This is a genomic window from Tistrella mobilis KA081020-065 (assembly GCF_000264455.2).
Taxonomy (GTDB): Bacteria; Pseudomonadota; Alphaproteobacteria; order Tistrellales; family Tistrellaceae; genus Tistrella; species Tistrella mobilis.
This window is the reverse complement of sequence record NC_017958.1, coordinates 969062-1025588: the sequence shown is the minus strand read 5'-3', so window position 1 is coordinate 1025588 and position 56527 is coordinate 969062. Positions and strand designations below refer to the sequence as shown.

Annotated in this window: 50 protein-coding genes (2 of these 50 cut by a window edge); 29 read left to right on the top strand and 21 right to left on the bottom strand. The window is 68.7% G+C overall.

All coding sequences use genetic code 11. The features are described from left to right. From TMO_RS28125 to TMO_RS28105, 5 genes are all read left to right on the top strand, one after another. On the top strand, positions 1–2053 hold the 3' portion of the coding sequence (locus tag TMO_RS28125) for a TonB-dependent siderophore receptor (protein ID WP_041607680.1). 104 nt of this gene lie to the left of the window's left edge; only the last 2053 of its 2157 coding nucleotides appear in the window; its start codon lies off the left edge, out of view; it ends in the stop codon at positions 2051–2053. A gap of 14 nt (positions 2054–2067) precedes the next feature. Next, positions 2068–3204, top strand: coding sequence for an ABC transporter substrate-binding protein (locus TMO_RS28120; protein WP_014748464.1), 1137 nt, complete (start codon positions 2068–2070; stop codon positions 3202–3204). A 41-nt stretch (positions 3205–3245) separates the two neighbouring features. Then, complete coding sequence (locus tag TMO_RS28115; RefSeq protein ID WP_014748463.1) at positions 3246–4349, top strand: siderophore-interacting protein; 1104 nt, start codon at positions 3246–3248, stop codon at positions 4347–4349. 168 nt (positions 4350–4517) lie between these two features. Then, on the top strand, positions 4518–5351 hold the full coding sequence (locus TMO_RS28110) for an HPr kinase (RefSeq protein WP_014748462.1): 834 nt from the start codon (positions 4518–4520) through the stop codon (positions 5349–5351). 65 nt (positions 5352–5416) lie between these two features. Further along, positions 5417–6205, top strand: a complete 789-nt coding sequence (locus TMO_RS28105; protein WP_187297885.1) for a sulfotransferase domain-containing protein — start codon at positions 5417–5419, stop codon at positions 6203–6205. Between the two features lie 22 nt (positions 6206–6227). On the opposite strand, the gene TMO_RS28100 is transcribed toward TMO_RS28105, so the two are convergent. Then, positions 6228–8159, bottom strand: a complete 1932-nt coding sequence (locus TMO_RS28100; RefSeq protein ID WP_014748460.1) for an asparagine synthetase B family protein — start codon at positions 8157–8159, stop codon at positions 6228–6230. 499 nt (positions 8160–8658) lie between these two features. Here TMO_RS28100 and TMO_RS28095 point away from each other — a divergent pair, with 499 nt between their 5' ends. Next, a complete protein-coding gene (locus tag TMO_RS28095) occupies positions 8659–8973 on the top strand; it encodes a PqqD family protein (RefSeq protein ID WP_014748459.1) in 315 nt (104 codons plus the stop codon). Between the two features lie 15 nt (positions 8974–8988). On the opposite strand, the gene TMO_RS30105 is transcribed toward TMO_RS28095, so the two are convergent. After that, positions 8989–9618: a 2OG-Fe(II) oxygenase gene (locus TMO_RS30105; protein ID WP_014748458.1), complete on the bottom strand. Its 630-nt coding sequence runs from the start codon at positions 9616–9618 to the stop codon at positions 8989–8991. A gap of 161 nt (positions 9619–9779) precedes the next feature. On the opposite strand from TMO_RS30105, the gene TMO_RS28085 reads away from it, so the two are divergent. Beyond that, positions 9780–10058, top strand: a complete 279-nt coding sequence (locus TMO_RS28085) for a PqqD family protein (protein WP_014748457.1) — start codon at positions 9780–9782, stop codon at positions 10056–10058. 3 nt (positions 10059–10061) lie between these two features. Then, positions 10062–11036, top strand: a complete 975-nt coding sequence (locus tag TMO_RS28080; protein WP_014748456.1) for an aspartyl/asparaginyl beta-hydroxylase — start codon at positions 10062–10064, stop codon at positions 11034–11036. Between the two features lie 2 nt (positions 11037–11038). Here the strand turns inward: TMO_RS28080 and TMO_RS30100 are convergent, their stop codons facing one another. The 10 genes from TMO_RS30100 to TMO_RS28035 form a co-directional block, all read right to left on the bottom strand. Beyond that, a complete protein-coding gene (locus TMO_RS30100; RefSeq protein WP_014748455.1) occupies positions 11039–12208 on the bottom strand; it encodes a JmjC domain-containing protein in 1170 nt (389 codons plus the stop codon). Positions 12209–12343: 135 nt separating this feature from the next. Further along, entirely contained in the window at positions 12344–12499 is a 156-nt protein-coding gene (locus TMO_RS31930) for a hypothetical protein (RefSeq protein WP_187297883.1), read from the bottom strand. 373 nt (positions 12500–12872) lie between these two features. Then, entirely contained in the window at positions 12873–13667 is a 795-nt protein-coding gene (locus TMO_RS28070; protein WP_014748453.1) for an SDR family NAD(P)-dependent oxidoreductase, read from the bottom strand. Between the two features lie 4 nt (positions 13668–13671). Next, positions 13672–14784: an acetoin dehydrogenase dihydrolipoyllysine-residue acetyltransferase subunit gene (locus TMO_RS28065; RefSeq protein WP_014748452.1), complete on the bottom strand. Its 1113-nt coding sequence runs from the start codon at positions 14782–14784 to the stop codon at positions 13672–13674. Positions 14785–14802: 18 nt separating this feature from the next. Beyond that, entirely contained in the window at positions 14803–15810 is a 1008-nt protein-coding gene (locus tag TMO_RS28060; protein WP_014748451.1) for an alpha-ketoacid dehydrogenase subunit beta, read from the bottom strand. 34 nt (positions 15811–15844) lie between these two features. Further along, the gene (locus tag TMO_RS28055) at positions 15845–16849 is read right to left on the bottom strand and encodes a thiamine pyrophosphate-dependent dehydrogenase E1 component subunit alpha (protein WP_014748450.1); all 1005 of its coding nucleotides are present in this window, start codon (positions 16847–16849) and stop codon (positions 15845–15847) included. 78 nt (positions 16850–16927) lie between these two features. Then, entirely contained in the window at positions 16928–18010 is a 1083-nt protein-coding gene (locus TMO_RS28050; RefSeq protein ID WP_014748449.1) for an ATP-NAD kinase family protein, read from the bottom strand. A 363-nt stretch (positions 18011–18373) separates the two neighbouring features. Beyond that, positions 18374–20461: a sigma-54-dependent Fis family transcriptional regulator gene (locus tag TMO_RS28045; RefSeq protein WP_228382374.1), complete on the bottom strand. Its 2088-nt coding sequence runs from the start codon at positions 20459–20461 to the stop codon at positions 18374–18376. Between the two features lie 172 nt (positions 20462–20633). Next, entirely contained in the window at positions 20634–21332 is a 699-nt protein-coding gene (locus TMO_RS28040; RefSeq protein WP_014748447.1) for a uracil-DNA glycosylase family protein, read from the bottom strand. A 40-nt stretch (positions 21333–21372) separates the two neighbouring features. Further along, positions 21373–21774 carry a c-type cytochrome gene (locus tag TMO_RS28035; RefSeq protein ID WP_014748446.1) on the bottom strand — a complete coding sequence of 134 codons (402 nt, stop codon included), beginning with the start codon at positions 21772–21774 and terminating at the stop codon, positions 21373–21375. 346 nt (positions 21775–22120) lie between these two features. Between TMO_RS28035 and TMO_RS28030 the strand changes: the two genes are divergently transcribed. From TMO_RS28030 to TMO_RS28010, 5 genes are all read left to right on the top strand, one after another. Continuing rightward, the gene (locus tag TMO_RS28030) at positions 22121–23224 is read left to right on the top strand and encodes a DUF2336 domain-containing protein (protein ID WP_041608103.1); all 1104 of its coding nucleotides are present in this window, start codon (positions 22121–22123) and stop codon (positions 23222–23224) included. 197 nt (positions 23225–23421) lie between these two features. Further along, entirely contained in the window at positions 23422–25515 is a 2094-nt protein-coding gene (locus TMO_RS30095; protein WP_187297882.1) for a PAS domain-containing sensor histidine kinase, read from the top strand. A gap of 159 nt (positions 25516–25674) precedes the next feature. After that, complete coding sequence (locus tag TMO_RS28020; RefSeq protein ID WP_014748443.1) at positions 25675–25992, top strand: hypothetical protein; 318 nt, start codon at positions 25675–25677, stop codon at positions 25990–25992. An 18-nt stretch (positions 25993–26010) separates the two neighbouring features. Further along, the gene (bluB, locus tag TMO_RS28015) at positions 26011–26655 is read left to right on the top strand and encodes a 5,6-dimethylbenzimidazole synthase (protein ID WP_014748442.1); all 645 of its coding nucleotides are present in this window, start codon (positions 26011–26013) and stop codon (positions 26653–26655) included. 51 nt (positions 26656–26706) lie between these two features. Continuing rightward, the gene (locus tag TMO_RS28010; RefSeq protein ID WP_014748441.1) at positions 26707–27462 is read left to right on the top strand and encodes an NAD-dependent deacylase; all 756 of its coding nucleotides are present in this window, start codon (positions 26707–26709) and stop codon (positions 27460–27462) included. Positions 27463–27468: 6 nt separating this feature from the next. Here the strand turns inward: TMO_RS28010 and TMO_RS28005 are convergent, their stop codons facing one another. Further along, on the bottom strand, positions 27469–27996 hold the full coding sequence (locus TMO_RS28005) for a GNAT family N-acetyltransferase (RefSeq protein WP_014748440.1): 528 nt from the start codon (positions 27994–27996) through the stop codon (positions 27469–27471). Between the two features lie 16 nt (positions 27997–28012). Then, positions 28013–29476, bottom strand: a complete 1464-nt coding sequence (locus TMO_RS28000; protein WP_014748439.1) for a thioredoxin-like domain-containing protein — start codon at positions 29474–29476, stop codon at positions 28013–28015. 388 nt (positions 29477–29864) lie between these two features. Here TMO_RS28000 and TMO_RS27995 point away from each other — a divergent pair, with 388 nt between their 5' ends. Next, complete coding sequence (locus TMO_RS27995; protein WP_014748438.1) at positions 29865–30623, top strand: glucose 1-dehydrogenase; 759 nt, start codon at positions 29865–29867, stop codon at positions 30621–30623. Positions 30624–30898: 275 nt separating this feature from the next. Beyond that, the gene (locus TMO_RS27990) at positions 30899–31849 is read left to right on the top strand and encodes an aldo/keto reductase (protein WP_014748437.1); all 951 of its coding nucleotides are present in this window, start codon (positions 30899–30901) and stop codon (positions 31847–31849) included. On the opposite strand, the gene TMO_RS27985 is transcribed toward TMO_RS27990, so the two are convergent. Both TMO_RS27985 and TMO_RS27980 read right to left on the bottom strand, forming a co-directional pair. Continuing rightward, on the bottom strand, positions 31834–33618 hold the full coding sequence (locus TMO_RS27985; protein ID WP_014748436.1) for an ABC transporter ATP-binding protein/permease: 1785 nt from the start codon (positions 33616–33618) through the stop codon (positions 31834–31836). The two genes, TMO_RS27990 and TMO_RS27985, sit on opposite strands and share 16 nt — an antisense overlap. 4 nt (positions 33619–33622) lie before the next feature. Next, complete coding sequence (locus TMO_RS27980) at positions 33623–35929, bottom strand: TonB-dependent hemoglobin/transferrin/lactoferrin family receptor (RefSeq protein ID WP_014748435.1); 2307 nt, start codon at positions 35927–35929, stop codon at positions 33623–33625. A gap of 286 nt (positions 35930–36215) precedes the next feature. On the opposite strand from TMO_RS27980, the gene TMO_RS30090 reads away from it, so the two are divergent. The 6 genes from TMO_RS30090 (at position 36216) to TMO_RS27950 (ending at position 43317) form a co-directional block, all read left to right on the top strand. After that, positions 36216–36710: a DUF1344 domain-containing protein gene (locus TMO_RS30090; protein ID WP_014748434.1), complete on the top strand. Its 495-nt coding sequence runs from the start codon at positions 36216–36218 to the stop codon at positions 36708–36710. Between the two features lie 240 nt (positions 36711–36950). Next, on the top strand, positions 36951–37382 hold the full coding sequence (locus tag TMO_RS27970) for a hypothetical protein (RefSeq protein WP_014748433.1): 432 nt from the start codon (positions 36951–36953) through the stop codon (positions 37380–37382). Positions 37383–37530: 148 nt separating this feature from the next. Continuing rightward, positions 37531–38220, top strand: a complete 690-nt coding sequence (locus TMO_RS27965; RefSeq protein ID WP_014748432.1) for an enoyl-CoA hydratase-related protein — start codon at positions 37531–37533, stop codon at positions 38218–38220. A 255-nt stretch (positions 38221–38475) separates the two neighbouring features. After that, the gene (locus tag TMO_RS27960; RefSeq protein ID WP_014748431.1) at positions 38476–40380 is read left to right on the top strand and encodes a methylmalonyl-CoA mutase family protein; all 1905 of its coding nucleotides are present in this window, start codon (positions 38476–38478) and stop codon (positions 40378–40380) included. A 4-nt stretch (positions 40381–40384) separates the two neighbouring features. Continuing rightward, a complete protein-coding gene (scpA, locus tag TMO_RS27955) occupies positions 40385–42574 on the top strand; it encodes a methylmalonyl-CoA mutase (RefSeq protein WP_014748430.1) in 2190 nt (729 codons plus the stop codon). A gap of 101 nt (positions 42575–42675) precedes the next feature. Beyond that, entirely contained in the window at positions 42676–43317 is a 642-nt protein-coding gene (locus TMO_RS27950) for a LysE family translocator (RefSeq protein WP_014748429.1), read from the top strand. A 3-nt stretch (positions 43318–43320) separates the two neighbouring features. On the opposite strand, the gene TMO_RS27945 is transcribed toward TMO_RS27950, so the two are convergent. Continuing rightward, positions 43321–44238, bottom strand: a complete 918-nt coding sequence (locus TMO_RS27945; protein ID WP_187297881.1) for a DMT family transporter — start codon at positions 44236–44238, stop codon at positions 43321–43323. Positions 44239–44404: 166 nt separating this feature from the next. Here TMO_RS27945 and TMO_RS27940 point away from each other — a divergent pair, with 166 nt between their 5' ends. After that, positions 44405–45283 (top strand): helix-turn-helix transcriptional regulator, encoded by an 879-nt coding sequence (locus TMO_RS27940; RefSeq protein ID WP_014748427.1) that lies wholly within the window; start codon positions 44405–44407, stop codon positions 45281–45283. A 96-nt stretch (positions 45284–45379) separates the two neighbouring features. Beyond that, entirely contained in the window at positions 45380–45946 is a 567-nt protein-coding gene (locus TMO_RS27935) for a YbhB/YbcL family Raf kinase inhibitor-like protein (RefSeq protein ID WP_014748426.1), read from the top strand. Here TMO_RS27935 and TMO_RS27930 read toward each other — a convergent pair. Together TMO_RS27930 and TMO_RS30085 are read right to left on the bottom strand one after the other, a co-directional pair. Beyond that, positions 45934–46755: a helix-turn-helix domain-containing protein gene (locus tag TMO_RS27930; RefSeq protein WP_014748425.1), complete on the bottom strand. Its 822-nt coding sequence runs from the start codon at positions 46753–46755 to the stop codon at positions 45934–45936. The two genes, TMO_RS27935 and TMO_RS27930, sit on opposite strands and share 13 nt — an antisense overlap. Before the next feature lie 86 nt (positions 46756–46841). Next, the gene (locus TMO_RS30085; RefSeq protein WP_051045639.1) at positions 46842–47516 is read right to left on the bottom strand and encodes a DUF1826 domain-containing protein; all 675 of its coding nucleotides are present in this window, start codon (positions 47514–47516) and stop codon (positions 46842–46844) included. A 139-nt stretch (positions 47517–47655) separates the two neighbouring features. Between TMO_RS30085 and TMO_RS27920 the strand changes: the two genes are divergently transcribed. From TMO_RS27920 to TMO_RS27905, 4 genes are all read left to right on the top strand, one after another. Continuing rightward, a complete protein-coding gene (locus TMO_RS27920; protein ID WP_014748423.1) occupies positions 47656–48999 on the top strand; it encodes an acetyl/propionyl/methylcrotonyl-CoA carboxylase subunit alpha in 1344 nt (447 codons plus the stop codon). Positions 49000–49051: 52 nt separating this feature from the next. Next, a complete protein-coding gene (locus tag TMO_RS27915; protein ID WP_014748422.1) occupies positions 49052–49270 on the top strand; it encodes an acetyl-CoA carboxylase biotin carboxyl carrier protein subunit in 219 nt (72 codons plus the stop codon). Positions 49271–49413: 143 nt separating this feature from the next. Beyond that, positions 49414–50967, top strand: a complete 1554-nt coding sequence (locus tag TMO_RS27910) for a flavin-containing monooxygenase (RefSeq protein ID WP_041607677.1) — start codon at positions 49414–49416, stop codon at positions 50965–50967. A gap of 5 nt (positions 50968–50972) precedes the next feature. Further along, the gene (locus TMO_RS27905) at positions 50973–51416 is read left to right on the top strand and encodes a DUF6314 family protein (protein WP_014748420.1); all 444 of its coding nucleotides are present in this window, start codon (positions 50973–50975) and stop codon (positions 51414–51416) included. Positions 51417–51425: 9 nt separating this feature from the next. Here TMO_RS27905 and TMO_RS27900 read toward each other — a convergent pair whose 3' ends face one another. Together TMO_RS27900 and TMO_RS27895 are read right to left on the bottom strand one after the other, a co-directional pair. Next, entirely contained in the window at positions 51426–52976 is a 1551-nt protein-coding gene (locus tag TMO_RS27900; RefSeq protein ID WP_145978484.1) for a flagellin, read from the bottom strand. Between the two features lie 100 nt (positions 52977–53076). After that, a complete protein-coding gene (locus TMO_RS27895) occupies positions 53077–54468 on the bottom strand; it encodes a PLP-dependent aminotransferase family protein (RefSeq protein WP_014748418.1) in 1392 nt (463 codons plus the stop codon). Positions 54469–54577: 109 nt separating this feature from the next. Here TMO_RS27895 and TMO_RS27890 point away from each other — a divergent pair, with 109 nt between their 5' ends. After that, complete coding sequence (locus tag TMO_RS27890; RefSeq protein ID WP_041607675.1) at positions 54578–55438, top strand: PhzF family phenazine biosynthesis protein; 861 nt, start codon at positions 54578–54580, stop codon at positions 55436–55438. A gap of 562 nt (positions 55439–56000) precedes the next feature. Beyond that, positions 56001–56527 carry the 5' portion of a DUF4394 domain-containing protein gene (locus TMO_RS27885; RefSeq protein ID WP_014748416.1) on the top strand. Its footprint extends 292 nt past the window's final position, so the window shows 527 of its 819 coding nt (coding positions 1–527); the start codon lies at positions 56001–56003; its stop codon lies beyond the right edge, outside the window.

Genomic DNA, 56527 nt, shown 5'->3' with positions numbered 1-56527 from the left:
CTCGCTTCAGGTCGAGGGCGAGGCATCGGCGGTGACCACGGGCGATACTTATCTGGCGCCGGTCGCAACCAGTGCGACCAAGACCGGGACGCCGGTGCTGGAGACCCCGCAATCGGTCAGCACCGTCACCCGTGGTCAGCTGGACGATCAGAATGCGCGCACGGTCAAGGATGCGCTGACCTATACCGCCGGCGTGCTCTCCACACCCGATGCCACCGGCCGTTACGACAGCCTGTTCCTGCGCGGCTTCGGCGGCTTCGGCACCTCGACGCGGATCGTCGACTTCCTCGACGGGTTGCGCCTGCCCCGCGGTCAGGCCTTCGCGCTGCCCTCGGTCGATCCTTTCCTGCTTGACCGGATCGATGTGCTCAAAGGGCCGTCGGCGGTGCTCTATGGCCAGACCAGCCCGGGCGGGCTGGTCAATCAGCTGAGCCGCAGCCCCTCTGCCACGGCATCGGGCGAGGCCCGGATCGAGGGCGGCAGCCATGGCCGGTTGCAGGGCGGCATCGCCAGCCAGGGCCGGATCGATGCCGAGGGGCAGTGGCAATACGGCATCGCCGCCATGGGCCGGCGGGCCGACACCCGCTATGACGATGTCGAGGAGGAACGGCTGTCGATCGCGCCCCAGCTGCGCTGGCAGCCGGATGCGGACACGCAGCTTACCCTTCAGGGCTTTTATCAGGCCGATCCGAAGGGCGGCTATTTCAACTCCACCTATCCGCAGGAGCTGGCGCCGGATGCCTGGAAGGGGGGGCTCGGCCGCGAGGACAATGTCGGCGATCCGGCTTTCGACAGCTATGACCGCACCCAGCGCGCCATCGGCTACAGCTTCGACCACCGGATCAATGACATGGTGAGCGTCAGCTCGAAGACCCGCTATTCCGAAATCGACCTGGATTTCCAGAGCCTGCAGATGGCGGGCGGGATCACGGCAGACGGGTTTTTGCCGCGCATGGCTCTGCGCTCGACAGAAACGGTTGAAGGTGTCGCCACCGACAACCGGGCGCAGGTCGATTTCGCCACGGGTGCCGTGGGGCATCAGGCGATCATCGGCGTCGACTATCAGCATGCGGCGAGCGACTGGACCTATGAGATGGGGGCGGCCGAGCCGCTGGATCTGGGCAATCCGCGCTATGGCCTGCCGGTGGGGGCACTCGCGGCGGTGATCGATACCCGCCAGACCCTGGAGCAGACGGGCGTTTATCTGCAGGACCAGATGAGCCTGGGCGGTTGGCGGCTGCTGCTGGGCGCGCGTTACGACTGGACGGAGCAGGAGAGCCGGAACCGCCTGGCCGGCACCACCAGCGACCAGTCGAGCCGGTCGCCCAGCTATCGTGCCGGTCTGCTCTATCGTTTCGACAACGGCATCGCGCCCTATGTCAGCTATTCGACCTCGTTCGAGCCGGTGATCGGCGTCGGCGCGTCGGGGCGGCCCTTCGATCCGACCGAGGCCGAGCAGTGGGAGCTGGGCGTCAAATACGAACCGGATTTCATGACGGCGCTGTTCACCGTCTCCGCCTTCCAGATCCGGCAGGAGAACGTTCTCACCCCCGGCAGCACGCCCGGTTTCAATGTCCAGCAGGGTGAAGTCCGCTCGCGGGGTGTCGAGTTCGAGGCCCGCGGCAATGTCACCACCAATCTGGAGGTGATTGCGGCCCTCACCCTGCTCGACACCGAGGTCACGAAATCGACGGTCGCGGCCAATATCGGCAAGCGTCCGCAGGCGGTGCCGGCCTATCACGGGTCGGTCTGGGCCAATTACGCCGTCGATGCCGGCGCGCTCGACGGTCTGACCCTGGGGGCGGGCGTGCGTGTGGTCGGCAGCAGCTATGCCGACGACACCAACAGCTTCAAGGCCGACGGCTTCGCCCTGGTCGATGTGGCGCTGCGCTATGATCTGGCCCGGCTGTCGCCGTCGCTGCAGGGCACCCAGGTGACGCTGAATGCCACCAACCTGTTCGACAAGACCTATTACACGAGCTGCACCAGCGGCTTTTACTGCCAGTACGGCAACGGCACCGAGGTGCTGGCCGGGCTGCGCTACAGCTGGTGAGGAGCCAGTCTCTGATGGATCTCGATCGCCGCAGTTTTCTGACCCTGCTGGGGGCGGCTGCCGCAGCCCCGACGCTCGCCCGTGCCGCCGGCGGCGGGATGGTCGTCACCGACGTGATCGGCCGGACGGTCGAACTGGCGGGGCCGGTGGCGCGCATCGTGCTGCTGGATGCGCGCGACGTGATCAGCATGGCCCTGCTGCATCCCGATCCGTCGCGGCTGGTGGTCGGCTGGGCGGATGTGGCCAGGCTCGACAGCGACCTTCTGCGCCGGCGTTATGAAACGCGGCCCGATGGCAGCCTGATCGCCGAGGTCGGCGGCCAGACCCCCGACACATTATCGGTTGAGCATATCCTGTCGCTCACCCCCGATCTGGTGGTCGCCAGCGCCTATATGGAACCGGAACTGGGGGAGGGACGTCTGGTCCGGCAGCTGGCCGCCGCCGGCATTCCGGTGGTGTTCAGCAATGCCGCCAGCAATGCGGCACCGCCGGCAGGTGCGGCCGGCGACCCGATCGGCGACATGGGCCGGGCGATGCGGATGTGGGGCGAGGTGCTGGGTGTGCCCGCCCGCGCCCGCACCTTCACGGATTTCGTCGCCGACCGCCTGGCGCGGGTGACCGGGCGGCTCGCCGGCGTGGCGCCGACCCGCGCCTATCTGGAGGTTCAGTCGACCTATGACGATTGCTGCTGGGCGGCGGGGCAGCGGATCTGGGGCGATCTCCTCAGGCTTGCCGGTGGCAGCACGCTCTCGGCGATCGAGGCGTCCTGGTACGTCAAACTGCCGATCGAACAGCTGATGACCGAGGCGCCGGCGGTCTATATCGCCTCGGGGGGTTCCTATGGCGCCGGCATCCGGCCGGGCATCGCCCCGGGGCTCGACCCTGCGGCCGCACGCGCCGGCCTTGCCCGGCTGGTCGCGCGCACCGGCTTCGAGACGCTGCCGGCCGTCCGTGACGGGCGGGTGCACGGGGTGTGGACGGGGCTGCTGAGCGTGACCCCGCTCAACATTCTGTTCGTCGAGATTGCCGCCACCTGGCTGCATCCGGCGCTGTTCGCCGATCTCGACCCTGCGGCGACGCTCGACGAGATCGGCCGCCGCTTCCTTGCCGAACCGCTGCCCGGCCCCTGCTGGGTGAGCCTTGCGGGCTGAGACCCGCTCGAAAAAACAAGACAGTCTGAAGGACGAGCCCCATGCCACGCTTCAAGGCCGAGGCCGAGATCGCCTTTGCCAATCTCGACCGCTATCTCGACACCATCATCGCCTCGCTCTCGGCCCATAATATGACGCTCCGTGCCGAGGGGGACGGTCATCTGGTCGAGACCGATTTCGGCCGGGCCCGGCTGATGCCGGGGCAGGGTGTGCTCCGGCTGGCGGTCGAGGCATCCGACCCGGCGGCCTTCAACCGCCTCAAGCACGACCTGACCGGGCTGATCGATTTCGTCGCCCGGCCCGAGCATCTTCAGATCGGCTGGACCGGCGATGCCGTCGGCTCGGCCCTGCCACAGGATCTGCGCGTGCTCACCGTCCACAGCGTTACGCAGCTGACGCCGCGCATGCGCCGGATCACCTTTGCGGGCCAGGATCTGGGCCGCTATGCGGTGCCCGACCAGATCCATTGCCGGCTGCTGTTCCAGGCGAAGGGCGTCACCACCCCGCGCTGGCCCGAACTCGATGATCACGGCCGCATCCTCTGGCCGGGGAACGACGTGCTGCCCTCGCGCATCTTCACCATCCGCCGGATCGATGCCGCGGCCGGCCGGCTCGACATTGATTTCGTGCTCCATGACGGTGCCGGCCCCGGGGCCGCCTGGGCACGGGATGCGGCGCCGGGCGATGTCGTCGGCATTCTGGGGCCGGCCGCCAACGGGCCGAAGCCGGCGGGTTGGTATCTGCTCGCCGGTGACGAGACCGGCCTGCCCGGCATCGCCCGTATCCTGGAAGATCTGCCGGCGGAAGCGGGGGGCGTGGCGCTGATCGAGGTTGCCGACGCTGCCGAGGAACAGGTGATCGCCGCCCCGCCGGGGGTGCAGATCCGCTGGCTGCGTCGCGGTGCCGCGGCGCCGGGGACAACAAGCCTGCTGATCGATGCCCTGCGGCAGGTGGCGGTGCCGGCCGATCACGGCGACATCTTCGCCTGGATCGGTGCCGAATACAGTGCGTTCCGCGCGATGCGCGGCTTCCTGAAGACGGAGGTCGGTATCTCCGCCGACCGCATGATCGCCTTCTCCCACTGGCGGCGGGGCATGAGCGAGGCGGATATCGTCGCGGCGGGCATTGCGTCGGTTTCTGCCTGACCCGGATTTGCTATTGTGGCGGCACATGGGGGATTGCCCCGTCAGTCCTACTCCTGCGGGTGCCGATTCTTGACAGCCGATTGTGATGATCTCTCTCTGTGCGGCTGGCGGGTCCGGACGGACTGGCCCTTGCCCGAACTTCTGCCATGGACGGGAGACGACAGGCCGGTGGATGTCCATATCCGGCGGGGCGAGGTGCCGCAAGAGCTTTCCGGACGGGTACGGCAGACCCCTCTGGTGCAGGTGAATGAACGCGGACAGCTGCGCTATACGGTCAGGAACGTGGCGGATTTCCTGGTGAGTGGCGGCGGCGAGGTGATCATCGACAGCCCCCATGCCGACGACACGCCCGATATTGCCGTCTTTCTGCTGGGCCCGGTGCTGGGGTTCCTGGGGCTTCAACGGGGTCTGTTTCCGCTGCAGGCGAGCACGGTGGTGATCGGCGGTCGAACCGTCGCGCTCATGGGGCCGTCGGCTACGGGAAAGTCGACCGTAGCGGCCCTGCTTCTGGCCGAGGGGGCTGAGCTTCTGTCCGACGACGTCACCATGATCGATATGTGTGCCCCGGGTGGGCCGGCGGTTCTGCCCGGTGTCCCGCGTCAGAAGCTCTGGCGCGACACGCTCGACGCCCTCGGCATCGCTCCCGGAAGACGGTTGCGTCGCCTTGTGGTTCTGGAGAAGTTCGACCGCCCGGTCTTTCGGAGTTTCGATGGGGTGCCGAGACGTCTCGACGCCATCTGCCGCTTGCATCCGCGGATCCGGCAATTGCCGGATGGGCCCAGGCTGGTTCCGCAGAGCGGGCTGCCGGCGGTTCGGGTGCTGCATGACTGTATCTACCGGCGCACGGCCGCCGATCTTCTGGGCCTCTCCGACCGGGTGTTTCAGGCCTGTGCGACCCTTGCCACGACCCTGCCGAACCACGCGCTGACCCTGCCCGACGGGCTCGGCACCATAGCCCGGGTCGGACCGCAGATCGGCCGGCTGCTGACGGAGGCTGCGTGATGATACCGAACCGGGTCCGGGACAATGTGTGGCTGGCCTCCTATCCCAAATCGGGCAATACCTGGATGCGGATCGCCCTGATTACGCTGCAGAATGGCGGCAAGCCCATCGATCTCGGCAGCATGGTCAATAATATCGGCATCCTGCTCGCCGCACGCCATCGCTTCGACATGGCGCTCGATATCGACTCCTCTGATCTGTCGGCAGAAGAAGTGCTGCTGCTGCGGCCCAAGGTCTACGGCTTCATGGACACCCAGGCCCGGGAGACGACGATCTGGAAGATCCATGACTGTTGGCAGCGCACGTCGGATGGCGAGGCGCTGTTTCCGGAAGAGGTGACGGCTGCATCCATCTATCTGGTGCGGGATCCGCGCGATGTGGCGGTCTCGTTCGCCCATCATTTCGGCATGGAGGTTGATGAGGCCATCGCTCTGATGGCAGATCCGGACTACGCCGTGGCGGCTGGCATCCGCTCGGGGCATCATCACCTGCCGCAGACGTATTCGGACTGGAGCGGACATGTCACGAGCTGGATCGATCGCTCGGGGCTCGCCCCTCTGGTGATCCGCTATGAGGACATGCTTGCGGATTTCGCCGCGGTTCTGCGGCAGACGAGCGCCACCCTTGGCTGGACCAGCAGCGAAGCCGCGATCGCGGGGACCGTGGCGGCGACGCGTTTCGACCGCCTGCGGGACGAGGAGAAGGCCGGCAACTTCCCGGAAACGCCCGGTGGCGGCCGGCGTTTCTTCCGCCGGGGAATGGCGGGCGGCTGGCGTGACACACTGAACCCGGCGCAGGTCGAGCAGATCGAGCGCGATCACGGCGAGGTGATGTACCGGCTGGGCTATCTGTAAGCCGGGCGGCCCGCCATGTCGCTCACGCGTTGGATCCCTCGACCCAGCGGATGAAGCGGCTGTAATGGATGCCACGGGCAAAAAGGTCGAGCATCTCGGCGTCGCGGGCCATGGCGGCATCGGCATCTGCCGGCCAGTTTTCGGCCACGGCGCGGATGCGCTGCAGGTTCACCATCCTCCGGACGCTGGCCGATGCCTCCAGCCGGTCGAGTTCGGCCATGAAAGCAGGGCGGAGCTGTGTCAGCCGGTGGAACCAGTCGCCGTTCTGATAGCCGCGCTTCTGATTGTCCACCACCCGGGGCGGCAGACGATCCTTCAGGACCTCGCGGGCGAAGGAACGAGGTTTACCATTCGTCTGCCAGATCGTCACCGGAAGAGCCAGACAGAACTCGACCAGCCGCCGATCGCCCAGGGGGTCGCGCGGATCGCAACCGGTGACGTAGGGATGCCCCGCCAGCCACTGGCAGTTCGCGAAGTATCTGTCGAGATAGGCGATGCGGGACCGGCGATCATAGTCGGCGCGGTCGGTACTGATGAGCACTGAGTCGGTGACCGCGACCGGCTCGACCAGCGCCTCCAGATCGGCGGTCAGCAGTGCACGCTTGCGCCAGGCTTCCCCGGTGCCGCGCAGCCGCTGCATCTGCCTCCGAGCGCGGGCGGGAACCACATATCGCAACAGATTCTGCCGGATCTGAGGCCAGGGACGATGGCCATGGCGGCGCAGACCGTGAAGCTGTCGCGCCAGTTCCACGAACCGTCCCGCGGCGGCGAGATCGGCGAGCAGGGCCTCGCTCTTCCACGACAGGGTGCAATTGCCCGCCGTCCCGGTCAGGATCACCGATGCGCCGAGCGCTTTCGCCCGGGCATAGAGGGGCTGCCAGGCGCCAAAATTGGTGAAGTTCCGCATCGGCACGCCGAACTGCCGGAACAGGGCCGTCGCATCCTCTTCCCCCGGCGTGATTGCCCCGGCGGGAAGATAATGTGGGGTGATGTTCGGATAGAGCGCCGCGGTAGCCGCGGCAAAGGGCCCCTCGTCGTAGAAGCCGCGGGGGCGTTCGGCCGGCATCGGGGCGCTGGGATCCGGCTGCGCGGTGAGCGTGTGCAGCACCCGCGGGCTGCTCAACCGGGCGGCCGTCGCAGCCACCGCGCTGGAATCCAGCCCCCCCGACAGCTGGCAGGCGACGGGGTCGATCGCCCTCAGATTGGCCGCGACGACCTGGTCGAGCAGTTCGCGCGCTGCCTCGACATAGTCGCGTGGATCCCGATATACGATCCTGCGGCCGGGATCGGGGCGCCAGTAGCGGCTGATGCTGTGGTGGCCGTCCTTCCAGACCAGCAGCCCGGCCGGCGGCAGGCGGAACACGCCGCGAAAGGGGGTCGCCCCTGCCGGAATGGGACGTGCGAGCAGGAGATGCGCCATCGCGGTTTCGTCGACCTGGCGGGCCATGCCTGGAAAGGCCAGAACCGCCAGGGGCCGGCTGGCGAAGCGGAGCCGCCGGCCGTCACTGTGTGCAAAGATCGTCCGGCCGCCGCTGGCATCTGCCGCCATCACCAGGCGGCGCAGGCTCTCGTTCCACCAGGCGAAGGCGAAGGCACCGATCAGTCGGGGGCAGGCGTCGATCCCCCAGCGCTCCAGCGCCGCCATCACCAACGCACCATCGCCAAGGCGAACGGCACGGGCCGGATCCAGCGCCAGCGCCCGGATCACGTCCTCACGATTGTCCAGCCGGCCGTCGAAGACCAGCCTGGAGGTGCCCCCGGCAAACGCGGCGGGAAAGCGGTCCAGACGATCCTCGGGCGTGACGGGGCGCGGCACATGCACCATCGCCGCCGAATCGCCACGCCAGACCGATGCCCTGCCGCCCCCGCCATAGGTTGCGGCAATGCCGTCAAGCCCGTCGCTGCCCTCGGCCGGGACGGGTTCCGTGCCGACGAGCCCTGCAAAAAACGACATCGACGGCCGGATCAGCTTCCGGTCGGAGACGGCGAAAAGATGTCATCGCCGGGGGCGACGAGGCCGTTGTTGCTGGTCTGGGCGGTCTGCAGCACCTCAAAATCGGGTGTCTGCCATTTCAGGCGGGGCGCTGTCGGTGCCACGTCCGGGGTAAGATCATGCCTGGTATCAGTCATGTCATCGTCCTGCTTGAAAAGATCGAGATCTGCGAGCAGTGCAGCTTTGCGAGTCTATGTCGTTACATTATCTCGAAATCTGACATTTTCAGTGTAGCAGATGTCATAGATCGTCAGAACAGGAATCCGGCCGTATGCCGGGAGATGCTTGAAAGTGTGTATAAACAAGCCAGGCAATTCAATGATATGGCGTGCATACGTTTCACATTGCAGCGCTTTCAGATGCCTGGCCTTTTGAATATCAGGCTTCGAGCCAGACCCGTCCGGCGCTACACTGAAACCGTGGTGATCAACGAGGTGCGGGCTCCGGGAGCGTGACGACCATGCAGGACGATGTGACTATCGCCGCCGTGACGACGGATCGGCTCTATCGGCAGAAGACCCGCCTGTTGAGCGCATCGGTCGGCGATCAGGTCATCATGATGAGCGTTGAACTCGGCCGGTACTTCAATCTCAATCCGGTGGCCGGCCGCATCTGGCAGCTTCTGGCGACACCCTGCAGCCTCGATCGGATCGTGGCCGAACTCGCGCCGATCTACGATGCACCGGAAGAGACCATCCGGGCCGAGGCGGCGCATTTCCTGACACGGCTGGAGGGGGAAGGCCTGCTGATCGTAACGGCTGCGGGCGAGGGCTGACGGTCGCAACCCGTATCAGTGCGCCCGGCTGTTGTACCAGCAATTGATGGCAAAGCGTGACTGAGCGAAGCTGCCCCCCGGGCAGGAGACCGGGCGCACTTCGTGTGGTGCCCAGGCCGGAAACAGCAGCAGGCTGTCATGCACCGGTTCGATGTCGATGTAACTGCCGCCCTGGTCGAGCGGGCGAAGGGAATGCAGCCGCAATTCTCCCCCCGTAAAAGGTTTGGGCGTGGCATGAAAATAGTAGACGGCGGTCAGCACCCGGTCGGTGCCGGTCATCTCCCCCCGCACGAAAGTGTCGATGTGCCGCCGGTAGAAGTCGCCATCGCCATGGGCGGCAAGCTCCATCGACAGACTGTCGAGAGTGAAGGGCGCCAGATGCAAGGCGGCTGTCGCCCGGGGCAGCAGGGCGCGGAACTTCGTCTCCAGATCGCCTTCGAGCGCACCGAGGGTTCCGATGACCCGTGAACTGCGGATCTGCTTCGCAACCCGGCCCTTCTGATTGCCCACCTGGGTTTCGGAGAACAGCTCCGCCTGCGCCAGGGCAAAGGCGAGCAGGCGGGCGGCCATGTCTGCCCCGAACGCATCGCGGATGACGAGATGTGGCGGGACGGCCGAGAATGCGTCGATGGCGGCGGGTGTCATGAGGCGTCCGTCGGCGTGGGAAGGGCGATGACATGGGAAGGATGGTGAACGGGTCTTTGCACATCGCGCCCCTGCCGACGATCTGCCGAAAACCCGCCGACGAATCCGCCGGATGCTGATACCATCCCTCTCCCCCGGATGTCGAACAGGGTAACCGGATCATGATCGAGCTTTCCAGCGTCGTTTCGGCCAACCCCGATCTGCTTGCCACCGAAACCGATGGCGAACTGATCATGATGGATATGGAACAGGGGCGGTATTTCAGCCTGAACCGCATCAGCGCCGAGATCTGGCGGGAGCTGGAGCGGCCGCGGAAGGTGACCGATCTCTGCCGGTCGCTGGGGGAGCGGTATGACGCATCCGCTGCCGAGATCGAGCGCGACGTTCTGGATCTGCTGGGGCAGATGGAAGATCAGAAGCTGATCCGCATCCACGGCTGACCGATGGAGCCGGTCCTCTCAGCCGTGCCGCAACCCGTGCCGGCCAGGCTTCATCACGAGGCCGGCCGGATCACGGCCGACTGGGCCGATATCGCCGGCACGGACCCGGGCTTGCCCTTCTTCGATGACAGGATTGCAGGGGCAGGGCCGGGCTGGCGGGCTGAACTGCCGTTGACGGGTGATGCGCCGGCCCCCGCGGCGCTGATCCTGCATACCGGCCGCTGCGGCTCCACCCTGGTTTCGCGCAGCCTGTCGCTGCTCACCCGCTGCCATGTGGTCTCGGAGCCCCAGGCGCTCAACGACGTGTTGAGCGTCGATGGCGTCTGGCCGTTCCTGCCGGCTGCGACAAAGGTGGAGGCCCTGCGGCGGGTGGCTGCCGCCCTGGCCCGGATCGCCCGGCCGGATCAGGACCGGTTCATCCTGAAACTGTCCAGCTGGAACGCCCTGCACCTGCCTTTGCTGGATCAGGCCTTTCCCGGCGTGCCGAAGCTGTTCGTCTACCGCCGGCCCGACGAGATCCTGGTCTCTCTGCGGGACCGCCCGGCCGGATGGATGCGGCGGGCCGCGCATCGGATGCAGGCCGGGCTCTTTCTGGGGGGCACGCCGTCGCAGGTTGCAGACACGCCCCTGGCCTTCGCCGCCCAGGTGCTGGGGCGGATCCTGGCGGGGGTGGTGCGCGATGTGGAGCGGCAGGGGGCAGGGGACTGGCTGCTGGTGCCCTATGAAGCGCTGCCCCAGGCCCTGACGACGCAGATCCTGCCCTGGCTGGGGCTGATACCGACCGCGGAGGAAGCCGATCGTCTGGCCCATGCGGCCGGCCGCCATGCCAAGGATCCGACGGGCCGGCAGAGGTTCGAGCCCGACGGCACCCGTAAACGCGCGGCGGTGACCGCGGATCTGGCAGCGCTTGCCCGTGATCTGGCGGACGCGCATCATGACCGCCTGGAGCATCTGCGTCTGCAGGCCGGCCAGGCGTGAGATCAGCCTTCCGTCAGCAGGACGAGAGACCGTCGGGCAAGGCGGGCGACGGTGTCACGCACCGTCTCCATGTCCAGCCCGGCCGGACCGGGCAGGCTGGCGATCTGCCGTGCGCCGCCGGCCAGCAATGCCGCCAGCACGGCACGCTCATCCGGATCCAGCGTCACCTCTTCGCCGTTGAACGGGATGGTGGCACCGCCCTCCGCCGGCAGGCGCAGATCCGGTGCCGGCAGGGGCTGAACCCAGCAGGTCGGCGCGCAATCTGACGACAGGCCCAGATTGAAGGGCGGCCGGGTCTGTCGCTTCTGTATGTGGGCGGCCAGGAAGGCGGTGAGATCGATGCTATCGGCCAGGCGGTGCAGCGTGGCGCGCAGCTCTTCTGCGCAGCGTTCCAGATCGGTGGCCGTCCCGTAGACCGGGATGTCCCGGTCGAGATCGTCGGCCGCCAACCCATTCCCGGCCAACCCGGTCCCGGCCAGCCAGTGCAGCAGGTCCGATCCCCGGGGCCAGAGCAGCGCGTTGGTCAGATGGAGGGATGCCTCCCCCTCGACCGACGCCCGGTGGATCTCGCCGCGCGGGAGATACAGAATGTCGCCAGGCTCCAGCACCTGTTCCCAATGCACGGGGCCGAGGCGGTCGTTGGTGAGCGGCATGCCGGGCGGGTGTGCGCTTTGATGCCCGAACCCGAACCACCGCTTGCGGCCGTGCAGATGCAGGACCAGCACGTCATGGGGGTCGTGATGGGCGCGGAACGCGCTTTCCCTGCCGAAGCTGGCATAGACATTGGTCCCGATGCGGGCCGGCAGCGCCTGTTCCAGCATCTTGACCAGGGCGGCGATGCCGGGAACCGCATGCTGGATCTGGTTGAGGGCGATGCTCAGCCCCTCATGGCAGAACCGCTGCAACAGCTCGGGCACGACCACCCGCTTCATGTCGGGGCCGAGATAGCTCCACATTTCCCGCGGCAGGTCGCGGCCACGCCGCACCATCCGGGTCCGGTCGTCCAGCAGCCGCTCCGACCCCAGCAGGCTGTTGAAGGTCGACCAGGGCAGAAGCGCGCGGAACAGATCATCATGGCCGGTCCGGAACCAGGCCATGCGGCGTTCCCGGATGGCCGCATGGAGCAGCGCCGGGTCGTGCGGAGCCAGAAGGGCATCCAGGGACGGTATCATCGGCACTCCGTGCGCAGGTCGGATGCCAGAGCCCGCGCAGATCCCGATCAGCCGGGATCATCCGATCGGGTGGAGGCGCGGCTCACACCATCGCCTCAGGGCTGTTTTCGTGAGCCGGCCTGAAAGACGTCGGCTTCAGCTGGGGGACAGGTCATTGTCGGGGCCGAAGCCCCCGGCCACCCTGGTCGTGGTGACCAGATCCATCGCATCGAGAGTCGGACGGACCCAGGCGGCCTTTGCCGTCTTGACGTCTCCGCCGGCATTCTGATCGGACGACACGGACTGCGTCATGCGAAGATCCCCCCATTTTGGGAAAACTGAAACCACACGGCATCAATTTGCGTGGGCGGTGGAGGGCAGTCAATCCGGTTTATCTGTTCCGGAGCCTGATGTGTGGCGGACGCCTCCGGTCATGCGTCGGCACGGCAACAGATGCAGAAGCGAGTGAGTGTTCCGGCCGCAAAGGCGCGCCTTGTTCCACGGCGACTGCGCGCGCTCCTGAAGGTTGCCGTATCGTCACCTGACGTCACGGAAGCGCAACATCAGCGTCGCGTTGTGCGGCGGGAAACAGGCCGTGCAGGCGGCCGCACAGGAAAACCCCGCCCCGGGTGGAGCCGGGGCGGGGTGGAGACGGCGGTGGGGAAGAGGGTGTGGACCCGGGAGGTCAGTCCATCACCATCCCGCCGTCGACCAGCAGGGTCTGGCCGGTCATGAAGGCGGCCGCATCGGATGCCAGGAAACAGGCGACGCCGACCAGATCCTCGGCCCTGGAGGGACGGCCGAGCACGGCGCCGGCGGCGAATTGATCGAAGGCCTCGTTCTCGCGGCCGGTGAGGCCTGAGTCGCGGAAGCCCTGATCGATCAGCTTCCACATATCGGTCGCGACCACGCCCGGGCAGATCGCATTCACCCGGATATTCTCCGCCCCGAAGGCCCGCGCCGCCGCCTGGGTCAGGGCGACGACCGCGAATTTGCTGGCGGAATAATGGGCCAGCGGCTCGTAGCCCTGCTTGCCGGCGATGGAGGCGGTGTTGATGATCGCACCGCCCGTGCCCTGCGCGCGCAGGCGGGTGATCGCTTCCTGCATGCCGATCAGCACGCCCAGCCCGTTCACGTCCATCACCGTCCGCCAGTCGTCTTCGGTGATGGCGAGGAAGGGGCGGACCTGGGCGATGCCGGCATTGTTGAACACCACGTCCAGTCCGCCGAATTCAGCGATCGTCCGGTCGAGCATGGCCGCGACCGAGGCCCGCTCGCGCACGTCGACCGCGGTGGAGGCGGCCTTGCCGCCGGCCTTGCGGATCTCGTCAGCCACGCCGGCGGCGGTGTCGGGGTTGAGATCGGCGATCATCACCGCCGCACCCTGGGCGGCAAGCCCGCGGGCGATGGCGGCACCGATGCCGCGGCCGGCGCCGGTCACCACCGTGCGGCGACCGGAAAGGGGGAGAGAGGCGGTCATGGGATCATCCTCCGATATGGCGCCGGATCAATTCGTTGACCCGGGCAGCCGCTTCCATCTGGACCATGTGGCCGGCATCGGGCAGGACCTCGACCGTGGCCCCGGGCACGGCAGTGGCATGGGCGGCCGGGATCACCCGGTCCTCCGTGCCCCAGATCACCAGCACCGGCAGATCGGCAGCGGCGATGGCACCGGCGAGCGGGGTCTTCTGGCGGCCGCCCGCGAACAGCCCGTCGCGGAGCTTCGCCAGTGCCGCATCGACCCCGTCGAGGCGTTTGTATTTCAGCAGATCGTCGACCAGCCGCCGCCCGACCAGGGCCTGGTCGGCGAAGAGTTTCGAGAGCACGGGTTTGAGGTCGCGGCGCGAGGCCGCGGTGACGAAGCCGTCGATATAGCCCTGGTCGATGTCGTCCCCCAGCCCAGCCGAGGCGATCAGCGTCAGGGAGCGGGCGCGCTCCGGCCTTGTCGTGGCGAGGCGCGCCGAGACCGCACCGCCCATGGAATGACCGACCAGATGCGCCGCCTCGATATCCTGGCTGTCCATGAAGGCAAGCACCGCGTCGGTCAGCGCATCCAGATCACCCGCGCCCACATCCTTGGACGACTGGCCATGGCCCGGCAGGTCGAGGGCATGGACCCGGGCAGCGGCGGCCAGATCGTCGATGTTGAACAGCCAGTTGTCGAGATCGCCGCCGAAGCCGTGGATCAGCACGACATGGGGGCCGCCCTCGCCGCGGCTGGCATGGCGCAGCCGGCCGGCCGGGGTGTCGACGAAGGCATGGGCAGGGGTGGCGTCCTCGTCATCGCCGCCCGCCGCCGGCACCTCATAGGCGGCGACGAAGGCATCGATCGCGGCGTCGTCCACCTCGGGCGGCGCCAGCACGCCCAGCAGCGCCTTCACCGGGTAGACCTCGCCCTCCTGCCCGACCCGGCGGCGGAGACGGCCGGCATCGGCCGCCTCCACGACATTGGTGATCTTGTCGGTCTCGACCTCCATGATCTCGTCGCCGACCGAGATGTCGGCCCCTTCCTCGACCAGCCAGGCGGCAAGGCGGCCCTCCTGCATGGACAGGCCCCATTTCGGCATGACCAGCGGCTTGATGCGGTCGTCACTCATCGCGGTTTCGTCTCCTGGTCAGCGGCCGAGGGTCGTGCGGGCGGCCTCGGCGATCGCCTGGCCCGAGGGCAGGAACAGGTCTTCGAGCGTGGGCGAGAACGGCACCGGGGTATGGGGTGCGGTCACCATGCGCGGCGCGGCCTTCAGCGCCTTGAAGGCGTCCTGCGTCACCCGGGCGGCGATGTCGGTTGCGATCGAGCACCGGGGATGCGCCTCGTCGACCACCACCAGCCGGCCGGTCGCCTCCACGCTTTCCAGAACGGTGTCCATGTCGAGCGGCGAGAGCGTGCGCAGGTCGATGATCTCGGCCTCGATCCCGTCTTTCGCCAGCAGGGCGGCGGCTTCCAGGGCCCGGTGCACCATCAGCCCATAGGTCACGATGGTGACGTCGCCGCCCTCGCGCACCACCGCCGCCTCGGCGAAGGGGATGGCGTAGGATTCGGCAGGGACATCGGTTTCGTGGCCGTAGAGCGCCTTATGCTCGCAGAAGATCACCGGGTCGTTGTCGCGGATCGACTGGATCAGCAGGCCCTTGGCGTCATAGGCGTTCGACGGGCAGACGACCTTGAGCCCGGGGATGTGGGTGAACAGCGGGGTCAGCATCTGGCTGTGCTGTGCCGCCGCCCGGAAGCCGCCGCCGACCATGGCGCGGATGGTGACCGGCGTTTCGGCCTTGCCGCCGAACATGTAGCGGAACTTGGCGGCCTGGTTGTAGATCTGGTCGAAGCACACGCCCATGAAGTCGATGAACATCAGCTCCGCGACGGGGCGCAGGCCACAGGTGGCGGCGCCGATTGCGGCACCGACATAGGCACTTTCAGACAGCGGCGTGTCCATCAGCCGGTCGCCATGCTTGGCGTAGAGCCCCTTGGTGACGCCCAGAACGCCGCCCCAGGCATCGGCCTCGCCGCTGGCACCGGTGCCGCCCACGATGTCCTCACCCATCATGATGACGGTGGGGTCGCGGGTCATCTCCTGGTCCAGCGCCTCGTTGATGGCGTCTTTCATGCTGATCTTGCGGGCCATGACGGAAATCCTCCGGAAGAAGAGCCGGACCGGCTCAGTACGAGACGTAGACGTCGGTGAGGAGATCCGCCGGGGACGGCATCGGCGCGTCCTTGGCGGCCTGCACGGCGCGCTCGATCAGCTCTGCCACCTCGGCATCGATCGCGTCGCATTCGGCATCGGTCACCACGCCCGCACCGGTGACGCGGCTGCGGAAGATCCGGATGCAGTCCTGCTCGGCGCGGATGCGCTCCAGCTCGCCCTTGGCGCGGTAGGTCTGGGCATCGCCTTCGAAATGGCCGAAGAAGCGGACCATCTTGCATTCCAGCAGCGACGGCCCGCCGCCCTCGCGCGCCCGGGCGATCACCTCGCCCGCCGCCTCGTAGACCGCGAAGAAATCGGTGCCGTCGACGGTGACGCCGGGCAGGCCGAAGCCGGTCGCACGGTCGACATAGCTGTCGGCCGCGACCGCCCATTCGAAGGCGGTGCTTTCGGCATAGCCGTTGTTCTCGACCACGAAGATCGCCGGCAGGTTCCAGACGGCGGCCAGGTTCAGGCTTTCAAGGAAGGTGCCCTGGTTGGAGGCGCCGTCGCCGACGAAGCTGATGCCGACACCCTTGTGGCCCAGCACCTTGGCGGCCAGCGCCGCGCCGCAGACCAGCGGCGCACCGGCGCCGAGGATGCCGTTGGCGCCCATCATGCCCTTGGACAGGTCGGCGATGTGCATGGAGCCGCCCTTGCCGCGGCAGGAGCCGGTGGTCTTGCCGTAGATCTCGGCCATCATGCCCACCACGTCGACGCCCTTGGCGATGCAATGGCCATGGCCGCGATGGGTGGAGGCGATGCGGTCCTGATCGTTCAGATGCATCATGATGCCGGCGGCCGTCGCCTCTTCGCCGGCATAGAGATGCACGAAGCCGGGGATGTCGCCGCGGCCGAAATCGACATGCAGGCGTTCCTCGAAATCGCGGATGGTGCGCATGATCCGGTAGGCGTGGAGCAGCCGGTCGTGATCGAGCGGCAGCGGCCCGTCGGGACGGGCGGGCTTTGAATCCGGCATCGGTCATCCTCCCTGGATGGTGGCGGTGTGTCCGCCTTCGTGGTTGAGTCGTAGGAGTGGTCAGGTGCGGGGATGTCGTCAGGCGCTGGTGTTTGCAGCCGGTGCCCGCATCCTGTCGAAGAACAGGCCTTCCGCCGCGGCATGGGCCATGCAGGCCTCGACATCGACGGTGCGGAAGGCATCGGTGCGCAGCGTGACGGTGGGGGCGTCCGCTGCGGTGAAGGCGATTTCGCGCTCGCCGTCGAAGGCGAGAGACCCGGCCTCGGCCATCACCCGCACCGGCCGGTCGGGATCCAGCCGGGCGATGGCATCGATGCCGACCGGCAGGATCAGCCCGGGGGCGATCGGGGCATGCAGCACCCGTTCCGCATGGGCAGGGTCGGCGAAGCGCAGATGGCGGCCGAAGGGGGCCTCGCGGTCGACCGGAGCCGACAGCCCGGCGATGGCCGACATGCCGATGGTGCGCGGGTCGCCGAAGGTGACGAAAAGCTCGCGGAAACCCTCGGTGCGCCAGAGCGCGCGGGCGCCGACATAGCGCTCCGCCACCACCGCCACATCGACCAGCGCGGTTTCGGTGCGGCCGGCGACGGTCACCTCCAGACGCTTGTTGGGGCGGAAGGCCACCTCGGCCGGTACCAGCCCGGCGGCGGCCAGCCCCACGGCCAGCCCGGTGACGGTGGCCTCGCGGGTGTCGGGAAAGGCGTTGTTGGTGCCGGTCGACACACCGGCGATCGGTACGCGGCCGCAGGCCGAGGCAACGGCGCGATGGGTGCCGTCGCCACCCAGAACCACGATCACCGCCACACCCATGGCGGCCATGCGCCGGGCGGCCTCGATGCTGTCGTCGGCGGTGGCGGTGACGGCCATGTCCAGCCATTCGACCGCCGGGAAGCGGCCGTCACCGCGATTGGCCGATTGGTGCAGGCCGCGCTTCACATGCGACCGCACCCCGCCAGTATCCGGCATCATCACCACCCGGCCGATGCCGAAATGGCGCAGACAGGCCAGAATCCGGAGCACGATATTGGCCCGGTCGGCGATCTGCAGGCTGGTGGCGTTGGCGATCACCCGGCGGATATCCCGCGCGGAGACCGGATTGGCGATCACGCCCACCAGCGGCGCGCCCGCAGGCGGCGCTGCGTCGTCTCGTCGCGTTTCCATGCCCCTCATCCATCTTGTCGCCGCACATCTGACGGTGCGGTCCGGGCTGAGAGTGGCAAAAGGCGGGCCAGTTCTATGTTTTGAGCAGAATCAAATGCTTGGACGAAAGCCGCTGTGGCGTGTCGCGTGCGCCCTGCCACAGCTGTGGCGCCACGGGCGATGCGGGTGCCGCAGGTCGGCGGGCGCAGATCGGATCTGCCTCCTGCCGATGTCGTGCATCGTGACGCAAAGGTGGATCCCCGCCTTCGCGGGGATGACAGTTTATTGTGTTAGAACAAAAAGATAACCTCATTCCCGCGGAGGCGGGAATCCACCTGTACTGTCGCTGATCGTGGCGTTCAGGAGCCTATGGCCTGCCGCGCCTCACCCCTCTACCCGATGCGGCGGGCGGATGCCCAGGCGGCGCATGCGGCGGTGGACGGTGGTGCGGTCGATGCCGAGCGCGCGGGCGGCGGCCGAGACGTTCCAGCGGTGGGATTTCAGCACCATGCGCAGCATCTCGGCATCCTCCCGCGCCCGCGGATGGGGGCCGATGGCATGGGCCTGGGCGCTGAGTGCCGGGGCCTGCAGGTCTTCGGGCAGGTCGGTGACCCGGATCACGCCGCCGGTGGAGACCGCCCGGGCGCAGACCAGCGCATTGGCCAGTTCCCGCAGATTGCCCGGCCAGTGATGGGCGCGCAGGCGCAGCCGGGCCTGCGGGTCCAGGCGGTGGCCGGCGGGATCGGCCGCGCCGTCGGCCAGCATCCGGCCGACCAGCCAGTCCAGATCGGCGCGTTCCCTGAGCGGCGGCAGGGTCAGCAGGGCGCCGTTCAGGCGGTAGTACAGATCTTCGCGGAAGCGGCCGGCGCGCACCTCGGCCATCAGGTCGCGATGGCTGGCCGAGATCACCCGGATGTCGACCGGCACCGGCCGCGAGCCGCCGACAGGCAGCACCTCGCGTTCGGCCAGCACCCTGAGCAGCCGCCCCTGAAGGGCGAGCGGCATGTCGCCGATTTCGTCCAGGAACAGCGTGCCGCCCGATGCCTCGCGGATCAGCCCGGCATGGCCGCGGGCGCGGGCGCCGGTGAAGGCGCCGGGGACATGGCCGAACAGCTCGCTTTCGATCAGGCTTTCGGGCAGGGCTGCGCAGTTGACCGCCACGAAGGGGCCGGGTTTGCGGCGCGACTGGTGCAGGGCCTTGGCGAGATATTCCTTCCCCGTGCCGGTCTCGCCGCGGATCATGATCGCGACCGGCGCCTCGACCAGCCGGGCGGCGCGGCCCAGCATGGCCAGGATGGCAGGGTCGCCGCCGGTAAGGGCGGCGAGCGGTGCCGGCAGGCCATGGGTGCCGCGGCGGAGCGCATCGGGGCGGCTGCGGGCGGCGGGGGCCGGGCCCGGCGGGGCGGCATGGGCATAGAGCATGCGGCCCGAGCGGACCTCGATGCCGCAGGACTCGGTTGCAGCTCCCCGGCCCAGATCGCCCAGGCGTTCGACGTCGAAATCCACCAGCTCGTTGAAATGCCGGCCGATCACCGCCGACGGGTCGCGAGCGCTGCCATCGGCCTGACCGGCGAGCAGACGGCGGGCCCGATCGGTCATGCCCAGGATGCGGCCGTCGTCGTCCAGCGCGACCGCACAATCCGGGTCGGCCTCTACGAAATCCGGCGACAGGCTGAAGCGGACCAGCCAGCGGTCGCGGAAGCGCCGCTCCAGATTGGCCATTTCGATGGTATGGGCGTAGTCCTGCACCAGCTGCAGGGCCAGATGCTGGCTGTCCTTAGGTGTGGGGGAGCGCAGGGCCGAGATGTCGAGCACGGCGGCGAGACGGCCGTCGACATCGTGGATCGGCGCACAGGTGCAGGTCAGCCCGACATGGGTGGCATCGAAATGGTCGGTCTGATGCACGGTCAGCGCCTCGCCAGAGGCGATGCACAGCCCCACGCCACAGGTGCCGGCATGGGCCTCGTTCCAGTCCGAGCCCAGATAGAGGCCTGCCCGGCGCAGATGATTGTCGAAGGTGGGGTCGCCCATGAAATCGACCGTCACGCCGCGCGCATCCGACAGCAGCAGTACATAGCCCTGGCCGGCGATGCGGCGATGCAGGCTTTCCAGGCCGAAGCGGGCGGTGCGGATCAGGTCTTCCAGCCGTTCGCGATGCTCGCGCACCCGCGCCTCGGGCAGGATGCGGGCCTCCTGCAGGCGGGTGGGGTCCAGGCCGTGGGTCGCGACACAGCGCCGCCAGCTGTCGCGGATCAACCCGTCGCGCAGCGGGGTGTGGCCCTGCTGTGCGTCGCGGAAGGGGGAGGCGCGCAGCTGCTGCGGCCGGGCAAGGCCCCGACGGGCGCGCGCCGCAGTGCCGGGTTCAGGCGTCTCGGTCGAGACGACACGCACGACTTCCTCGATATGGTCCCGCACATGCATGGCCACCATCGTGTAGGTCCTCCCCAGGATCGGAGACGTGGCGCCGGTCATGCCGGCGATCGTCTCTCTCTGGGTGAAATCCTAACGCAGTTTCAGGCGCCGTGCGACAGAAACGGTACAAGAGGCCTGCATGCATGGTCTTGAAATAAATGGAAAAGGCCGATCTGTGGCGACGTCGTGCCTCAGGTTTTTCTTGCAGTGCGACACGAAAGACTGCGCTGCGTCATCGCCCGAGCGCATAATCCACCCGCTGCTTCAGCGCCGGCACCACACGGTCTTCGAACCAGGGCCGGTCGCGCAGCCAGCGTCGGTTGCGGGGGGAGGGATGGGGCAGGGGCATGATGCCCGGGGGCAGGGTTTCCCAGGCTGCGACCACGTCCGAGAGTGGTGCACGTGCGAAAGCAGGGCCGAGCAGCGGCCGGGCATAGGCCCCGATCGCATAGGCACCGGCCAGGATCACCAGGCGCAGTTCGGGCAGATGCGGCAGCAGCCGCGGATGCCAGGCCGGGGCGCATTCCGGCCGGGGCGGCAGGTCGCCGCCGGCGCCGCGGCCCGGATAGCAGAAGCCCATGGGGATGATCGCGATGCGGGCCGGATCGTAAAAGACCTCGCGGTCGAGCCCGGTCCAGTCGCGCAGCCGGTCGCCGCTGGCATCGTTCCAGGGCAGGCCGGTCTCGTGAACCCTGGTTCCCGGCGCCTGCCCGACGATCAGAATGCGGGCGCTCGCCCCGGCGCGAAGCACCGGGCGGGGGCCGCGTGGCAGATGCGGCGCACAGAGCGTGCAGCCGCGCGCCGCCGTCACCGCCGCTTCCAGGGCGGCATGCGCCCCGGCATCGGCGGTGGTGGGGGCGGCGATCACCCGGCCCAGATGTCGGGCCAGGGCGGCGGCGGTGAAGACGTCAGGTCCGGCGCTGTCGGTCAATGATCCTTCCGGGCCGGTGACCGCAAGGGGGCGCCCCGGCTCATTTCTGGCTGGCGAGATAGGCGATGATGTCGGCGCGTTCTTCCGGCTTTGCAAGCCCGGCGAAGGCCATGCGGTTACCCTTGATGAACTTTGCCGGGGCCGTCAGGTAGGTGTCGAGGTTTTCAGGGGTCCAGACCACGCCGGACTCGGCCATGGCATTCGAATACTTGAAGCCCTCGGCCTTGCCTGCCTCGCGGCCGTAGACGCCGTGGAGATTGGGGCCGACGCGGTTGGGGCCGCCGGCCTCGATGGTGTGGCAGGCCTTGCAGCGGGCAAAGATCTTCTCGCCCTTGGCGGCGTCACCCTCGGCGGCGGCGGGGCCTGCGGCGAGCATCAGGCCGGCGAGGCCGGCCACGGATGCGATGCGGAAAGGGGTTGCGATGCGGAAAGGGGTCTTCATTGATCTTGTCTCATCCTCATGTATCTGCGCCTCGGCCGCGCACGCCGTTGCCCCGGCGGATCACGGCTGTCTCTCGGGCGTCAATCTAGAATAAGCGATGGGGGCCGACTGTGCGTCCTATCACCGCAGGGCGGCGGCAGGGGCGGGCGGCACACCCGTTTTCCGGGTATTTTTGCCGGGTATTCTTGACGAAAACATCGTGAAGAACGTGTTAACCCTGTCCTGCGTGGCGCTGTCCCGGCCAATCGCGTAAGCTGTAGGCGTTCACGCCGTGACCGAAGCCCGGGGATCGCCCGCCCGCATGGGGCAGATCGTCCGGCGGCGCGACGGAACGGGGGAGGTCGTCATGGCTAAATTGAGCGAAGAAGACATCCGCAAGCTGCTGTCCGAGCCAACGGCGGCGCGGCGCGAAGACGTTGCCCGCAAAGTCGCCGCCGTCCATGCCGACGGAGAACTCAGCGACAGCGAGCGCCGGCTGGCCGAGGATATTTTCCGGCTGATGCTGCGTGATGCCGAGGTGCGGGTCCGCTCCGCCCTCGCCGAGGCCCTGAAGGACAATCCGGGTGTGCCCAGCGATGTCGCCCGCACGCTGGCGCGTGACGTCGTACCGGTGGCGACGCCGATCCTGGAATTCTCGGAGGTTCTGACCGACGAGGATCTGATCGAGATCGTCCGCGCCCAGACCGGTGCGGCACAGGAAGCGGTGGCCCGCCGCAAGACCATCTCGGCGGAACTGGGCGACACGATCGTCCGCCATGGTGCCGAAGGCGCCGTCGCGACGGTGGTGGGCAATCCCGGGGCCGAGCTGGGCGAAAAGACCCTGCTGACCGCCATCGACCGTTTCCCGGCCAGCGAGAACGTTCAGGCCGGCGTCATCGCCCGGCCGGTGCTGCCGGTGAAGGTGTCGGAGCGGCTGGTTTCGGTCGTATCCGACCGGCTGCGTACCCAGCTGGTCAAGCGGCCCGACGTGCCTGCGGGCCTGGCGCTGGATCTGGCGCTCGCCGGCCGCGAGCGGGCGGTGATCGGCCTGGTCGATCCGTCCCGTGCCGAGGATCCGGACGAACTGATCGACGTGCTTTATGCCGCCCGCCGGCTGACGCCCACCATCCTGTTCCGGGCGCTGTGCATCGGCGATCGCGGCTTTTTCGACCGCGGCATCTCGCGTCTGGCCGGGGTGGCGCTGATGAATGCCCAGCGGCTGATCGACGATCCGGGCCGCAAGGGGCTGGAGCGCCTGCTGCAGACCGCCCGGATTCCGGACGCGCTGGCGCATGCGATGATGACGGCCATCGACGTGGCGCGTGAAATGCAGTATGACGGCCGGCCTGGAGACCGGATCAGATGCCGCTCGACCCTGATCGAGCGTGTGCTGACCCAGGTCGAGGGCATCGACAGCGATAATCTCGACTATCTGATCAGCCGCCTGGCATCCGGCGACCGGGCGGCCTGACGGGAGCGGAATCACCCCCGCGCATTCCGGTTCATGTGGCCTCGCTTCCGTAAGGACAATACACTTGCGGACGAACGGTCAGGTGATCCGGATCCCCGCCGTGCCACGGTGGGTTGGGGTGAGACGGTGTGAACGAGGGCATGGGCGATAAAGCGTCGGTAACGGCTTGCGATGTGGCGCGGACCGACGAGGTCCGCATGGTGGCGACGACGGGCGGCTCCGGCCTTGATGGCGGGGCGGCGCCCGGTTGCGGCTTCGTGCTGGTTGCCCGGCCGGGTGTGGCCGGGGACGTGCCGGTCGGTCATCTTGCCGATCAGCCGCAGCGCCCCCTGCCGCTGGCCGATCTTGCCCGCAGGCTTTGCCCGGCCGTGCTGGCCGGCGACCTTGAAGACATGCTGTACCGCGCCTTTCTGCCCGATGCGCCCCGGCGCTGGATGGGCGGCGGGGTGATCGTGGCGCTTGGCGCGCCGGTGATGTCGGCGACCGGTGTCGCCACGCTGCGCGGCATCGCCATCGACCTGCCCGAAGCCATGGCCTCGACACTCGCCGCCGTCCCGCAGGACTTTCTGGCCGACCCCGAAATGGGGCTGGACGTGGAAGCCGCCGAGGTGGGGCTGGTCGTCACCGATGCCGACGGGCGGGTCCGGGTTTCGGACAAGCGGGCCCGGACGCTGTTGTCCTGGGCTGGCCGGGCCGAATCCTTCGCCGATCTCCTGTCACGCATGGGGGTGGTGGGCGAGCGGCTGGCAGGGCTGCTCGACGAGATGCGCCGCGGCACCCGCGACCGGCTGTCGGTGGAATGTCAGCTCGGCGCCGGCACGGAGGTGCGTTGGCTGCGGATCACCGCGATGGCCGATCGTCTGCAGGACGGCCGGCTGGACCGCATCGCCTGGACCCTGATCGACATTTCCGACCAGCGCCGCGAGACCCAGGCGGCCGAGCGCACCCATCGCGTGCTCGACGAGGCGCTGGACGCCATGTCGGCCGGGCTGGTTCTGTTCGATGCCGAGGACCGGCTGGTGTTCTGCAACAGCCGCTATCGCGAATTCTATGGCGTGCCGGACCACCTGACCCGGCCGGGCACGCCCTTCGTCGACATGCTGCGGGAAGAAATCGATTCCGGCCGGATCGACGTAGGTCTGGCCGATCGTGAGGCCTGGATCGCCCAGCGCGTGCGCAAGCACCGCAACCCGATCGGCATCATCGAGCAGCGCAATGTCGACGGCCGCTGGCTGCAGATCCGCGAACGGCTGATGAGCGGCGGGCTGGTGGTCGGCGTGCATGTCGATGCGACCGACATCAAGGTCAAGGAACGCCAGCTCGAGGAAAACCTGCACGAGTTGCAGGACACGCGTGAGCGGCTGGAGGAGCAGACCGCCCGGCTGGTGGAACTGGCCGAGGGCATGAGCCTGGCCCGCGATGCGGCGCTGGCGGCCGCGCGCAGCAAGGCCGAGTTCCTGGCCAATATGAGCCACGAGCTGCGCACGCCCTTGAATGCGATCCTGGGCTTTTCGGAAATGCTCCAGTCGGGGCTGTTCGGGCCGATGAGCGCCAAGCAGGAAGAATATGTCGCGGATATCCGCCAGTCGGGCCAGCATCTGCTGTCGCTGATCAACGACATTCTGGATCTGTCCAAGGCCGAGGCCGGCAAGCTTGCGGTCGAGGAAAGCGAGGTCCCGATCCGCTTCCTGCTGGAGCGCAGCCGCCGGATGGTGGCCGAGCGCGCCCGGCGTGGTGGCCTGGATCTGGTGGTGGAACTGCCCGACGAACTGCGCCGCGCCGATCTGAAGGCCGATGAGCGCAAGCTGACCCAGGTGCTGCTGAACCTGTTGTCCAATGCGGTGAAGTTCACCGATCCGGGCGGACGGGTCGAGCTGGGCGTGCGCCGCAATCCCGGCCCGGCCGCGCCGGGGGGTGCCGAGGGCGGCACGATCGAACTCTATGTCGCCGACACCGGCATCGGCATTGCCGAGGACGATATCCCGCGGGTCTTCCAGCCCTTCGAACAGGTCGACAGCTCGCTGTCGCGCCGCTACGAGGGCACCGGGCTCGGCATGTCGCTGGTCAAGGCGATGGTCGACCTGCATGACGGCGAGGTGGTGCTGGAAAGCGAGCCCGGGGTCGGAACCACGGTCCGGGTGTTGCTGCCGGCCTGGCGGCTGGTGACCGAAACCGGCGGTGGCCTGCCCCCTGACGGCGACGAGGATGGGGGCGAGGAGGACGAGAGCGACGAGGATGGTGACGATCCCCTGATCGAGAGCTTGCAGAAGATTCGCGGCGCCGACATCTAAATGCTATGGATCAACGGTTGATCCGCCGGTCGCCGGCGGATCCTGCCGCGTCCCCAAGTCTGTCGAATGGTCGCATCACCCATGCTCGCCCGTCCCGGTTCCTCCCCGAGCCGCCTGCCCCTGGTCTTTTCTGCACTTTTGACGATCACCTGTCTTTGGATGGCGCCGGCCACCGCCCAGATCCCACCGGATCGCAACCTTCAGCCGCAGCCGACGACGCCGGCGGTTCCCGGAGATCCGGCTGCGCCCGGCGAGGCCGAGGTGCCGCCGCCGCTGCCGCCCAACACGGTGATCCGCATGCTGTCCGACGGCCGCACCGTCATGATCGGCCCCTCGCAATACGCGACCGAGTTCCGCATGCAGGCGACGGTGATGAACCCCGACGGCACCCGTCGCCGGCTGGAAGACGGGCTGCACAAGCTGGATGACGGCACGCAGTTCCGCGTCCGCCGCGGGTCGATCATCGATGGGCGCTGACTGACGGAGAGCTGATGAATGGCGACCGCGGCACCGGTTTTCGATCCCGACTTCCAGGCGATGCTGGAGACGTTGCTGCGGTGGCGCCGGGATGTGCGCAGGTTCCGCACCGATCCGCTGCCCGAAGAGCTGATCGACCGGCTGCTCGATCTCGCCTGTCTCGCGCCCTCCGTCGGCAACTCCCAGCCCTGGCGCTTCGTGCGGGTCGACACGCCCGCTTTGCGTGCCGCCATCCGCGCCGAGGTGCTGAAGGCGAACGAGGCCGCGGCGACCGCCCAGGCCGATCCGCGCCGCGCCGCCTATCGGGCGCTGAAGCTGGAAGGGCTCGACAAGGCGCCGCTGCAACTCGCGGTCTTCGCGGTCACCGATCCTGAACAGGGCCACGGGCTCGGCCGCCGGACCATGCCCGAAACCGTGGCCTATTCGGCGGTGCTCGCCATCCATACATTATGGCTGGCGGCACGTGCCCATGATGTGGGGCTGGGCTGGGTCTCGATCCTGGATCCCGCACCGGTGGTGCAGCTGCTGGACGTGCCGGCCGGCTGGGGCTTCATCGGCTATCTGTGTCTTGGCCGGGCGGCCGATGAGCAGGAGGTGCCGGAGCTGGAGCGCCAGGGCTGGCAGGACCGCCGGCCCGACTGCCGGCAGGTGCTGCGGCGTTGAGCCGCAGTGCCGCATTTTTTCCTCTCGTCCTCTTCTCGCGAGTGAGCCCCGATGCGCTGGATCGACCGTTTCGACCCTGAGACGAGCCTGGACGACGTGACCCCCGACCTGCCGATCGTGGTGCTGACGGGGGCCGGCATTTCGAAGGAAAGCGGGCTCGACACCTTCCGCGATGCCGACGGGGTGTGGCGGCGCCACAGCCTGGAAGACCTGGCGACGCCCGAAGGTTTTGCCCGCAACCCGGCTCTGGTCCAGGGCTTCTACAACAGCCGGCGCACCCAGCTGGCGACCGTTCAGCCCAATCCCGCGCATCAGGCGCTGGCCCGTCTGGAGGCGGCCTGGCCGGGCGGGGTTCTGGTGGTGACCCAGAATGTCGACGACCTGCACGAGCGCGCAGGCAGCCGCAATCTGATCCATATGCATGGCGAACTGGCCAAGGTGCGCTGTCTGGAGTGTGAGGCGGTCGCCCATCACCTGGCCGATCTCGACGAGGCCTCGGCCTGCGGCGGCTGCGGATCGACCGGGCGGATGCGGCCGCATATCGTCTGGTTCGGCGAAATGCCGTTCGAGATGGAGCGGATATGGGCGGCGCTGGCCGGGTGCGGGCTGTTCGTCTCGGTCGGCACCTCGGGCACGGTCTATCCGGCGGCGGGTTTCGTGGCCGATGTCCGCCATCGCGGCATGGCCCATACGCTGGAACTGAACCTTGAGCCGTCGGAAGGCGCCAGCCTGTTCGCCGAAACCCGCTACGGCCCGGCAAGCCTGATCGTCCCCGCTTTCGTCGACGAGCTGCTCGGCCGGCTCTGAGCCGGATCAGAGCGGTCTCGCCATGGCGATCCGTGGTCCGAGCGGGTCGAGCCGCCGGGCTTCGGCCAAACGGATCTGCCTGAGCGCCGGCCCCTGGGCAGCGGGTTCAAGCTCCGTGAACCCCAGCCGGCGGTACCAGGGGCCGTTCCAGGGCACGTCGCGAAAGGTGGTGAGGGTGAGGCGGTGAGGGCCCGCCGCATGCGCCCGATCGGCCACGGCCTCGATCAGGCGGCGGCCGATGCCCCGGCGCTGGACATCCGGCGCCACGTCGAGTTCCGCGAGATGAGCGTTGCCGTCCACCACGGTGACGATGGCAAAGCCCGTCAGCCGGCCCCCCAGGCTTGCGGCCAGCACGGCCCCCTCGGCCACCCGTGCGGCGATGGCGGCCGGATCCGAGGCGGCAGCACCCAGATCCATCCCGATCCGGGCGAATTGTGCCGCCGCCGCATCCTCGATCGCGGCCAGCGCCGCCGCCTCGTCGGGGTGGGCGGGGCGGATCAGCAGGTCATCCGCCCGGGGCCCGGTCTGCGTCATTCCGCACCCGTCTGCGTCATTCCGCCCACGTCCGGCTGGTCCGGAACACGTCGTGATACAGGAAGATCCGGTCATTGCCGGTATCGGCCACGAACACCACCCCGTCGTCATCCACCGCAACCCCGGCCGGTTCCGACAGCGGACGGCAGAGATCGTCGAAACAGTCATAGGGCGGATCGTCGAGGCTGGAGACCATGCCGGTTTCCGGATCCACCACCCGGATCGCATCATTATAGGCGTCGGCGACCAGAATGTTGCCGTTCATGTCGAAGCAGAGGCCGAGCGGGTGCTGAAAGCGCGCGGTCCGTGCCGGTCCGTCGACCATGCCGAACTCGAACAGACCGTCACCGACCAGGGTCGAGACCGTGCCGCCCGCAAGATCCAGCCGCCGCAGGCTGGAGGTTTCGGCATCGATGAACCAGAGCCGATCTTCCTTCAGCGCCAGCGCCGAGGGCTGGGCCAGCGCCGCCTGATCGGCCGGCCCGTCGACCAGCGCCTCGGCGCCGGTGCCGGCCAGCGGTTCCAGCACGCCGGTCTCAAGATCGATCCGCGCCAGCTGATGGGTGCCGGCATTGGCGACATACAGCACACCCTCGCGATATTCCAGATCCCAGGGGCTGGCGAGAGCCGAGTCGATGGCGGGGGCTGGTGCCTTCAGGATCGGGCCACGCCGGCCGGTGCCGGCGATGGTGGTGACCTCGCCGCTCGCCACATCGATCCGGCGCACGGCGTGGTTCCAGGTATCGGCGACGAAGATCGCGCCATCGGCGGCGATCAGCCCCTGCGGCCGCTGGAAGCGTGCGCTTTCGGCCGGCCCGTCGACCAGCCCGGGCTCGCCCGATCCCACCCGGCGGATCTCGTTGCCGGCATTGTCGAACAGCGCGATCTGGTGATGGCCGGCATCGGCGATCGCCCAGCCGGCAGAGCCGCGGCCATAGCGGAATTCCTTGAGCTTCGCCGGGTGGCGCAGCAGCCGCGCGGGTTCGGGGGCCGGCGCCAGATCGAGCGTGGCGGGCGCAAGGCTGCCGCCCTCGCGCGCCTCTTCAAGCACCCGATCGACCAGTTCCACCAGCTTCTCCAGCGCCGGCTCGCCGGGGGCAGCCCCCAGATAGGCGCCGTCGGGGCCGATGAAACCCAGCGTGGGCCAGGCGCGGATGGCATATTCGCGCCACATCCGCATCTCGGGGTCGTGGATCACCGGATGGGTGATGCCGTAGCGGGCGATCGCGCCGGCGACCTTGGCCGGGTCGCGCTCGGCGGTGAATTTCGGGCTGTGGACGCCGATCACCGCCACGGTGTCGGGATAGCGCCGCTCGATCTCGGCCAGCACCGGCAGTACATGCATGCAGTTGATGCAGCAGAAGGTCCAGAAATCCAGGATCACCAGCCGGCCGCGCAGGTCCTGCAGGGTTGGCGGCGGGCCTGCGAGATTGAACCAGGTGACGCCGTCGGTGGGGAAATGCGGGGCGCGGATCGCCATCAGACGTGTTCTCCCTATTCTGCCGGCCGTTGCTTTTGGCCGTTGCGGTCGACTGTGCGGGCGGCAAGTTTCTGTGTCAATTTGAAACGAATGGTTGTGCCCAGGGACTGCGGCGGGAATGGTGCGCCGCACGCTCCGCGCAAGGCGGGCATCGGCGGATTTCCTTGGGTTCAGAGGCGTGGGCAGGCTCTTCCCAGCGCCGTCCGACGTGCTATTGTCCGCGAATGTCTTCGCTGTCCGCTCGCGTTTTCCGAGAGTGGACGCCCCGTCGCCGGAGGTGGACGGGAGATCGGAGGCCGGTCCGGAAACCCCGCCCGCACCATCAGACGGGGGCCGGATGCCGTGGCCGGTGGGGCACCGGCCGATCGTTCCAGGAGAGGAGCAGAAGATGAGCCTGACGGGCAAGGTTGCGATCGTCACCGGCGGCGGTTCGGGTTTCGGCGAGGGCATCGCCAGGCTGTTCGCCGAGAAGGGCGCCAAAGTCGTGGTCGCCGACATCAACGATGCCGGCGGCGAGCGGGTGACGGCCGAGATCAAGGCGACCGGCGCCGAGGCGGTCTATGTGCATGCCGACGTGGCGACCGATGCCGGCACCGCGGGCATGATCAAGGCGGCGACCGATGCCTTCGGCCGGCTGGACGTGCTGGTGAACAATGCCGGCTATACCCACAACCGCGGGCCCATGACCGATGTCGACGAGGCGACCTTCGACAAGGTCTTCGACGTCAACGTCAAGAGCCTGTTCTGGGCCGCGAAGCATGCCGTGCCGGTGTTCCGCGCCCAGAAGGGCGGCGTGATGATCAACATCGCCTCCACCGCCGCCGTGCGTCCGCGCCCGGGTCTGGTCTGGTACAACGGCAGCAAGGGCGCGGCCGTGGTCATCACCAAGACCATGGCGGTGGAACTGGCGCCCGACAACATCCGGGTCTGCGCCGTCAACCCGGTGATGGGCCCGACCGGCCTGACCAGCGCCTTCCTCGGCCAGCCCGACACGCCCGAGGCGCGCGCCAAGATCATCGAGACCATTCCGCTCGGCCGCCTGTCTTCGGCCCGCGACGTGGCCGAAGCCACCGCCTTCCTCGCTTCGGATGCCGCCTCGTTCCTGACCGGCGTCTGCATGGAAGTCGATGGCGGGCGCTGCATCTGAGAAGGAGTCTGTCTGGTCCCTCGCCGGGCGGGTGAGTCTTTTTAGTCCCTCGCCGGGCGGGCACTCCGTGCCCTTGGCCCCCGCCTCAATGGCGGGTGGGGGTACATCTCGCCATCCGGGGCCATGCGCATCCGTGTGAGTGGTGAGGGCTGGGGACGCTGACGGCTTGCATACGGGGCCGGGGGCGCGCGACCATGGGTCGCCCGCAGCCGGCCCCGGAGCTTTTCCGGGGAGGCGGCATCTGCGGGCGTTCCTGGATCAGGAGAGGTTCCCCCATGCAGACGCGCCAGCTCGGCCAGTCCGGCCTTGAAATCGTGCCCCTGGTTTTCGGCGGCAACGTGTTCGGCTGGACCGCCGACGAGCCGACCTCCTTCACCCTGCTCGATGCCCTGGTCGATGCCGGCATCGATGCGATCGACACCGCCGACGTCTATTCGGTCTGGGTCGATGGGCATGAGGGTGGCGAGTCCGAGACCATCATCGGCAGATGGCTGGCCGCCAACCCGGCGAAGCGGGCGAAGGTCAAGATCCTGACCAAGGTCGGCGCCCCGATGCGGCCCGACGACAAGGGGCTGAAGGCCGTGCGGATCGAGCGCTGCGTCGAGGCCTCGCTCCGCCGCCTGCAGACCGATCATATCGATCTCTATCAGGCCCATTATCCCGATGCCGACACGCCCCAGGACGAGACGCTGGAAGCCTTCGACCGGCTGGTGAAGGCCGGCAAGGTGCGGGCGATCGGCGCCTCGAACTTCACCGCCGATCAGCTGTCGGAAGCGCTCGACATCTCCACCGCCGGCGGGCTTGCCCGCTACGAGACGTTGCAGCCGGAATACAATCTCTATGACCGCAGCGGCTTCGAAGGTCCGCTCAGGGATCTGTGCATGGCCCGCGGGCTGGGCGTCATCCCCTATTTCAGCCTGGCTTCGGGCTTCCTCTCGGGCAAGTACCGGTCGGAGGCCGATCTCTCGCAGAGCCAGCGCGGCAGCCGGGTCGGCAAATATCTGAACCCGCGGGGCTTCGCCATCCTGGCCGCCCTCGACGGGGTTGCGGAGGCCCATGGCGCGACCCCGGCCGAGGTTGCGCTGGCCTGGATGATCGCCAGCCCCGGCGTCACCGCGCCGATCGCCAGCGCCACCAGCCTCGACCAGCTGAACAGCCTGGTGAAGGCGCTGGATCTGTCGCTGACCGCCGAAGAGATGACGGCGCTGGATCAGGCCGGCGCCTGATCCGGCGGAACATCTGCTGCCGGGTACAACTCCACCACCCGGTCGCAGGCGGCGATCGCCACCGGGCGGTGCGCCACCATCAGCACCGCCGGCGGCGGGTGCATCCGGTCGATCAGCGCCAGCACCCGTGTCTCGGCCTCGGCATCCAGCGCCGAGGTCGCCTCGTCGATCAGCAGCCAGCGCGGCCGGCGCAGCAGGGCGCGGACCAGGGCCAGGCGCTGACGCTCTCCGGGTGAAAGCTGCCGGTCCCAGTCGCGGGGCGGGCCGTCCAGATCGGCCACCAGCCGGCCGAGCCCCACGGCCTCCAGCAGCCGTGCGGCTTCCGCCCGGCTCTCCGGCAGGTCGCCGTCTGCCGGGTAGAGCAGGGCGTCGCCGAGGGCGAGACCGGGCAGATAGGGACGCTGGGGCACGACCACCGGCGGCCAGCCTGTCCGGGGCCGGTCGATCCTGCCGGTGACATGCGGCCAGGCGCCGGCGATGGCGGAGAGCAGCAGGCTCTTGCCCGTGCCCGACGCGCCGGTGAGCGCGACTTTCTCGCCCGGCCGCAGCACCAGATCGATCGGCCGGGTCAGCGGTTGTCCGTCGGAGGTCGTGACCGCCACCCCCTCCAGCACCAGCGCATCCGATGCCGCGGCGCGCGCCGCCGGATGCGGGCAGAGGCGGTGGCCGCGATCGGCCAGCGCCTGTTCGAAGGCCTCCAGCCGCCCGAGCACCGCCATCAGCTCGGCGACTTTCGGATAGACGAAGACCAGGGTCGCGAAGCTTGCGACCACGGTCGAGAAGGCGCCGCGCGCCTGCATCATGCCGCCCAGATCCAGCTGGCCGGCCAGATAGGCGGGTGCCGTTACGAACATCGAGATGTTGAGCACGGTGTAGCTGAACGGGGTCTGGAACAGGGCATAGATCCGGTGGCGGCGGGCAAGGTCGAGCGCGTTCCGGCGCACGGCGTCGAACCGGCCGGCGGCAAGCCCGGCCTCGCGCCGGCCGCCGCCGAGCAGGGCGACCTCTATCGCCGCATCGCGCAGCCGCGCAAGGCCGAAGCGGAAATCGGCCTCGCGATGCTGCTGCCGGGCGGCGAGCCCGGCGAGCGGCCGGCCCAGACGATGGGCGACCAGATTGGCGATGCCGGCATAGAGCACCGCTGCGATCACCATATAACCAGGCAGATCCAGGCTGCCGCCCCCCGGCAGCGGCAGGGCGAGCGTGCCCGACAGATACCAGAGCACGCCGATATAGAGACCGAGTTCGACCACGTCGAGCAGCACCCGCAGCGTCAGTTCCACGGTCAGCGACGACAGCAGCCGGGCATCTTCTGCCACCCGCTGGTCCGGATTGTCGATCCGGCCGGCGCTTTCCAGCCGCCAGAGCCCGCCGCGCCCCAGCCAGCGGTCGAGCAGGCGGCGGGTCAGCCAGGTCCGCCATTCGATCTCCACCATGCGTTCCAGATAGGCCCGCTGGACCGAAACGCCGACCAGCAGCGCCAGCAGCCAGATCCAGTCGAGCGTCGCCCGAAACACGGCGTCGGCATCGCGCCGCTCCAGCGCGCCGAAGAAGGTCTGGTTCCAGGCATTGCGTTCGAAGCCGATCCAGACCGCGGCGATGGCGAGGCCGAAGGCGAGGGTGAATTTGAGCGCCGCCGCCCGGCCCGCAGGCCTGAGGAAGAAGGGCAGGGCCAGACGCAGGAAACAACGCAGCCGCCCGCCGCGATGGCGGCGGGCGGTGCCGCGTGCCCGGCCGCCTGGGCGACCGGGATCGGCGGTGACCGTCATCGGGTCAGAAGGTCAGCGTTGCGCCGAGCGAGAACGCGCGGCCCGGCTGGACCTGGGCCTCGATCGGGTTGGTGTTGGCGACCGAGGTGCTGGAGGGCTGGGCGGCATAGGCCGTGGCCGAACTCGGGAAATAGCGCCTGTCGAAGATGTTGTCGATGCCGAGGCGGAGCGTGATCCAGTGCGCGGGCGTCCAGGCGGCGGCGAAATCGAACACGCCATAGCCGCCGGGCTTGTAGGCGTCGCTGCTGGCGGTGCGGGTCACGCCGCGCTGGAAGGTGCCGTAGAGGCTGGCACGCAGCCCCATCGCGCTGTCGTCGTAATGCAGCCCCAGCGTGCCGCCCAGCGGAATGGCGCCGTCGAAGGCGGTGGTATCCTCGCCCGGCGCGGCCTGCTGCTTGCCGTGCTGGGCCGAGAGCGCACCGGTCACGCTCCAGAGATCGTCCAGATAGAGTTCGCCCGAGGCTTCGACGCCCCAGACCTTCACCGTGGTCAGGTTGTCATAGGTGATGTCGCCATTGGGCAGGAAGACGAAGGACTGGATGAAATCGGTATAGTCGGCATAGAAGCCGCCCACCGAGAAACTGCCGTCGCGGAAGCGTCCGCGCAGGCCCGCCTCGTAATTCTTCACCGATTCCGGGCGCAGGTTCGGATTGGGCACCAGGTTGAAGCTCGTGCTGGGCAGCGAGGTATAAAGCTGCTGGGCGGTCGGCATCTTGAAACCTTCGGCATACTGGGCATAGACCGAATAGGTATCGTCCAGATCCAGCACCGCGCCCAGTTTCCAGGTCGGCTCGGTCTCGGTCACCTTGCGCGGTTCGGCGCCGTCCACCGGCTTGTAATCGGCATTCGGATGGGGATCGATCGCGTAATGCGCCAGGCGCAGCGCCGGGGTCACCCGCAGCCTTCCGTTCCAGAGCCCGATCTCGTCCTGGACATAGGCATCGGCGCGGATCGTGGTGGCATTGGCGAAGTTGAACCCGCCTGCGCGGGCCACGGTGGTGGTGCCGGTGGTGTGGTTGACCGTGGTGTCGACGCGCTCGTAGTCGGTTTCGGTATAGTCGCCGTCGACGCCCCAGGTCAGGCGATGGCTGAGCGGGCCGGTCGCAAACCCACCATCGAACTGGGCGTCGAATTCGGTAAAGGCTTCCTCGTATTCAAGATAATCGTAGCGGGTTTCGCTGCTGCCGTTCGCGAGGATGCGATCGCGCGTCCCCTCGCGCCTGCTCTTCTGCGGGGAATGCGAGAGCTGCCAGCGGATGGTCTCGATCGGGCCGATATCGACCGTCCAGTCGTGCTCCAGCGCGATGCGCTGCCGGCTGAGCGTCTGGGTCCGGTCGTAATTCGCGACGAAATTGCCGGCCGTGTCGTAGCCGTGGTCGTAAAGTTGCTCGACCTCGGTCTCGCGCTCGAAATGCTCCAGCGTCAGGCCGATGCGGTGATCGCTGCCGGGTGTCCAGACCAGTTTGGCGAGCACATTGTCCGCGCGGATATCGGCCGGATCGAGCTGGCCGCAGGGCGTGGCGCCGGGATTGCGATAGCAGTCCCAGACCGCCCCGGCCGCTTTGGAACTGCGGGCATTGCGGTTCTCGGGCTCGTGGCCCACACGCCGGCCCAGCGACAGCGAGGCCGCGAAATCGCCATAGCGCAGCGCCGCCGCCCCGACGCCGCCGGTCGCGTCGTCCAGCGTCGAATGGGTGGTGTCGAAGCGGAAGGCGGTGTCGCGGCCGCTGACCGCCAGATAGTCCTCCGGGTCCATGGTCTCGAAGGCGACCACGCCGCCCAGCGCATCGCTGCCCCAGAGTGCCGAGGCCGGGCCGCGCTGGATCTCCACCCGTTTCATATGGGTCAGCTCGACCACGTCGCGGGTGTTGTCGGTGATCCGCTCCAGGGTCCGGCTGCCGTCGACCAGGGTCAGGATGCGGTTGCCCGACACGCCGCGGATGGTGAAGCCGGTGCGATCGCCGAAGGGGTTGGTGCCGCTGGTCTGGCGGTCGACCTGGATGCCCGGCAGGTGCCGGACCAGTTCGCCGATATCCTCGACCATGCGCAGGTCCAGCTCCTGTCTGTCGATCACCGTCACATTGCCGGGGATGTCGTCGACCGATCGGGTGCCGCGGGTGGCGATCACCGACAGCGGCGGCAGTCTTTCGCCTGTGCCCGCAGGCGCGTCTGCGCCTTCCGTCCTGTCGTCGTCTTCACGTTCTGCGGCCACCGGTTGTGCCGCGCTCTGGCCGAAGGCGGTGGCGGGCAGGGTGAGGCAGAGGGCCAGCAGCCCATGGCCGAGGCCGTTCGTCAGCCGTGTGGTGTTCATTCGGACCGATCCCTTTCTCGTTGGAAGGGACTCGTCTCTCAATTGCGAATGATTCTTATTATCAAGATTGCGTGAACATACTCGCGCAGGATGGCGATGCCAAGCCCGTCGATGGGGGAGGGGCCTGGCGAATAATTCGGGCAGGGAGCGGAACGGTCGTGGCCCCCATCCGTTGAAGGGGGCAAGAGGCGGATGGCACCCCGCCACGCCTCAGACCCCCGCAACGCAGTTGCTCCGGCTCAATGGCCCGCAATGCAGTTGCCAAGCACCAACGGAGACTCCCCCGATGCGCAAGACCCTGCCCGTTCTCGTGACCGCCCTCATGCTCGGCGGCGCCTCGCTCGCCACCGCGGCCGGCACCTCCGGCACGCCGTCCGGCGCCGGCGGAACCACCGGCAGTTCGCAGAACGCCAATCCGACCAATCCGGGCACCACGCCGGGCATTGGCACCGGCTCGGGCGCTGCCGCGCCGGGCGGCACGGGTGCCGGCGCCGGCACCATGACCAAGCAGGGCACCGTCGCCAGCGTCAGCGGCGACAGCGTGACCCTGGAAGACGGCACGAAGTTCCAGGTCGACGACCCTCAGATGAGCGACGTGAAGGCCGGCGACAAGGTCACCGTCACCTACAATCAGGACGGCGGCACCAACAAGGCCACCTCGGTGCGCAAGGGTGCGACCGACAGCCTGAGCGGCACCGGCACCGATTCGACCACCACCGGCTCGTCGGCGACCGGTGGCGGCGGCCAGATGGGCGCTCAGCCCCGCGCCAAGGGCAGCTGACCCGTCAGCCGCTTAATGCCTTTCGGCATCCCTGATGCCGATCGAGGACGCCCGTCATCCCGGACTGCCCCCGGGATGGCGGGCGTTCGCGTGTCGGCTGCGGCATTTTGATGGCCGGCGCGCGGGGCTGCGACGAGATCGGGGCAAAACCATGACCCCGGGAACGGGTGCGGGCGCCCGGGGTTTCGAGGGGCATGCGGTGCCCGACGGCACCGTCCCCGGAACAGAGGACCCAAGATCATGCGCAAGTCCCTCCCCCTGTTTGTCGCCGCCTTCACCTTCGCCGGTGCCGGCATCGCCGGCGCCGCCACCGACCAGCGCCATGCAGTGACGCCAGAGCAGGCCGCCGCTGCGCCGCTTGCCGCCGCGGCAGCCGATGTCGACGGGACCCATACCAAGCAGGGCGTGGTCTATCAGGCCGACGGCGCTTTCCTGACCCTGATGGACGGCACCGCCTTCCTGATCGGCGACCCGCGGATGACCGAGGTCGCGCGCGGCGAGGTGGTGACCATCACCTATCACGCCGATGACGGCTTCAACCGCGCCACCTCGATCCTGAAGGGCGTGACCGACAGCGTCGAGGGCACCGGCGGCAACGGCAACACCATCGGCGCCGGCGGCACCGGCGGCGGTGGCTGGCTGGGCATCCAGCCGCGCAGCCGCGGCAGCTGATGCAACGTCCGGGGCCGGCGTCCCCGTGACGACTTCCACCCGGACGCGCTATGATGGCGGCCCCCGCATCTGCCCCGGATCAGAGGGCAGGGCGGGGGCCGCCGTCATATGGGAGGCTGCGGTCGTGTCAGGGAGGGAGACGCATTCCATGGAGACCAGCTTCCGGGACGGGGTCGCCACCGTCCGCTTCGACGACGGCAAGGCCAATGCGCTCGACGCCGGTTGGTTCACCCGGCTGGATGCGGCGCTGGACGAGGTCGAGGCGGCGGACGCCCGCGCCCTGGTGCTGGCGGGGCGCGACGGCATGTTTTCAGCCGGGCTGAACCTCAAGATCCTGCCGGGGCTGTCGGGCCCGGAGTTCATCGCCTTCTTCGAGCAGTTCTCGCGGCTGGTACTGCGGCTGCACGGGCTGGGCCTGCCGACGGTCGCAGCGCTCACCGGCCATGCCATCGCCGGCGGCGCGATCCTGGCCTATGCCTGCGACATGCGCTGCATGACCGCCGGCCCTTATCGGCTGCAATTGAACGAGACTGCGATCGGCATGCCGCTGCCGGCCTGGATGCTGATGGTGGCGCAGAGCGTGGTGCCGCGGCATCTGGAGGCGCGGGCGCTGCTGCATGCGGAAGCCTTCTCGGCCGAGGCGGCGCTGGCCGAGAATCTGATCGACGATATCGAGGTCGACCCCGCCAGCACCGTCGCCCGGGCGGAGCGCATGGCCCGGGATCTGGCCGAGCGTCTGTCGCCCGCCGCCTATGCCGCAACCAAGGCGCGGCTGCGCGGCCCCCTGATCCGCGCGGCACTGGACGGGCTGGCAGCCGATCTGGCGACGCTGCGCTGACCCCCTCCGCCGCGCCGCCGTGCATATTCGCACGCGGTTCCCGACGTGCCGGGTGTTGCTGCGATGCGGTTCGTGTTTCCAGTCTGCTACCGCTTTGCGGTATATGTCTTGCGACCCATGTCCGGACGACGGTGCATTGCCCGGTTCCGGACGCAAGGATAAGGAAACGCCGAACCCGCCTTCGGCAGACCCGTGCAGGCAGCGCCCGCGGGGCCGCGTCCGAAGGCGCCAGAAGATGCCGGATCGGAAAAAACCGTGGTGAAACCTGTGCAGACGAGCAATCCCCTCGAACCCGCCACCCCGCTGGCCGCGGATTTCGATCCGCCGTCGCGGGATGCCTGGATGGCCCTGGTCGAGAAGACGCTGAAGGGCGCACCCTACGAGAAGAAGCTGCGCTGGAAGACCCGGGAGGGGTTGAGCGTCGAGCCGCTCTACACGCCCGAAGACGGCATCGCCGCCCGGATGCTGCCGCGCCCCGCCACGGGTGATGCGGCGCGGCCCTGGGATCTGCGCACGCTGATCCGCCACCCCGATCCCGCCACCGCCAATACCCAGGTGCTCGAGGATCTGGAGAATGGCGCCGCCTCGGTGCTGCTGCGCCTGGATCCGACCGGCCGCGACGGCATCGCCGCGGTCTCGGCCGAGGATCTGGCGACGGTGCTCGATGGCGTGATGATCGACCTGGCGCCGGTCGGGCTCGATGCCGGCGCGCTCGATGTCGAGGCGGCCGGCTGGCTCGCCGGTTTCGCCCGCAGCCAGCCCGGCGCCATCCGCGCGCCGCTCGCCTTCAACATGGACCCGGTTTCGGCCTTCGCGGCCAGCGGCACGGCCCCCGGATCGGTCGCGGCCCGCGTCGCCCGGGCGGCGGCGCTGGCGAAGCGCCTGGCACCGGACCTGCTGGAGGCCCGCTTCCTGCGCGCCTCGGGCCAGGTGGTCCACGAGGCCGGCGGCGGCGAGGCCCAGGAACTGGGCGTGATGGCGGCGGCCGCCGTGCTTTACGTGAAGGCGCTGGTCGAGGCGGGTTTCGGCGTCGACGAGGCCTTCGCCCGCGTGACTCTGGGCCTTGCGGTCGATGGTGAGTATTTCACCTCGCTTGCCAAGCTTCGTGCGGCGCGGGCGATCTGGGGGCGGATCACCGCCGCCTCCGGCGTGGAGGTTCCGGCCCGGATCGAGGCGCGGTCGTCGGCACGCATGCTTTCGAAGGTCGACCCCTGGGTGAACCTGCTGCGGCTGACCGCGGCCGGCTTCGCCGGTGCGGTGGGCGGCGCCGATGTGGTCGTGCTCGCCCCCTTCACCGATGCGATCGGCCATCCGGGCGCGCTTGCCCGCCGCCAGGCCCGCAACACCCAGCTGGTGCTGATGGAGGAAAGCCATCTGGGCCGGGTTGCCGACCCCGCCGCCGGCGCCTGGGCGCTGGAGCAGCTGACCGACGGCTTCGCCCGCGCCGGCTGGGCCGCCTTCCAGGCGATCGAGCAGGCCGGCGGCCTGATCGCGGCGCTGGAAGCCGGCATCGTGCAGGAGCGTGCCGCCGCCACCCGGGCCGCGATCGAGGCCGCGGTGGCGAAGCGCCAGACCGGCCTGATCGGCGTGTCGGAATTCCCCAATCTGGGCGATGTCGCGCCCAGCATGGACGAGGTCGACCCCGCGTCCTTCGCCCGGCCGATGCCAGAGATCGCGGCCGACGGCCCGGCATCCGCCTGCACCCCGCTTGCCCCCATGCGCCTGGCCGAGCCTTACGAGCGGCTGCGCGAGGCCGCCCGCGGCCTCACGGCCGACGGCTCGTACCCGAAGGCGCTGCTGGTGACGCTGGGCACGCCGGCCGACTATACCGCCCGGCTGACCTTCACCCGCAACCTTCTGGCCGCGGGCGGTATCGATGCCGATATTCATGATGGCACCGATGGTCTGCCGGCCGGTGCGCGCCTTGCCGTGCTCTGCTCGTCGGATGCCCGCTATGCCGAAGAAGCGTCCGCCGCGGCCGCTGCGCTGAAGGCGGCCGGTGCCGTCCATGTCTGGCTGGCCGGCCGTCCGGGCGAGCTGGAGGCGGCGCTGACCGGGGCCGGTATCTCGCGCTTCCTGGCCGCCGGCATGGATGCGCTCGCTCTGCTTGCCGAGGCTCATGTGGCCGTGGCGACCCCCTCTGTCGGTACGGAGGCCTGATCCGATGGCACGTACGCTTCCCGATTTCGCCGCCCTCGATTTCGACGCCGTGACCCCCGCCGCCGCCCCCGATGTGGCGGCCGCGGTCGAGCCCTGGGTCACGCCCGAAGGCATCGAGGTGAAGCCGGCCTACGGGCCCGATGCGCTGGCCGGCATCGACTTCACCGGCAGCTATCCGGGTGTGGCGCCCTATGTGCGCGGCCCCTATCCCACCATGTATGCCACCAATCCGTGGACGATCCGCCAGTATGCGGGCTTCTCGACCGCGGAGGACTCCAACGCCTTCTACCGCCGCAATCTCGCGGCCGGTCAGAAGGGCCTGTCGGTCGCCTTCGACCTTGCCACCCATCGCGGCTATGACAGCGATCATCCGCGGGTGAAGGGCGATGTCGGTATGGCCGGTGTTGCGATCGATTCGATCTACGACATGCGCACCCTGTTCAGCGGCATCCCGCTCGATCAGATGAGCGTGTCGATGACCATGAACGGCGCGATCCTGCCGGTGATGGCGCTCTATATCGTGGCGGCCGAAGAACAGGGCGTGCCGCACGACAAGCTGACCGGCACGGTCCAGAACGACATCCTCAAAGAATTCATGGTGCGGAACACCTACATCTATCCGCCCGCGCCGTCGATGAGGATCATCTCGGACATCTTCGCCTATACGGCGAAGGAAATGCCGCGCTTCAACTCGATTTCGATCTCCGGCTACCACATGCAGGAAGCCGGCGCCTCGGCCGATCTGGAACTGGCCTATACGCTGGCCGACGGCATCGAATACATCCGCGCCGGTGTCGCCGCCGGCATGGATGTCGACCGGTTCGCGCCGCGGCTCAGCTTCTTCTGGGCGATCGGGATGAACTACTTCATGGAGACGGCCAAGATGCGGGCGGCGCGCCTGCTCTGGGCGAAGCTCGTGAAGCAGCATTTCAACCCCAAGGATCCGCGCTCGCTGTCGCTGCGCACCCACAGCCAGACCTCGGGCTGGTCGCTGGCGGCGCAGGACGTGTTCAACAACGTCGCGCGCACCTGCGTCGAGGCGATGGCGGCGGCCGCCGGCCAGACCCAGAGCCTGCACACCAATTCGCTGGACGAGGCGATCGCGCTGCCGACCGATTTCTCGGCCCGCATCGCCCGCAACACCCAGCTGTTCCTGCAGACCGAAAGCGGCCTGACGAAGCTGATCGACGCCTGGGGCGGCAGCCATTATGTCGAGCGGCTGACCTATGATCTGGCCCAGCGCGCGCTGGCCCATATCGAAGAGGTCGAGGCGCTGGGCGGCATGACCAAGGCGATCGAGGCTGGCGTGCCCAAGCTGCGGATCGAAGAATCCGCCGCGCGCACCCAGGCCCGGATCGACAGCGGCCGGCAGAGCGTGGTCGGCGTCAACCGCTACCGCCCGGAACAGGACGACGATATTCCGGTGCTGAAGGTCGACAACGAGGGCGTGCGGCGCCAGCAGCTGGAAAAGCTCGCGCGGCTGAAGGCCGAGCGCAGCCAGGCCGATGTCGATGCGGCGCTGGCCGCGCTGGAAGCCGGCGCCCGCAGCAATGGCAACCTGCTGGAACTCTCGGTCGCGGCCGCCCGCGCCAAGGCGACGGTGGGCGAGATTTCCTTCGCGCTGGAGAAGGTCTTCAACCGCCATGCCGCGCAGATCCGCGTCAACAGCGGCATCTATCTGCCGGAAGTGGGCGAGGGCAATGCGGTGGTCGAGCGGGCGCGCGAGATGATCCGCGCCTTCAAGGATCTGGACGGCCGCGCGCCGCGGATTATGCTCGCCAAGATGGGCCAGGACGGTCATGACCGCGGCCAGAAGGTGATCGCCACGGCCTTCTCGGATCTGGGCTTCGACGTCGAGATCGGCCCGCTGTTCCAGACCCCGGAAGAGGCCGCCAAGGCCGCCGCCGAAACCGATGCCCATGTCGTGGGCGCCAGCTCTCTGGCCGCCGGCCATCTGACGCTCGTGCCGGAACTGCGGGCGGAACTGGATGCCCAGGGCAAGGACAATGTGATGATCGTGGTCGGCGGCGTGATCCCGCCCCAGGACTTCCAGGCCCTGCTGGACGGCGGCGCCGCCGCGGTCTACCCGCCCGGCACGGTCATCGCCGAGGCGGCGATCGACCTGCTTGAGAAGCTGAACCTGCGCCTGGGTTATACCCAGCCGCGGCCCGAAGGCTCTGCCTTCGCGGACTGAGACCGGGCTCTGCCTTCGCGGACTGAGACCAACTGCCTCTTGTCGCGGACGCGGATCCGTGGATTGCTCCTCTCCCGAGACCATCGGGAGGGGAGTTTTTCATGTCGCCCGAAACCTGGATCGCCTTCGCCGCCGCCTCGGCGGCGCTGCTCGTCATGCCGGGGCCGACCGTGCTGCTGGTCATCTCCTATGCGCTGTCCCATGGCCGCCGCACCGCCGGCGCGGTGGTGGGCGGGGTGGCGCTGGGGGATCTGACCGCGATGACGGCGTCGATGGCCGGCACGGGGGCGCTGCTCGCCACCTCGGCCACCGTCTTCACCATCGTGAAGATCGCGGGCGCCGCCTATCTGGTCTGGCTGGGGCTGAAGCTCTGGCGGGCGCCGGTCGCCGTCGATGCGGCGGGGCTGGTCGCCGAGGCGCCGCCCGCTGAAACCCGGCTCGGCCGGGTGTTCCTGCATGCCTGGCTGGTGACCGCGCTCAACCCCAAGGGCATCGTGTTCTTCGTGGCCTTCCTGCCGCAGTTCATCGACCCCACGGCGCCGCTGCTGCCGCAGATGGTGATCCTGGAGGCGACCTTCATCGGCCTCGCCATCCTCAATGTGTCGCTCTACGGGCTCGCGGCCGCGCGGGCGCGGCGGGTGATCCGGCGGCCGGTCGTGCAGCGGGCGGTCAACCGCACCGGCGGCACGCTGATGATCGGGGCGGGGCTCGCCACCGCGTTGATGCGCCGGAGTCCCGGTTGACCCCTATGCCAGACGCCGGCGCCGCTCGGCGCGGAAGCCGGCGACGCCGTGCAGGACCAGGGTGGTCAGCACCACCGCACCGCCCGCGAAGGTGGCGGTGGGCGGCACTTCATCGACCGCCAGCCAGACCCAGAACGGGCCGATCACCGCCTCGGCCAGCATGATCAGGCTGACCTCTGCCGCCGGGATGTAGCGGGGCGCGGACGAGATCAGCGCGAAAGAGACCGGCAGCACCACCAGCCCGTAGACCAGCACCAGCGGCACGACATCCGCATCCGGCAGCAGCGGCCGCAGGCCAAGGCCCAGTGCGACCGCAAGGCCGGTGATGCAGCAGGTGAGCCCGCCCACCCCGACCACGGGGGTGGACGGGATGCGGCCGCCGCTGGCGCGCAGGATCACCAGATGGATCGCCATCAGCAGGGCGGCGACCAGGGCGATCAGGTCGCCCAGCCGGCTGCCGGTCTGGCCGGCCGCGTCGTCGCCGAAGATCCGGCCGCCGAAGACCAGAAGGGCGATGCCCGCCAGGGCCGCACCGATGGCGGCCCAGGTGCGCAGCGGCACCGGCTCGCCCAGAAAGGCGCGCGACAGCAGCGCGCCGAACAGCGAGCCGGAGGAAATGATCACCAGCGTGTTGGCGACCGCGGTGTAGTTCAGCGACAGGATGAAGCAGACGGATCCCAGCCCCAGCGCCATGCCCGAGGCCCAGCCGGTGCGGCCGATGCGGGTGAGCGCCCGCCAGGGCGGTTCCCGGGTCACCGCCCACCAGGCAATCAGGATGGTCAGCGCCATCAGCCCGCCGCGCCAGAACAGCAGCAGCCAGGGATCGGCGGCGATCAACCGCACCAGAAGCGTGTCTGGTGTAAGGGTCAGAATGCCTGCGGTGGCAAGCGCGGTGCCGCGCGCCTGTATGGAGAGCGCCATGAACATGCAAGCCTTGCGAAGCCGGTGCCGGCGGGGGAAGACTGTCCGGACAGCATCGGCCCGGGCAAGGGATCTCGTCGGGGTCGCAGCATAGCGCGCCGGGCGTGCACGGGAAGCCCCGTCCCACGCCCCGGGGCGATCGCAGGCGCGGTGAGAGGTGAAAGACATGCTGACGGATCGCCGGGTGATCCTGCGCAACGGGGTGGGGGTGATCGCCCGGGTGCTGCAGCGCCGGGAATTGCTGCTGACCCGGATCGCGGTCGATCAGCCGACCCTGATGGTGGTCCGCCGCGGTCTCAAGCTGCTGCGCGCGGCCGGGACGGAGACGGTGATCCCGGCCGGCGGGGCGGCGGCGATTGCGGGCGGCGAGGTCTTCGACGTGGTCAACCGACCGGACAACGGGGTTTATGCCGCCGATTTCCTGGTCATCGATCAGGCCGTGATCGCGGGCTTCGCGGTGCCCGACGCTGTGCGGCCGATTGCCCGAGCCCTCACCATCCCGGCCATGGCGCCGGATTTCCTCGAGGCCTATGAGCGGGCGCGGGCAGCAGTCGCCGATCCGGCCGCGGTGCCGGAAACCGTGGCCGTGCAGCGGATGCGCGAGGTGCTGGGCTGGATCGCCCATCATGGCGGTGCCTTCCCGCCGCCGGTGCCGCCGGCCATCGCGCAGCGGATCCGCGCCCTGGTCGCAGGCGATCTGGCGGCCCCCTGGCGGGCGGCAGAGGTCGCCTCGCAGCTTGCGATGAGCGAGGCGACGCTGCGCCGCAGGCTGGCGGCCGAAGGCACCTCGCTCACCGATCTGGTCACCGAGACCCGCATGGCCCATGCGCTGATGCTGCTGCAGGTGACCGACCAGCCGGTGGCGACCGTCGCGGCCCTGGTCGGCTATGACAGCCCCTCGCGCTTCGCCGCCCGCTTCCGCCAGCGCTTCGGCCATCCGCCCGGAGCGATTCGCGACCAGACGGAATCCGCAGCGATCCGCGACCAGACCGAGCCGGTACCGGCCCCGACTCCGACCCCGGCCCCGACACGTCTCTCGGCCTGATCGGATCGGCACGCGATCCGATCGGATCGGGCGCGCGTCGGCATGCATAGGCGGGCACCATCGCAGGTGTGACAACCCGCTGCGAGGTGCTCCCCAATGCCTGCCAGGATCTGTTCCACCGTCGCCGCCGCCGCCATGGCGGCCATGATCGCCATGCCTGCATCTGCCGGCGACTTCCGCCTGACCAGCCCCGACATGCCCGATGGCCGGATGCCGGCCGCGCAGGTGCTTTCGGCCGCATACGGCTTCGGCTGCGACGGCGACAACCGGTCTCCCGCGCTGACCTGGGAGGGGGCGCCCGCCGGCACCCGCAGCTTCGTGCTGACGGTGCACGATCCGGATGCCCCCACCGGCATCGGCTGGACCCATTGGGTGGTGGCGAATATTCCGGCCGATGCGCAGGGCCTCGATACCGGCGCCTCGGGCAATGCCGCACGCCTGCCCGCCGGTGCGGTCGAAACCCGCACCGATTTCGGCCTCCCCGGCTATGGCGGCGCCTGCCCGCCCGAGGGGCGCGAGCATCGCTATGTCTTCACCCTGACGGCGCTGGGCATGGAGGCCCTGCCGGTGGCGACGCCCGAGGCCATGCCGGCCCTGATCGGCTTTTTCGCCAACGCCCATGCGCTGGATAAGGCCGTGCTGGAGGTGCGCTACGGTCGCTGACCGCGGAAGGCCCGGGCCGTTGCTTCATCGCCGGGAAAGAAAGTCTCGATCGCAAGTTCGGCAAGCGTGATGTCGAGCGGCGAGCCGAAGACGGTGGTGGTGCTGAACAGGGTGAGCGGGCCGGCCGGGCTCGCCAGCTTCACCGGCACCACCAGTCCGCCATAGGGGTCGTGGGCGAGGGCGGCAGTGGCGATATGGATCGGCGCCGGCCAGGATTTCACCTCGGCCATCAGATCGATCAGCACCGGGTCGGCGCTCATGTCGATCTGCCGGCGCAGCCGGTCGAGCAGATGGGCGCGGACCTCGGCCAGGTTCAGGATCCGCGGCGCCAGCCCTTCGGGGTGCAGCGACAGCCGCATCACATTGATGGCGCCGGCCAGAAGATGCGGCGCCACCCCTTCCAGTATCGGCGCCACCGCATCATTGGTGGCGATGATCGTCCAGTGCCGGTCCAGCGCGATCGCCGGGAAAGGCTCATGGGCCTTCAGCACCAGATCGACCGCCCGTCGCGCCGGGCCGAGCGCCGGATCGTCCAGGCGGCGCTCGACGAATTCCGGCGCATGGCCGGCCGCGACCAGCAGCGCGTTGCGCTCGCGCAGCGGCACCTCCAGCTGTTCGGCCAGCCTGAGGACCATGGTCCTGCTCGGCATGGCGCGGCCGGTCTCGATGAAGCTGAGATGGCGGGTGGAGATCCCGGCCTCGCTGGCCAGCGCCAGCTGGCTCAACCGGCGGCGCTGGCGCCAGTCGCGCAGCAGGTCACCGAAAGAGGCGGCCTTGTGGGCCGTCGTCCGTGCGCGGGCGGTGCTCATGCCGGGGCCTTCCTGGGTGGCGGACCCCGCCATTGTCGGGAAGCCGGCGCCCCGGATCAATCGGCAGCTGTGATCGGTCCGCAGCTTCAGTCGGGGTCGGCATCGGCCGCGAGCAACAGCCGCCGGCCGGTCACGCCCTGGGGCGAGCGGTGCAGCACCCGGCCGGCCCCCAGCGGGTGGCGATGGCCGCGCAGCACCGCCACATGGCCGGTGCCCAGGCACAGGGCCGCCGACCCTGAATCCCGGTCCACGGTCTCGGGGGCCAGCTCGGTACCGGGGCCGCGATAGCTGCACAGCAGCCGCGCCCGGACATGGTCCTGATGAAAGCGCCGGCAGGCCGGGCCCGACACCACCTCCAGCCGGATCGCCAGATGACGGGCCCGCGAGACGGCGGCGAAGCGCGTCAGCACCTGGGTCAGGTCGGCGATCAGCGCCTGCGCCGTCGGGAGTGCCAGACTGCCGGTGCCGACCAGGTCCTCCGCGGCCGCGGCGATCGTTGCGGGATCCGCCCCGACGGTCAGCCGCCCGTCGGGCAGGGCGGCATCTGCCGCCTGATCCAGCAGTGCCACCACCGGCGGCGGATCCCGCCACCAGATGCCGATCGCGGTGTCACGCGCGGCCAGCGCCAGGCCTGGCGCGCGGTCGCAGCTGGTGACCACCACACCCGGCAGATACGGCAGAGCGGGGGCGCTCTCTGCATGCGGACGCAGGAGCGTGACCTTGGGCGACAGAGGATGGGGCAGGGCGGCGGCATCAATCATGCCTGCAATGTAATAACATAACATTATTCCTGTCAATTCCGTCGAGGATGGGATGGGGATGGCGCTTGTCTCACCCCGGGGCATGGGCTAGCCTTTCAACACAAACAAACGTTTAAAATAATCTGCCGGGGAAACGCCCATGTCTGCCAAGGTCCTGATCGCCAATCGGGGCGCGGTGGTGCCGCGCGTCATCGAAAGCTGCCGGCGCCTGGGGCTGGGCGTGGCGGTGGTCCATTCCGACGCCGATGCCGAGGGGGGCTGGCTGGACCTGGCCGATGACGTCTATGCGCTGGGTGGCGAGACACCGGCCGACAGCTATCTGTCGATCCCGAAACTGCTGGAGGCAGCGGCCGCCACCGGGGCGACCGCGGTGCATCCGGGCTATGGCTTCCTGTCGGAAAACCCCGCCTTCGCCACCGCGGTGCGCGCGGCCGGGCTCTGCTTCATCGGCCCCGATGCCCGCTGGCTGGAGGCGATGGGCCACAAGACCGGGGCCCGCCGGCTGATGGCCGGACAGGGCATGCCGATGGGGGCGAGCAGCGGCCTTCTGGGCGCGGATCCGGCCGAGGCCCGTGCCGCCGCCGATGCCATCGGCTATCCGGTGCTGGTCAAGCCCGCCCAGGGCGGCGGCGGGATCGGCATGCTGGCGGCGCGCGATGCGGCGGAACTCGACAAGGCGCTGGAGCGGGCGCGGACCATGGCCGCGCGCAGTTTCGGCTCGGCCGAGATCTATCTGGAGCGGTTGATGGAACGGCCGCGCCATGTGGAATTCCAGATCCTGGCCGATGGCCGGGGCGGGGCGGTCTGCCTGTCCGAACGGGACTGCTCGCTGCAGCGCCGCCACCAGAAGGTGATCGAGGAGGCGCCGGCCCCCGGGCTCGACCGGGGCGAAGTCAGGGCGCTGGGCGATCGCATCGCCGGCATGATGGGGGCGCTCGGCTACGACAATCTCGGCACGGTCGAGATGTTGTGGGAGGAAGGCACGGGCTTCGCCTTCCTCGAGGTCAACACCCGGCTGCAGGTGGAACACGCCGTCACCGAGGAGGTGACCGGCACCGACATCGTCGCCGCCCAGATCCGCCTGGCTCTGGGCGAGCCGCTGGACCAGGTTCTGCCCCGGCGGCCCGAGGCGCGCGGCCATGCCGTGCAGGCCCGCATCTATGCCGAAGATCCCGTGCGCTTCCTGCCCTCGGCCGGCCGGCTGACCCGTTTCGCGCCCCCCGTCGCCGAGGCCGTCCGGGTCTATACCGGCTATCGCGAGGGCGGCCGGGTGACGCCGTTCTACGATCCTCTGGTCGCCAAAGTGATCGCGCGCGGCGCCACCCGCGACGAGGCGCTGGACCGGCTGGATGCCGCATTGGCCGGCTTCGTCATCGAGGGCATCCGGACCAACATCCCCTTCCTGCGCCGTGCCATCGGCCATCCAGCCTTCCGCGCCGGCCGGGTTCATACCGGTCTGACGGCCAAGATCCTGGCGTCCTGACCGGATGCCGTCCGAAGACCATCCCCCAAAAAGACAACAGAGGAGACGTGCCATGGCCGATACCGTGATCCGCAGCGAGATCGCCGGCAAGGTGTGGAAGATCGAGGTGCCGGCCGGTGGCCGGGTTGCGGCCGACGAGCCGATCCTGATCCTGGAATCGATGAAGATGGAGATCCCGGTCAATGCGCCGGTGGACGGCACCGTGACCGAAATCCTGGTCGCCGAGGGCGACACGGTGGCCGAGGATCAGATCCTGGCGCGCCTCGGCTGAACTTTCCCGTCCCTCGGCTCTCGCATCTCTGGTGACGTCTGGTTTATGATCATTCATGGATGATCGCGCCTCAGGATCAGGCTGCCTGATTTATGGCGGAGGTTTCCGGACACGGCATCGACCGAGGGATGAGGGACGGGCAATTGGCACGCAGGGTCGCGATCATCGGGGCGGGGCCCGCAGGTCTTGCCGCGCTCAAATCCGCGCGGGAAGAGGGGCTGGAAGCGGTCGCCTTCGAAGCCAAGGACAGGCCGGGCGGGCTATGGACCGAGCCCGGCCTGGTCTGGAACAGCCTCCGCACCAATCTGTCGCGCTACAGCTGCGTCTTTTCCGACCATCCCCATGATCGGACCACGCCGCTTTTCCCCGAGGGGCGGCGGGTCGCCGCCTATCTTGCCGGCTATGCCGCCCGTTTCGGCCTGGACGAGGCGATCCGCCCCGGCCACCGGGTGATGGCGGTGATCCCGCGCACCCCCGGTTTCCGCCTGATGGTGGAAGCGGACGGACGGATCGAGACCCACGACACCGATGCGGTGATCGTGGCCTCGGGCGTCTTCGCCGAGGCGCTGATGCCCCAGGGGTTGACGATCGGCGGGGCGGTGATGCATGCCGCCGCCTATCGCGACCCGGCCGTCTTTGCCGGAAAGCGGGTGGCGGTGCTGGGCAGCGCCTTTTCCGGGGCCGACATCGCCGCCGAGATTGCCGGGGTGGCCGAGCGCACGGTGATGCTGATGCGTCGGCCGGCCTGGTATGTGCCGCGGGCGGTGCCGGTGCTGCCCGAGGCGGGCTTCATGCCGGCCGATGCCGGCGACGACCGCATCCGCCTGCGTCTGCCGATGGATCTGGTGATCAATTCCCGCGCACGGGCCCAGCGCCTGGCCGCGCTGGACGGGGCGACCGCCGGGCGGGAACGCTGGTCCTGGCTCTACGGCATCGCCGGTGACCAGCGCCGCCTGCACCCGCTGCTCGATGTGCCTGAGGACGACCTGGCGGCGCCGATGGTGATTTCGGATGCCCTGCCGGCAGCGGTACGGTCGGGGCGGCTGGAGCTGGCACGGGCGGTGGATTTCGACCCGGCCAGGCTCACGCTGCAGGAAGGTGGGCGCGAGAGCCGGTTCGACGTGCTGATCTGTGCCACCGGCTATCGCCCCTCTCTCGCCATGCTGGCCCCGGGCATTCTGGAGGCGATCGGTTACGACCCTCATGACCGGCTGCAACCGGTTCTGCTCGGCCATTGCGTCTTCCCTGAGGGTGTGCCCGATCTGGCCTTTGTCGGCATGTATCGCGGCCCCTATTTCGGGGTGATGGAGCTTCAGGCGCGCTGGGCGGCGGCGGTGCTGGCGGGGAAACTGCCCCGGCCAGACCCGCTCGATCTGGAGCGCGCGGTTGCCGCGGAACGGACGATCCGCGATGTCCGGCCGCGGCCGCAATTCCCCCATGCCGACTATCCCGCCATGTGTGATGCGCTGGCGGAAAAGCTGGGGGTGATGCCCGATCTGCTCCATGACGGCACCGGGCTTGGCCGCTTCCTCTGGCATGGACCGGTGCTTCCGGCGCAATATCGGCTGAGCGGCCGGCATGCCCGACCCGACATCGCCCTCGGTACCCTGGCCGAAGTGGCGGTGCTGTTCGGTCAGGATGCCTTTGGCCAAGGAGGCCTTGGCCAGGAGGGCTTCAGCCAGCAGCAGGAGGACTGAGACGGGTGGATGCGGCGGCAGCTTTTGCGGGACTTGCCGGGGCTTGGCGGCTTGCCCGAGAGATCCCTGACCAGGGCCGGATGAGCGGCGGGGCGGTGTTCACCCCCGGCGACGATCGCTGGGCGCTGCATTATCGCGAGACCGGCACGCTGGAACTGCCCGATGGCCGCCGGCTCGATGTTTTTCGAGCCTATACCTGGCGGCTGCTGGGCGATGGCCGGATCGCGATCGATTTCGCCGACGGTGCCACCCCCGGCGCCCGCTTCGTCACGCTGGATTTCGCGGCCGATGACGCGGGCGGCCTGCAGGCGGCCGACAGCCATCTCTGCGGCGCCGATCTCTACGAGGCCAGCATAACGCTGGAGCTGCCGCGGGCGTTCACCACCGACATCCGGGTGCGGGGACCGCGCAAGGACTATCGTGCGATCACCCGGTGCCACCGGCCCTGACCGCCGGGTTCAATTATCGTGGCGGTATTTGGACAGGCCGATCGCATGCGAGGTGAGGGCCACATCCACGAAATCATTCTGGATCACCACCGGCATGTGGCAGGCGACGAGGCTGGCCAGCGCGGCGCTGCTCTGCAGCCAGGGATAGTTGACCGCATCGAACCAGGGCTTGGTGCCCTGCAGGATGTTGCCGAAGTCACTGTTGCCGATCACCTCTGACGCATCGAGGATCAGAGGGGTGTACTGCGTCTGGGTGTAGAATGGCAGCAATGCGCCGCTGGCGGTGTCCTGCAATTGCAGCAGCGTGTATTGGGCCCCGCCGCCGGAACAGGCCTGCAGCGTGGTGGCAACGTCGCCGTTGACCGCTGTGGGGCTGTGGATCGACGCCTGATAGTCGTTATCGTCATAGCTGTCGTTGATGTCAGGGATGCCTGTCGGGTTGGTTGCGGATTTCTCCGCACCATAGACCACGATCACCCGTTTGCCGGCGCCGACGATTGATTTCAACGACTGGCCCGAAAGGGTCGAGAGGTCATCGACCAGGCGATAGCCGATGCCGGCGGCGATATGGCGATCCAGCGCCGCGGTCAGATCCGTGCTGGAGATGAATTGATAGTAGCCGTGATCGATGCCGTTGCTCTGGATCCGCAGCACGACGATTTCACCGGTATGTTCACCCAGGAAGCGCGAGACGTCGTCCAGCATGCCGGCGAGCGGTGCGCCCGGAATGAAGTTGTGGATATGGGTGGTGTTGGTGTCGTTGGCCTTGGCATCGCCGATCGGATAGCCCGGGCGGATGTCGAAATAGCGGGTACCGATGCGCAGCTGGTCGTAGATCACATCTTTCTGGGTCAGCGATGCGTTCTGAAGCGCGGTTGCGCCGTACTCCGCCTCCTGGCACAGGAAGTTGAACTCGGCCGGCACGTTGGTGCCGCACACCCCTTTCAGATTGCTGGTGGCGGCGTTGCTGTCCGAAATCTGGAACATGCCGGCATCATGCGCGGCGGGCAGGACCAGATCACCGAAGGTGATGTCGGCATAGCCGCTGCTGCCGGTCAGTTCCGCCATCCAGTCCGACTGGTCGTTGCCGATATAGAGATAGGCTGTGTCGTTGAACGGCATCGGCAGGTCGGTGATGCCATAATTCAGCACATAGGACGCATTGCCGTAGGTGAAGAACTGCGCCGCCTGCTGCGTGATCTGGGTACCCTCGATCTCGTCATTGTAGAGATTGATCTGATAGGAGACTTCCCGGGCGCTGGTGCTGCCGGCCATGGCGTGGAAATTGAAGGCGCTGTGCGGCTCCAGATAGGTGGAGACGTCGCAGGTGCCCGACTCTGTCGTCCCCATGAACTCGATACCCGAAGCCTTGTAGGGGTAGGAGAGCGTGGTGCTGGACCCGCCGGTCTGCTCGCAATAGAAGCTTGGATGCAGCGTCTGGTTGTCGGTGTAGGCCGTGACGTCGAAATCCAGGCTTTTGGCATCGGCCGTGGCTGCCGACAGGAAGGCAACCGCACCCATGACAGCCGCGGCCGCATGATGTCTGATCGATCCGCGCATGATGATGTCCTTGCAGGCTGTTGGGCTCATCGTCCCATCCGTCGGGGGCCTGCGACGCATCATAGCGTATGTTGGTCGTCACTTCTTCCCGTTGTCTGGCCTAAATTGCAACATAGGCAGCCGGATCCGTGTCCCGTTCCTCAACAAGACGGGCGATGTCGTTGAGGGCGGTGGTCAACGCCTCGGCTGATGGCCCGCCCAGGCAGAGGCGCAGGCCCGCAGGGGCGCCCGGGTGATCATCGACCATCGGTGCCGAGGGTGGAGTGACGCGGATGCCGCGGGTGGCAGCGGCCATGGCCAGGGCTTCGGCACGCGGGCGCGGCATCGGCAGCCAGATGTGAAAGCCGGGTGTTTCCTGGGGCGCGACATGTTTGCCGAGCAGCCGGCGGGCGAGGGTGGTGCGCGCGCGGCTTTCCGCCCGGACGGCCTGCTCCACGGCCTCTGCAGTTCCGTCTTCCAGCCAGCTTTCCATCAGCAGGCAGCCGAGCGGCGGGGCCATGGTCGCGCTGGCGGCAAGCGCATCGGCCGCGGCTTCCAGGAAGGCGGGCGGCACCGCCAGGGCACCGATGCGCAGCCCCGGGCTCAGGCTCTTCGACAGGCCCGAGACATAGAGGCAGCGATCGGGCGCGAGTGCGGTGAGCGGCGGCATGTCGCCCGCGGCAAACACGCCATAGACGTCGTCCTCCACGATCACCGCATCATGGGCTGCGGCAACGCTGAGGATCGCCTCGCGCCGGGTGCGGCTCATGCTGGCTGCGGTGGGGTTGTGGAGGGTGGGGGTGACGTAGATCAGCCGCTGTCCGGGGCGCCCATCCCGCAGTGCCGTGTGAAGGGCGCGGTCCAGCGCGTCGGGGCACATGCCCTGGTCATCAACCATGACCGGTTGCAGCCGGTGGCCGGCATGGCGGGCGATGGTGATGATGCCGGGATAGGTCAGGCTTTCGGTCAGGATCGTGCCCGGCCGGCCGCCGGTGGTGGTGGCGATCGCCACCGCCAGGGCATGCTGGGCGCCCGAGGTGAGCATCAGCCGCGACGGCGGCAGCTCCAGCCGGTCGCGGGCCAGCCAGCGCGCCATCATCGCCCGATGCTGCGGCGTGCCGGCGGAGGGCGTGTAGCTGCCGAAACCCGACATGTCGATCCGTGCCGCCAGCCGGGCCAGAGAGGCACGAAGCGCCTGGGTATCGAGCATGCGCGGCGGCGTGTTGACGCACAGATCCACCGGCCCTGGGGCCTGGGCGGGCGGCACCGCCACGAACATGCCGCGGCCGCGTTCGGGCACCACCAGCCCGCGCCGTTCCAACAGGGCATAGGCGCGGGTGACTGTGCCGAGGCCGATTTCCAGTCGCCAGGCCAGATCGCGATGGGCCGGCAGCCGGTCGCCCGGGGCGATGCGGCCGCGGGCGATGTCGTCGGCAAGGGCTGCGGCCAGCCGCTCGGCCAGCGCGCCGTCACCCGCAGCCAGGCGGGGGGTCCAGTCCGAGGGGCGCCGCATTCGTGTCCTGCCTTTCGGCTGAAAGTGTACCGTGACACTATAGAGATTGAGCGCCAAGTGTCACCATCATACGGTCATCCTCAATGCAGCTGCAACCGGAGTGACGCTCATGACCCCCGATACGGTGCTGAAGATCGCCGCCTTCACCCGGACCACCATCGATGCCGACGGCGGCAACCCGGCCGGGGTGGTCTTTGCCGACAGCTGGCCGACCGAGACCGAGATGCTGGCCGTGTCGAAGGCGGTCGGCTATTCCGAAACCGCCTTTGCGGTTCCCGATCAGGGCGGGGCAGCGGGCGGCTGGCGGGTGCGCTATTTCGCGCCGCGCCAGGAGGTGCCGTTCTGCGGCCATGCCACCATCGCGCTCGGGGCGGCACTCGGTGCGCGGATGGGGGCGGGGGTCTATGATCTTACCCTCAATGCCGGCCGGATCACGGTCGAGGCGATCCCGGAAGGCGATGGCTGGGCCGCGGCGCTGACCTCGCCGCCGACCTGGACCCGGCTGCCGCCGGCGGATTATGTGCGGCGCGTGCTGGAGGAATTCGGGCTGACGGACGCCGACCTGGACCCGCATCTGCCGGTGCGCCTGATCCATGCCGGTGCCAACCATCTGGTGGTGGCGCTGAAGGATCGCCGCCGCCTGTCGCAGCTGGGTTATGCCTTCCGGCGCGGTGCGGCGCTGCAGGCGGAACAGTCGCTTGCCACCTTCATCTTCGTGACCGCGGAAAGCCGCACCCGCTTCCACGCCCGCAACCCCTTCGCCATCGGCGGGGTCTACGAGGACCCGGCAACCGGCGCGGCGGCGGCGGCGCTGGCCGGCTATCTGCGCGACATCCGCTGGCTGGAGGAGGGGGCGATCCAGGTGGTGCAGGGCGAAGACATGGGCCGCCCCAGCCTGATCCACGCCAGCTTCGGCCCCGAACCCGGCAGCCCCATCCGCATCTCCGGCCTGACCGCCCCCATCGGCTGACGCCGACATCTCAGATCGTTGTTCCTGAGGCTCCACTCGTCCCCGCAAGCTCCCCCCGCCATTGCGGCGGCGGCCAAAGGCGCGGAGCGCCCGCCCGGCGAGGGCCAAAAAAAGGACGCCCGGGCCACCAGGGGCCGGGCGTCCGAGACGACATCCGTCACCGCTCACTCATGGGGGAGAGGAGGGGGACCGATGACGGATGAGCAACGGCGGCGGATCTGCCGGGGAGACGCAGCCTGCGCCGCCGAATTGCCAGTCATCAGGGCGTTCAACAGGGACCGGCCGTTTCCGACAGTGTCCGCCGGGTTTCCTGACCGATCCTTTCGTGAGCGCAGGTCTTATGTAGGGGAAAGTTTCTCGTGAGTCAATTGAACGTTTGAAATAATGCATTGCAGAATGTCCAACCCGGCCCGCCCGCCGGCAGCCCGGGCAGGCCTGGACGGAAAAATCCGCCACGACCGTGCATCCGTCCCGACCGGTCGCAGCGTTGTTTCCCTGATGGGTGGAGCGGGGCCTGATCGTCCCGTCGACGCCGCCCCCGAACGAGAGGGAGACGCCGACCATGACACGCTTTCAATACCTGAAGACCGGCGCCGCCCGGGCTGCTGCCACGGCCGCTCTGGCCCTGCCGATGCTGGCGATGATGCCGGGCATGACCACGGCCTCCGCCGGCATGCTGGTGGGGCTTGCGGGCGACAGCAGTCTGGTGCAGATCGACCCGGCCACCGGCAAGGTGACCGGCATGGTTCCGATTTCGGGCGTGCCCGGCCTGGTCGGCATCGATGTCCGGCCAGCGGATGGCCGGCTCTACGGCCTGGCGGGCGATGGCCGGATCGTCACCATCGATCCCGGCACCGGCGAGGCGACGGTGCGGGCGACCCTGTCGGAGAAGCTGTCGGCCCGCCATGGTGTGACGGTCGATTTCAACCCGGCCGCCGACCGGCTGCGGGTGATGACGCCCGACGGCACCAATCTCAGGGTCAATGTCGACGACGGCAAGGCGGTGGTCGATGGCCGGCTCGCCTATGCCGACATGCACAAGGGCGAGACCCCGAACATCGTGGCCGGCGCCTATACCAATTCGCGCAC

What these genes read in the sequence shown, in the direction of transcription:
- TMO_RS28035 (WP_014748446.1), bottom strand. Translation starts at nt 21,774, where the DNA reads ATGAAGACCCCTTTCCGCATCGCAACCCCTTTCCGCATCGCATCCGTG.
- TMO_RS28055 (WP_014748450.1), bottom strand. Translation starts at nt 16,849, where the DNA reads ATGCCGGATTCAAAGCCCGCCCGTCCCGACGGGCCGCTGCCGCTCGAT.
- TMO_RS28010 (WP_014748441.1), top strand. Translation starts at nt 26,707, where the DNA reads ATGCGCTGGATCGACCGTTTCGACCCTGAGACGAGCCTGGACGACGTG.
- TMO_RS27950 (WP_014748429.1), top strand. Translation starts at nt 42,676, where the DNA reads ATGTCGCCCGAAACCTGGATCGCCTTCGCCGCCGCCTCGGCGGCGCTG.
- TMO_RS30090 (WP_014748434.1), top strand. Translation starts at nt 36,216, where the DNA reads ATGCGCAAGACCCTGCCCGTTCTCGTGACCGCCCTCATGCTCGGCGGC.
- TMO_RS28045 (WP_228382374.1), bottom strand. Translation starts at nt 20,461, where the DNA reads ATGACCGGCGCCACGTCTCCGATCCTGGGGAGGACCTACACGATGGTG.
- TMO_RS28105 (WP_187297885.1), top strand. Translation starts at nt 5,417, where the DNA reads ATGCGGATCGCCCTGATTACGCTGCAGAATGGCGGCAAGCCCATCGAT.
- TMO_RS28005 (WP_014748440.1), bottom strand. Translation starts at nt 27,996, where the DNA reads ATGACGCAGACCGGGCCCCGGGCGGATGACCTGCTGATCCGCCCCGCC.
- TMO_RS27930 (WP_014748425.1), bottom strand. Translation starts at nt 46,755, where the DNA reads ATGAGCACCGCCCGCGCACGGACGACGGCCCACAAGGCCGCCTCTTTC.
- TMO_RS28070 (WP_014748453.1), bottom strand. Translation starts at nt 13,667, where the DNA reads ATGACCGCCTCTCTCCCCCTTTCCGGTCGCCGCACGGTGGTGACCGGC.
- TMO_RS28085 (WP_014748457.1), top strand. Translation starts at nt 9,780, where the DNA reads ATGATCGAGCTTTCCAGCGTCGTTTCGGCCAACCCCGATCTGCTTGCC.
- TMO_RS28020 (WP_014748443.1), top strand. Translation starts at nt 25,675, where the DNA reads ATGGCGCCGGCCACCGCCCAGATCCCACCGGATCGCAACCTTCAGCCG.
- scpA (WP_014748430.1), top strand. Translation starts at nt 40,385, where the DNA reads ATGGCACGTACGCTTCCCGATTTCGCCGCCCTCGATTTCGACGCCGTG.
- TMO_RS27890 (WP_041607675.1), top strand. Translation starts at nt 54,578, where the DNA reads ATGACCCCCGATACGGTGCTGAAGATCGCCGCCTTCACCCGGACCACC.
- TMO_RS27895 (WP_014748418.1), bottom strand. Translation starts at nt 54,468, where the DNA reads ATGCGGCGCCCCTCGGACTGGACCCCCCGCCTGGCTGCGGGTGACGGC.
- TMO_RS31930 (WP_187297883.1), bottom strand. Translation starts at nt 12,499, where the DNA reads ATGACGCAGTCCGTGTCGTCCGATCAGAATGCCGGCGGAGACGTCAAG.
- TMO_RS30105 (WP_014748458.1), bottom strand. Translation starts at nt 9,618, where the DNA reads ATGACACCCGCCGCCATCGACGCATTCTCGGCCGTCCCGCCACATCTC.
- TMO_RS28050 (WP_014748449.1), bottom strand. Translation starts at nt 18,010, where the DNA reads ATGGAAACGCGACGAGACGACGCAGCGCCGCCTGCGGGCGCGCCGCTG.
- TMO_RS27935 (WP_014748426.1), top strand. Translation starts at nt 45,380, where the DNA reads ATGCCTGCCAGGATCTGTTCCACCGTCGCCGCCGCCGCCATGGCGGCC.
- TMO_RS27990 (WP_014748437.1), top strand. Translation starts at nt 30,899, where the DNA reads ATGCAGACGCGCCAGCTCGGCCAGTCCGGCCTTGAAATCGTGCCCCTG.
- TMO_RS27965 (WP_014748432.1), top strand. Translation starts at nt 37,531, where the DNA reads ATGGAGACCAGCTTCCGGGACGGGGTCGCCACCGTCCGCTTCGACGAC.
- TMO_RS27980 (WP_014748435.1), bottom strand. Translation starts at nt 35,929, where the DNA reads ATGAACACCACACGGCTGACGAACGGCCTCGGCCATGGGCTGCTGGCC.
- TMO_RS27985 (WP_014748436.1), bottom strand. Translation starts at nt 33,618, where the DNA reads ATGACGGTCACCGCCGATCCCGGTCGCCCAGGCGGCCGGGCACGCGGC.
- TMO_RS28120 (WP_014748464.1), top strand. Translation starts at nt 2,068, where the DNA reads ATGGATCTCGATCGCCGCAGTTTTCTGACCCTGCTGGGGGCGGCTGCC.
- TMO_RS28060 (WP_014748451.1), bottom strand. Translation starts at nt 15,810, where the DNA reads ATGGCCCGCAAGATCAGCATGAAAGACGCCATCAACGAGGCGCTGGAC.
- TMO_RS27970 (WP_014748433.1), top strand. Translation starts at nt 36,951, where the DNA reads ATGCGCAAGTCCCTCCCCCTGTTTGTCGCCGCCTTCACCTTCGCCGGT.
- TMO_RS28000 (WP_014748439.1), bottom strand. Translation starts at nt 29,476, where the DNA reads ATGGCGATCCGCGCCCCGCATTTCCCCACCGACGGCGTCACCTGGTTC.
- TMO_RS30085 (WP_051045639.1), bottom strand. Translation starts at nt 47,516, where the DNA reads ATGATTGATGCCGCCGCCCTGCCCCATCCTCTGTCGCCCAAGGTCACG.
- TMO_RS27940 (WP_014748427.1), top strand. Translation starts at nt 44,405, where the DNA reads ATGCTGACGGATCGCCGGGTGATCCTGCGCAACGGGGTGGGGGTGATC.
- TMO_RS27995 (WP_014748438.1), top strand. Translation starts at nt 29,865, where the DNA reads ATGAGCCTGACGGGCAAGGTTGCGATCGTCACCGGCGGCGGTTCGGGT.
- TMO_RS27920 (WP_014748423.1), top strand. Translation starts at nt 47,656, where the DNA reads ATGTCTGCCAAGGTCCTGATCGCCAATCGGGGCGCGGTGGTGCCGCGC.
- TMO_RS30100 (WP_014748455.1), bottom strand. Translation starts at nt 12,208, where the DNA reads ATGATACCGTCCCTGGATGCCCTTCTGGCTCCGCACGACCCGGCGCTG.
- TMO_RS28100 (WP_014748460.1), bottom strand. Translation starts at nt 8,159, where the DNA reads ATGTCGTTTTTTGCAGGGCTCGTCGGCACGGAACCCGTCCCGGCCGAG.
- TMO_RS28065 (WP_014748452.1), bottom strand. Translation starts at nt 14,784, where the DNA reads ATGAGTGACGACCGCATCAAGCCGCTGGTCATGCCGAAATGGGGCCTG.
- TMO_RS28115 (WP_014748463.1), top strand. Translation starts at nt 3,246, where the DNA reads ATGCCACGCTTCAAGGCCGAGGCCGAGATCGCCTTTGCCAATCTCGAC.
- TMO_RS28095 (WP_014748459.1), top strand. Translation starts at nt 8,659, where the DNA reads ATGCAGGACGATGTGACTATCGCCGCCGTGACGACGGATCGGCTCTAT.
- TMO_RS30095 (WP_187297882.1), top strand. Translation starts at nt 23,422, where the DNA reads ATGGTGGCGACGACGGGCGGCTCCGGCCTTGATGGCGGGGCGGCGCCC.
- bluB (WP_014748442.1), top strand. Translation starts at nt 26,011, where the DNA reads ATGGCGACCGCGGCACCGGTTTTCGATCCCGACTTCCAGGCGATGCTG.
- TMO_RS27945 (WP_187297881.1), bottom strand. Translation starts at nt 44,238, where the DNA reads ATGGCGCTCTCCATACAGGCGCGCGGCACCGCGCTTGCCACCGCAGGC.
- TMO_RS28030 (WP_041608103.1), top strand. Translation starts at nt 22,121, where the DNA reads ATGGCTAAATTGAGCGAAGAAGACATCCGCAAGCTGCTGTCCGAGCCA.
- TMO_RS27900 (WP_145978484.1), bottom strand. Translation starts at nt 52,976, where the DNA reads ATGCGCGGATCGATCAGACATCATGCGGCCGCGGCTGTCATGGGTGCG.
- TMO_RS27915 (WP_014748422.1), top strand. Translation starts at nt 49,052, where the DNA reads ATGGCCGATACCGTGATCCGCAGCGAGATCGCCGGCAAGGTGTGGAAG.
- TMO_RS28080 (WP_014748456.1), top strand. Translation starts at nt 10,062, where the DNA reads ATGGAGCCGGTCCTCTCAGCCGTGCCGCAACCCGTGCCGGCCAGGCTT.